The sequence below is a fragment of the Cryobacterium adonitolivorans genome, assembly GCF_004402695.1.
Taxonomy (GTDB): domain Bacteria; phylum Actinomycetota; class Actinomycetes; order Actinomycetales; family Microbacteriaceae; genus Cryobacterium; species Cryobacterium adonitolivorans.
The window spans coordinates 1-56058 of the sequence record NZ_SOFL01000023.1; the positions used below are offsets into that span (position 1 = coordinate 1).

At 66.0% G+C, this 56058-nt stretch carries 58 protein-coding genes and 1 pseudogene (1 of these 59 only partly in view); 27 read left to right on the forward strand and 32 right to left on the reverse strand.

The window, feature by feature from the left end; all coding sequences use genetic code 11:
* Window positions 1-382 precede the first annotated feature (382 nt).
* Window positions 383-825 (forward strand): annotated as a pseudogene (locus E3O42_RS06710) (VOC family protein).
* A 489-nt stretch (window positions 826-1314) separates the two neighbouring features.
* Here E3O42_RS06710 and E3O42_RS06715 read toward each other — a convergent pair.
* Window positions 1315-1941, reverse strand: a complete 627-nt coding sequence (locus tag E3O42_RS06715; RefSeq protein ID WP_134453208.1) for an HAD family hydrolase — start codon at window positions 1939-1941, stop codon at window positions 1315-1317.
* Between the two features lie 539 nt (window positions 1942-2480).
* Entirely contained in the window at window positions 2481-2765 is a 285-nt protein-coding gene (locus E3O42_RS06725) for a hypothetical protein (protein ID WP_134453209.1), read from the reverse strand.
* Between the two features lie 395 nt (window positions 2766-3160).
* Between E3O42_RS06725 and E3O42_RS06730 the strand changes: the two genes are divergently transcribed.
* Window positions 3161-3571 carry an ester cyclase gene (locus tag E3O42_RS06730; protein ID WP_134453210.1) on the forward strand — a complete coding sequence of 137 codons (411 nt, stop codon included), beginning with the start codon at window positions 3161-3163 and terminating at the stop codon, window positions 3569-3571.
* A gap of 687 nt (window positions 3572-4258) precedes the next feature.
* Here the strand turns inward: E3O42_RS06730 and E3O42_RS06735 are convergent.
* A complete protein-coding gene (locus E3O42_RS06735) occupies window positions 4259-5227 on the reverse strand; it encodes an alpha/beta fold hydrolase (protein ID WP_241984685.1) in 969 nt (322 codons plus the stop codon).
* Between the two features lie 109 nt (window positions 5228-5336).
* Here E3O42_RS06735 and E3O42_RS06740 point away from each other — a divergent pair, with 109 nt between their 5' ends.
* The gene (locus tag E3O42_RS06740; RefSeq protein WP_134453212.1) at window positions 5337-6311 is read left to right on the forward strand and encodes a helix-turn-helix transcriptional regulator; all 975 of its coding nucleotides are present in this window, start codon (window positions 5337-5339) and stop codon (window positions 6309-6311) included.
* A gap of 352 nt (window positions 6312-6663) precedes the next feature.
* The gene (locus E3O42_RS06745) at window positions 6664-7287 is read left to right on the forward strand and encodes a hypothetical protein (protein WP_134453213.1); all 624 of its coding nucleotides are present in this window, start codon (window positions 6664-6666) and stop codon (window positions 7285-7287) included.
* Between the two features lie 206 nt (window positions 7288-7493).
* Here E3O42_RS06745 and E3O42_RS06750 read toward each other — a convergent pair whose 3' ends face one another.
* Window positions 7494-8567: a DNA polymerase IV gene (locus E3O42_RS06750; RefSeq protein WP_478213362.1), complete on the reverse strand. Its 1074-nt coding sequence runs from the start codon at window positions 8565-8567 to the stop codon at window positions 7494-7496.
* Window positions 8568-8699: 132 nt separating this feature from the next.
* Window positions 8700-9137 (reverse strand): VOC family protein, encoded by a 438-nt coding sequence (locus E3O42_RS06755; protein ID WP_134453214.1) that lies wholly within the window; start codon window positions 9135-9137, stop codon window positions 8700-8702.
* 411 nt (window positions 9138-9548) lie between these two features.
* Here E3O42_RS06755 and E3O42_RS06760 point away from each other — a divergent pair, with 411 nt between their 5' ends.
* The gene (locus tag E3O42_RS06760; protein ID WP_134453215.1) at window positions 9549-10979 is read left to right on the forward strand and encodes a protein kinase domain-containing protein; all 1431 of its coding nucleotides are present in this window, start codon (window positions 9549-9551) and stop codon (window positions 10977-10979) included.
* Between the two features lie 33 nt (window positions 10980-11012).
* On the opposite strand, the gene E3O42_RS06765 is transcribed toward E3O42_RS06760, so the two are convergent.
* From E3O42_RS06765 to pgi, 8 genes are all read right to left on the reverse strand, one after another.
* Window positions 11013-11276 (reverse strand): HPr family phosphocarrier protein, encoded by a 264-nt coding sequence (locus E3O42_RS06765; protein WP_166787915.1) that lies wholly within the window; start codon window positions 11274-11276, stop codon window positions 11013-11015.
* A gap of 7 nt (window positions 11277-11283) precedes the next feature.
* Window positions 11284-11718 carry a PTS glucitol/sorbitol transporter subunit IIA gene (locus tag E3O42_RS06770; protein WP_198414081.1) on the reverse strand — a complete coding sequence of 145 codons (435 nt, stop codon included), beginning with the start codon at window positions 11716-11718 and terminating at the stop codon, window positions 11284-11286.
* A gap of 28 nt (window positions 11719-11746) precedes the next feature.
* Complete coding sequence (srlE, locus tag E3O42_RS06775; protein ID WP_134453217.1) at window positions 11747-12778, reverse strand: PTS glucitol/sorbitol transporter subunit IIB; 1032 nt, start codon at window positions 12776-12778, stop codon at window positions 11747-11749.
* 11 nt (window positions 12779-12789) lie between these two features.
* Window positions 12790-13371: a PTS glucitol/sorbitol transporter subunit IIC gene (gene srlA / locus E3O42_RS06780; RefSeq protein WP_134453218.1), complete on the reverse strand. Its 582-nt coding sequence runs from the start codon at window positions 13369-13371 to the stop codon at window positions 12790-12792.
* 3 nt (window positions 13372-13374) lie between these two features.
* Window positions 13375-13827: a transcriptional regulator GutM gene (locus E3O42_RS06785; protein ID WP_134453219.1), complete on the reverse strand. Its 453-nt coding sequence runs from the start codon at window positions 13825-13827 to the stop codon at window positions 13375-13377.
* On the reverse strand, window positions 13824-15758 hold the full coding sequence (locus E3O42_RS06790) for a BglG family transcription antiterminator (RefSeq protein WP_134453220.1): 1935 nt from the start codon (window positions 15756-15758) through the stop codon (window positions 13824-13826). Before E3O42_RS06790 ends, E3O42_RS06785 begins: the two co-directional genes overlap by 4 nt.
* A 22-nt stretch (window positions 15759-15780) precedes the next feature.
* Window positions 15781-16638: a sorbitol-6-phosphate dehydrogenase subunit gene (locus E3O42_RS06795; protein ID WP_198414083.1), complete on the reverse strand. Its 858-nt coding sequence runs from the start codon at window positions 16636-16638 to the stop codon at window positions 15781-15783.
* Between the two features lie 140 nt (window positions 16639-16778).
* Window positions 16779-18506, reverse strand: coding sequence for a glucose-6-phosphate isomerase (gene pgi / locus E3O42_RS06800; protein WP_134453221.1), 1728 nt, complete (start codon window positions 18504-18506; stop codon window positions 16779-16781).
* A 504-nt stretch (window positions 18507-19010) separates the two neighbouring features.
* On the opposite strand from pgi, the gene E3O42_RS06805 reads away from it, so the two are divergent.
* From E3O42_RS06805 to E3O42_RS18935, 8 genes are all read left to right on the forward strand, one after another.
* Complete coding sequence (locus tag E3O42_RS06805; protein WP_166787916.1) at window positions 19011-19538, forward strand: GAF and ANTAR domain-containing protein; 528 nt, start codon at window positions 19011-19013, stop codon at window positions 19536-19538.
* Entirely contained in the window at window positions 19535-20248 is a 714-nt protein-coding gene (locus E3O42_RS06810; protein ID WP_134453223.1) for a GAF and ANTAR domain-containing protein, read from the forward strand. Before E3O42_RS06805 ends, E3O42_RS06810 begins: the two co-directional genes overlap by 4 nt.
* 21 nt (window positions 20249-20269) lie before the next feature.
* The gene (locus E3O42_RS06815; protein ID WP_134453224.1) at window positions 20270-20908 is read left to right on the forward strand and encodes a dihydrofolate reductase family protein; all 639 of its coding nucleotides are present in this window, start codon (window positions 20270-20272) and stop codon (window positions 20906-20908) included.
* A 150-nt stretch (window positions 20909-21058) separates the two neighbouring features.
* On the forward strand, window positions 21059-21673 hold the full coding sequence (locus E3O42_RS06820) for a CueP family metal-binding protein (RefSeq protein ID WP_134453225.1): 615 nt from the start codon (window positions 21059-21061) through the stop codon (window positions 21671-21673).
* A 101-nt stretch (window positions 21674-21774) separates the two neighbouring features.
* Window positions 21775-22803 carry an NYN domain-containing protein gene (locus E3O42_RS06825; protein WP_134453226.1) on the forward strand — a complete coding sequence of 343 codons (1029 nt, stop codon included), beginning with the start codon at window positions 21775-21777 and terminating at the stop codon, window positions 22801-22803.
* 166 nt (window positions 22804-22969) lie between these two features.
* On the forward strand, window positions 22970-25021 hold the full coding sequence (locus tag E3O42_RS06830) for a glucose PTS transporter subunit IIA (protein ID WP_134453227.1): 2052 nt from the start codon (window positions 22970-22972) through the stop codon (window positions 25019-25021).
* A 169-nt stretch (window positions 25022-25190) separates the two neighbouring features.
* The gene (trxA, locus tag E3O42_RS06835) at window positions 25191-25565 is read left to right on the forward strand and encodes a thioredoxin (RefSeq protein WP_134453228.1); all 375 of its coding nucleotides are present in this window, start codon (window positions 25191-25193) and stop codon (window positions 25563-25565) included.
* Between the two features lie 170 nt (window positions 25566-25735).
* Window positions 25736-26152, forward strand: a complete 417-nt coding sequence (locus E3O42_RS18935) for a twin-arginine translocase TatA/TatE family subunit (RefSeq protein WP_420897868.1) — start codon at window positions 25736-25738, stop codon at window positions 26150-26152.
* A gap of 15 nt (window positions 26153-26167) precedes the next feature.
* Here the strand turns inward: E3O42_RS18935 and tatC are convergent, their stop codons facing one another.
* Window positions 26168-26920 carry a twin-arginine translocase subunit TatC gene (tatC, locus tag E3O42_RS06850; RefSeq protein ID WP_134453312.1) on the reverse strand — a complete coding sequence of 251 codons (753 nt, stop codon included), beginning with the start codon at window positions 26918-26920 and terminating at the stop codon, window positions 26168-26170.
* Between the two features lie 47 nt (window positions 26921-26967).
* Complete coding sequence (locus E3O42_RS06855; RefSeq protein ID WP_134453229.1) at window positions 26968-27207, reverse strand: twin-arginine translocase TatA/TatE family subunit; 240 nt, start codon at window positions 27205-27207, stop codon at window positions 26968-26970.
* A 270-nt stretch (window positions 27208-27477) separates the two neighbouring features.
* Here E3O42_RS06855 and E3O42_RS06860 point away from each other — a divergent pair, with 270 nt between their 5' ends.
* Window positions 27478-28443 carry a ferritin-like domain-containing protein gene (locus E3O42_RS06860; RefSeq protein WP_134453230.1) on the forward strand — a complete coding sequence of 322 codons (966 nt, stop codon included), beginning with the start codon at window positions 27478-27480 and terminating at the stop codon, window positions 28441-28443.
* 330 nt (window positions 28444-28773) lie between these two features.
* Here E3O42_RS06860 and E3O42_RS17945 read toward each other — a convergent pair whose 3' ends face one another.
* Entirely contained in the window at window positions 28774-29439 is a 666-nt protein-coding gene (locus E3O42_RS17945) for a CG0192-related protein (RefSeq protein ID WP_166787917.1), read from the reverse strand.
* A gap of 27 nt (window positions 29440-29466) precedes the next feature.
* Complete coding sequence (locus E3O42_RS06870; protein WP_134453231.1) at window positions 29467-30126, reverse strand: hypothetical protein; 660 nt, start codon at window positions 30124-30126, stop codon at window positions 29467-29469.
* A 53-nt stretch (window positions 30127-30179) separates the two neighbouring features.
* On the opposite strand from E3O42_RS06870, the gene ypfJ reads away from it, so the two are divergent.
* On the forward strand, window positions 30180-31061 hold the full coding sequence (gene ypfJ / locus E3O42_RS06875) for a KPN_02809 family neutral zinc metallopeptidase (RefSeq protein ID WP_134453232.1): 882 nt from the start codon (window positions 30180-30182) through the stop codon (window positions 31059-31061).
* A gap of 17 nt (window positions 31062-31078) precedes the next feature.
* Here the strand turns inward: ypfJ and E3O42_RS06880 are convergent, their stop codons facing one another.
* Both E3O42_RS06880 and E3O42_RS06885 read right to left on the reverse strand, forming a co-directional pair.
* Window positions 31079-31264, reverse strand: coding sequence for a YegP family protein (locus E3O42_RS06880; protein ID WP_134453233.1), 186 nt, complete (start codon window positions 31262-31264; stop codon window positions 31079-31081).
* A 35-nt stretch (window positions 31265-31299) separates the two neighbouring features.
* Entirely contained in the window at window positions 31300-31980 is a 681-nt protein-coding gene (locus E3O42_RS06885) for a TetR/AcrR family transcriptional regulator (protein ID WP_134453234.1), read from the reverse strand.
* 164 nt (window positions 31981-32144) lie between these two features.
* Between E3O42_RS06885 and E3O42_RS06890 the strand changes: the two genes are divergently transcribed.
* Window positions 32145-33614: an MFS transporter gene (locus tag E3O42_RS06890; protein WP_241984687.1), complete on the forward strand. Its 1470-nt coding sequence runs from the start codon at window positions 32145-32147 to the stop codon at window positions 33612-33614.
* Here E3O42_RS06890 and E3O42_RS06895 read toward each other — a convergent pair.
* A complete protein-coding gene (locus E3O42_RS06895) occupies window positions 33611-34567 on the reverse strand; it encodes an EamA family transporter (RefSeq protein WP_134453236.1) in 957 nt (318 codons plus the stop codon). The genes E3O42_RS06890 and E3O42_RS06895 overlap by 4 nt on opposite strands.
* Window positions 34568-34649: 82 nt before the next feature.
* On the opposite strand from E3O42_RS06895, the gene E3O42_RS06900 reads away from it, so the two are divergent.
* Complete coding sequence (locus E3O42_RS06900) at window positions 34650-35198, forward strand: CGNR zinc finger domain-containing protein (protein ID WP_134453237.1); 549 nt, start codon at window positions 34650-34652, stop codon at window positions 35196-35198.
* A 12-nt stretch (window positions 35199-35210) separates the two neighbouring features.
* Here the strand turns inward: E3O42_RS06900 and E3O42_RS06905 are convergent, their stop codons facing one another.
* From E3O42_RS06905 to E3O42_RS06915, 3 genes are all read right to left on the reverse strand, one after another.
* On the reverse strand, window positions 35211-37205 hold the full coding sequence (locus E3O42_RS06905) for an ABC1 kinase family protein (protein ID WP_206751223.1): 1995 nt from the start codon (window positions 37203-37205) through the stop codon (window positions 35211-35213).
* A gap of 223 nt (window positions 37206-37428) precedes the next feature.
* Window positions 37429-37989, reverse strand: a complete 561-nt coding sequence (locus E3O42_RS06910; RefSeq protein ID WP_134453239.1) for a GNAT family N-acetyltransferase — start codon at window positions 37987-37989, stop codon at window positions 37429-37431.
* The gene (locus E3O42_RS06915; protein WP_134453240.1) at window positions 37986-38345 is read right to left on the reverse strand and encodes a hypothetical protein; all 360 of its coding nucleotides are present in this window, start codon (window positions 38343-38345) and stop codon (window positions 37986-37988) included. Before E3O42_RS06915 ends, E3O42_RS06910 begins: the two co-directional genes overlap by 4 nt.
* 148 nt (window positions 38346-38493) lie before the next feature.
* Between E3O42_RS06915 and E3O42_RS06920 the strand changes: the two genes are divergently transcribed.
* A complete protein-coding gene (locus E3O42_RS06920; protein WP_134453241.1) occupies window positions 38494-39285 on the forward strand; it encodes a LysM peptidoglycan-binding domain-containing protein in 792 nt (263 codons plus the stop codon).
* On the opposite strand, the gene E3O42_RS06925 is transcribed toward E3O42_RS06920, so the two are convergent.
* Both E3O42_RS06925 and E3O42_RS06930 read right to left on the reverse strand, forming a co-directional pair.
* A complete protein-coding gene (locus E3O42_RS06925) occupies window positions 39282-40067 on the reverse strand; it encodes a hypothetical protein (protein ID WP_134453242.1) in 786 nt (261 codons plus the stop codon). The genes E3O42_RS06920 and E3O42_RS06925 overlap by 4 nt on opposite strands.
* A gap of 10 nt (window positions 40068-40077) precedes the next feature.
* Window positions 40078-41064, reverse strand: a complete 987-nt coding sequence (locus E3O42_RS06930; RefSeq protein WP_241984688.1) for a DMT family transporter — start codon at window positions 41062-41064, stop codon at window positions 40078-40080.
* A gap of 83 nt (window positions 41065-41147) precedes the next feature.
* Between E3O42_RS06930 and E3O42_RS06935 the strand changes: the two genes are divergently transcribed.
* Complete coding sequence (locus E3O42_RS06935) at window positions 41148-41735, forward strand: DinB family protein (RefSeq protein WP_134453243.1); 588 nt, start codon at window positions 41148-41150, stop codon at window positions 41733-41735.
* On the opposite strand, the gene E3O42_RS06940 is transcribed toward E3O42_RS06935, so the two are convergent.
* Both E3O42_RS06940 and E3O42_RS06945 read right to left on the reverse strand, forming a co-directional pair.
* The gene (locus E3O42_RS06940) at window positions 41714-42898 is read right to left on the reverse strand and encodes a low temperature requirement protein A (protein WP_134453244.1); all 1185 of its coding nucleotides are present in this window, start codon (window positions 42896-42898) and stop codon (window positions 41714-41716) included. The two genes, E3O42_RS06935 and E3O42_RS06940, sit on opposite strands and share 22 nt — an antisense overlap.
* Window positions 42899-42960: 62 nt before the next feature.
* Entirely contained in the window at window positions 42961-43272 is a 312-nt protein-coding gene (locus E3O42_RS06945; RefSeq protein WP_134453245.1) for a metal-sensitive transcriptional regulator, read from the reverse strand.
* Between the two features lie 121 nt (window positions 43273-43393).
* Between E3O42_RS06945 and E3O42_RS06950 the strand changes: the two genes are divergently transcribed.
* Entirely contained in the window at window positions 43394-43639 is a 246-nt protein-coding gene (locus tag E3O42_RS06950) for a heavy-metal-associated domain-containing protein (RefSeq protein ID WP_134453246.1), read from the forward strand.
* A 117-nt stretch (window positions 43640-43756) separates the two neighbouring features.
* On the opposite strand, the gene E3O42_RS06955 is transcribed toward E3O42_RS06950, so the two are convergent.
* Window positions 43757-45313, reverse strand: coding sequence for an MFS transporter (locus E3O42_RS06955; RefSeq protein WP_134453247.1), 1557 nt, complete (start codon window positions 45311-45313; stop codon window positions 43757-43759).
* Window positions 45314-45417: 104 nt separating this feature from the next.
* Between E3O42_RS06955 and E3O42_RS06960 the strand changes: the two genes are divergently transcribed.
* Window positions 45418-45951 carry a TetR/AcrR family transcriptional regulator gene (locus E3O42_RS06960; RefSeq protein ID WP_134453248.1) on the forward strand — a complete coding sequence of 178 codons (534 nt, stop codon included), beginning with the start codon at window positions 45418-45420 and terminating at the stop codon, window positions 45949-45951.
* A 51-nt stretch (window positions 45952-46002) separates the two neighbouring features.
* Here E3O42_RS06960 and E3O42_RS06965 read toward each other — a convergent pair whose 3' ends face one another.
* On the reverse strand, window positions 46003-46806 hold the full coding sequence (locus E3O42_RS06965) for a gamma-glutamyl-gamma-aminobutyrate hydrolase family protein (RefSeq protein ID WP_241984689.1): 804 nt from the start codon (window positions 46804-46806) through the stop codon (window positions 46003-46005).
* Window positions 46807-47004: 198 nt separating this feature from the next.
* Between E3O42_RS06965 and E3O42_RS06970 the strand changes: the two genes are divergently transcribed.
* Window positions 47005-49098: a TPM domain-containing protein gene (locus tag E3O42_RS06970; RefSeq protein ID WP_134453315.1), complete on the forward strand. Its 2094-nt coding sequence runs from the start codon at window positions 47005-47007 to the stop codon at window positions 49096-49098.
* Between the two features lie 171 nt (window positions 49099-49269).
* Here the strand turns inward: E3O42_RS06970 and E3O42_RS06975 are convergent, their stop codons facing one another.
* The 3 genes from E3O42_RS06975 to E3O42_RS06985 are packed head-to-tail and all read right to left on the reverse strand — an operon-like array spanning window position 49270 to window position 52258.
* Window positions 49270-50379: an FAD-dependent oxidoreductase gene (locus E3O42_RS06975; RefSeq protein ID WP_134453249.1), complete on the reverse strand. Its 1110-nt coding sequence runs from the start codon at window positions 50377-50379 to the stop codon at window positions 49270-49272.
* Window positions 50376-51707: a M20/M25/M40 family metallo-hydrolase gene (locus E3O42_RS06980; RefSeq protein WP_134453250.1), complete on the reverse strand. Its 1332-nt coding sequence runs from the start codon at window positions 51705-51707 to the stop codon at window positions 50376-50378. The genes E3O42_RS06975 and E3O42_RS06980 overlap by 4 nt, the downstream gene beginning before the upstream one ends.
* Window positions 51707-52258 (reverse strand): RBBP9/YdeN family alpha/beta hydrolase, encoded by a 552-nt coding sequence (locus tag E3O42_RS06985; RefSeq protein ID WP_134453251.1) that lies wholly within the window; start codon window positions 52256-52258, stop codon window positions 51707-51709. The genes E3O42_RS06980 and E3O42_RS06985 overlap by 1 nt, the downstream gene beginning before the upstream one ends.
* 114 nt (window positions 52259-52372) lie before the next feature.
* Between E3O42_RS06985 and E3O42_RS06990 the strand changes: the two genes are divergently transcribed.
* The 5 genes from E3O42_RS06990 to E3O42_RS07010 form a co-directional block, all read left to right on the forward strand.
* Complete coding sequence (locus E3O42_RS06990) at window positions 52373-53104, forward strand: PspA/IM30 family protein (protein WP_134453252.1); 732 nt, start codon at window positions 52373-52375, stop codon at window positions 53102-53104.
* 72 nt (window positions 53105-53176) lie between these two features.
* Window positions 53177-53836, forward strand: a complete 660-nt coding sequence (locus tag E3O42_RS06995) for an NADPH-dependent F420 reductase (protein WP_134453253.1) — start codon at window positions 53177-53179, stop codon at window positions 53834-53836.
* 58 nt (window positions 53837-53894) lie between these two features.
* On the forward strand, window positions 53895-54728 hold the full coding sequence (locus tag E3O42_RS07000) for an arginase family protein (protein WP_134453316.1): 834 nt from the start codon (window positions 53895-53897) through the stop codon (window positions 54726-54728).
* 44 nt (window positions 54729-54772) lie between these two features.
* Complete coding sequence (locus tag E3O42_RS07005; protein ID WP_134453254.1) at window positions 54773-55564, forward strand: crotonase/enoyl-CoA hydratase family protein; 792 nt, start codon at window positions 54773-54775, stop codon at window positions 55562-55564.
* A 127-nt stretch (window positions 55565-55691) separates the two neighbouring features.
* Window positions 55692-56058: the beginning of a dihydrolipoyl dehydrogenase family protein gene (locus E3O42_RS07010; RefSeq protein ID WP_134453255.1), read on the forward strand. The gene runs 1139 nt beyond the window's last position; 367 of the gene's 1506 nt are visible here — the first part of the coding sequence; the start codon lies at window positions 55692-55694; its stop codon lies beyond the right edge, outside the window.

Sequence of the window (56058 nt, forward strand, 5' to 3'; positions counted from 1 at the left end):
CCCAGAACAAGTTCTCGCGATCCTTCAACACCACTCTCGACGCCATCAACAACACCTCACTCATACGGTGTTGCTACGACCCCTTGAAGCCGCCCATGGGATACGAGACATCAACGTCATGAACCACTCTGACGATTCCGCTGTGCCGGTCGCGTCGAAACGCTCAAGAGACCACGGTACTTGGGGCATTTGGAATCGAACAGTGCGGCCCGGACATTGTTTAATGGGCCGACAATCTCGGTAGGGTGGCCGACCGGCTACTGAGACAGGTCAAAAGTTCCTTCGTTGCCATTCGTTCGAGCATCCTGGTTGCCCGGGGCTTGTTCGATCGGGTTCCTGCCGCTACTGGAGCTATACGACTCGGCTCGGTAACGTACAACGCATGGCCATCAAATTTGAGAATGTCGGTATAGCCGTTCGCGACCTCGAAGCTACCATTTCTTTTTTCACTGACCTCGGTCTCACGGTTGTCGGCCGTGACACGGTCAGTGGCGAGTGGACCGACACCGCCGTCGGCCTTGACGGCAATCACACCAACATAGCGATGCTCCAAACGCCAGACGGTCACGGTCGCCTTGAGCTCTTCGAGTACATTCACCCCGAGGCGATCGAGTCGGAGCCCACTCGTCCAAATGAGATTGGCATGCACCGCGTCGCGTTCTCAGTCGACGACATGGACAAAGCCTTGGAGATAGCCGCGAGGCACGGCTGCCGTCCGCTTCGGGGCGTGGCGTGGCGACCTATAGGGACGTCTACAAGCTCACCTACGTCCGCGGTCCCAGCGGCATCATCGTGATGCTCGCCGAGGAACTCAAGAAAAACTGAGGACCGATCGGCACAGTTCAGCGTGTGGTGCTAGGCCCCAGGGCTTCAAGTCTGCCCGCTGGGCTCATAGTGACGTTAATCTTGAACGCCGCTTTGGTTCTTGTGGGTCTCGATTTTCAGCTCGCTGTTTAGATCGACTGCGGCGGGCCGCAGCGGCGGCCGCTCGGGCTGCCGGACAAGCTGCGAGCGTCGCTCACATGGGCGCGCACGTTCTCGGTGCTGCCGCGACGAGGGAGCCGTAGTCCGCCAGTATCGGGACTGGTTTGGTGCCCATGCGGTGGGCGTACTACACGTAGGCCCTGCGAGCTAAGTCAGACAGGGCGCCGGCTTCGCCCGGTTCCGCAGCTCGGATTGTGACCAACATCGATAGTCCTACCACATGCTGCCCAGGGGCGTCGTTCACGGTGAGACGCTGGCGTGGCCCCATGTTGAACACTCGTCCCGCGAGCGGATCCTCGACCGGACCGCTTGCCCGAGTTGGTGCTTGTTCTAAGTGGCGTCGTGAGTGGCGAGCAGCGCCAGGGCATCGTGTGGCGCACGCAGACGAATGTCGGCGGGAGCGTCCCGTTGATACAGGTGCCCCCATGTGGCTGCCGCGCCGCGCGCGCCGGCGGACCGGGCGGCTTGGAGATCGGTGGGTGCATCGCCGATGTAGACGACGTCTTCTGGTGCGACCGACAATCGTTTCGCAGCTTCCAGGACGCCATCGGGAGCGGGCTTCGGGCGCGCGACGTGATCGCCGCCGACCAGGATGTCGAACTGGATGCCTGCTGAGGCGAGCAGCGTCCGTGCCGCACGACTGCTGGCGCCCGTGAAGATAACGACCGGCAGTCCGCGCTGCCGAAGCGTGTCAAGTGTCTCCAGCACGCCGTCGTAGGGCGCGACACTGCCTTCGAGTAGCCGGTCATAGTAGAGGTCGATCTCGCGATCCTCGAGGGGCCGACCGACCAGGTGCTGGAGCATCACCTCAGGCACACCCAGCGAGTACGCCGCGACAACTTTTTCCCGATCGACGCCATCGACCCCGAGCTCGCGGACTGTCTCCACGAACGCGTCCGGCACCACCTCCGTGGAATCGAGCAGCGTTCCATCCATGTCCCACACCAGTCGCGTCATGGGGACAGCTTAAGGGAGGAGGTGGCGCCGCTGTCCGGGCAGGGAAGGTCTACTGGACGTGTCTAGTGCGCTCTTCCTGAGCGGCTACAAGGCGACCCACCTCTACGCCGTCGAGCTGTCGGGCCGTGCTTTGATCGAGGGTGCTCACGCGCACGTACCTGAATCGCTGACCTGTCATGTGCCCACCGCCCGATCTGTCAGATTGAACTCCAAGAGCCGGACAAGAGTGGTGTCAACAAATGCAAATTCGATTCCAACTGGACGAGTTTCGCTGCGCAATCTGACGTCAAGCTGGCGTGTACCCCAAATTGGCACACTTTGCTCCCTTGTAGCGTTCTGCTTTCGGCAATGAGCTCGAGCACAATGCCAAGGCGGAAACCATTGGGAGCCACATCGCACTCCCGACCTGCTCGAAAACGATCGTTATGGAGCAGGTCGGGATGCTGATCAGATTCCCGCAGGATTCCGCCGAGTCGATGTGCTCGAAACTCGTTGCCGACATAAGACAGTGTCGGGGTAAGGGCGGGCAGGCCCGGGAGCTATTGGCCTGATGTTGATGCTGCCGCTGCGGTGGCTATCCATAGGACTGTCGTGATCACGGAGATACCGAGCGTGACGTACCCCGGAATGAGCCCTGTGAGTGAGGCGTCGCGTCCGATGCCGCCGAGGCGGGTTGCGGTTCGGGATCCAACGTGGCCGAAGATCACGGCGAGCACTGCGAGCAGGAAGGCCAAAAACATCATGAACAGCTCGAGGATCGGGATCGGTATCCAGATCCCAGTAACGATGGCGACTATGCCGAGAACAAGTGAGGTTATGGCCATGCCGTTGGTGGGCGGCCTGACGACCTGCTGATAGATGATCTGCTGCTGCGGGTAAGAGGACCTCTGTGGTCACTCATTTCTTTTGTAGGGGAGTGCGCTCGGACGCGTCCGTCGTCATTGGTCTCCGTTCACAGCCAACGTGTTGCCATTTTCTGGGCATCAAAGCCGTTCTCCCGCACCGGGTTCCACGATTGGCAATACCGCGTCCTTGAGGCATACGTGCCTGTTCCTGCTCTTGACCGCGTCGACTACGCCAGCACCATAGAGAGATCAACAAGTTCTCCAGCGGGCTCGCGTGGCAGAGTCCGCCTTGTCGTCGGCGAAACGTTGAACGTCAACGGCGGTATGGTCACCCCAATCCCATCCATGGTGTGTCCAGAGAAAAGAGTAAGCACATGAGTCAAGAAGTGAATATCGCGGCCCAGCAGAAGTTTGGTGACGCCGTAAACAGCGGAGAACTTGACCTTCTCGACGACCTCGTGGCCGAAGACGCAGTCGACAACGACCCTGCCCCTGGTCAAGGCCCTGGCCCGGCAGGTTACAAAGCGTTCTATGGCAAGATGATTGCCGCTTTCCCCGACCTGCACATCGAAGTCGAGCGCCTCGTCGCAAACGATACTGACGTCGCGTTCGCCTACACCCTCACCGGCACCCACCAAGGCCCTCTCATGAGCCACTCCGCTAGCGGGAAAACGATGTCTGTTCGTGGCGTGCAAATCAGCCGGTTCGAGAACGGGAAACTCGTCGAGCGGTGGGGCAGCAGCGACGAACAGGGCATGCTCGAACAACTCGGCTTGGCACCGTAACCTGCGAGAACTGGCGTCCCTAATCAGAAGGCGTAGGCCAGGGGATGACCTTGCCGAACGCGGCCAGCGTGAGGTCTGGGACATCGCCGAAGTGCGAGCCAAACACCGGCGGTTTCAGGAATTTTGACCCTGACGCGAAAGCCACTTGCCGCGGTTGAAGCTCTCATCCGCCTCTCGCGGACCGTCGGTGTCTCGAAACCGTTGTGACTCATATCCCATGCGATACAAGACACTGACCTCGCTCTAAACCGGCGCCGGCAATCAGTTCGATGCGCCAAATAGCGATCACAGAACGCCGCCACAAAGCGCTAGCAGTCACAGATTTTTGGACAGATGATGACTGCGGAAATTCAAGCGTGGATTTTAGTCGCGTCGACCTGTTGCTAATCGATCGTTTCCGGCAGAGACATGACCACGAAGTCAGGCTGGCCGGTATCCTCGTCGCTTCACGGATCTGATCTCGACCCCGGCGGAGCCGGGAGGGCGTTAAAACGGGCAGTCTCGTTGCGGCCCCGAACCGGGGGCCGCAACGAGGGGCTCCCCACGTGGGCTGCGGGCCAGTATTCCGTTCGGAAGAGCTGGACGCCATCCTCAACGAGCGTCGCTCCTCCTGGCCGGTCTCATCGCACGTGCACAAATTGACTGGCGTTGCCGGAGGCCAACGGTCGCGTTTTATCTCGCCCCTGTTCAGTTCGGGGCTGCACCTATTTCTGTGCGTGCGTGGTCCTGCCGCTGCAGCCAGCTCAAGATCGCGTGATTGAGCTCGGTCGGCTTCTCTTGCTGGATCCAATGCCCGCAGTCCAGATTGACGACTTCCACCTTGGGCACGAACTCTGCGAGTCTCTCGGATTTCTGGACCATGTCCCGGTCGCCATAGATCATGAGCGCGGGCTGGTGGATGATCGGGTCCATATCGGCCAGAAGGTGCCAGTTGCGGTCAAGGTTCCTGTACCAATTCACGCTACCTGTGAACCCCGACGTTTCGAACGCGGACACAAGAACGGCCAGTTCGTCGTCGCTCATGACGGGATCACCGAGTGGTGTTTCCGCTCGGGCGAGATCGATCAGCGCCATACCCGGCTCAGGCTCCCGGGATGGCTCGTTCTTGCGGTACAGATTGCGAAGGAACTGGAAGGTGTTCTCGTCGAACACGGCGTCCGCAACGCCGGGCTGTCGATTGAAGTGGACAAAGTAGAAGTCACCGCCGAGCACGGCTTCCATAAACACGATCCACGGAATCTCTCCGCGCTCCTGATAGGGCAGGCTCATGTTGATTACCTTGTCCACACGGTCCGGGTGCAGCAGGGTCAGCCCCCAGACGACGTTTGCGCCCCAGTCGTGACCGACGAAGGTGGCGTTGTCGTATCCGTAGTGGTCAAGAAGTGCGACAAGGTCGCCCGACAGGTGCTCGATGTCGTAGGCGGTCACGTCAGTCGGCCGCGAGGAGTTGCCGTAACCACGTTGGTTCGGGACGATGACGTGGTAGCCCGCGGCGACGAGGGCAGGCACCTGATGGCGCCAGACGGAAGCATGCCCGGGCCATCCGTGGCACAACACAATGGGGTTCCCGGCGTTCTCTCGTCCTGCCTCGAAGACTTCGAGTTCAATGCCGTTGACGGGAATGCGGGTGGATTCGGGAAAATCGAACGGATACACGGATGCTCCTCTGAGATCGGTGCCGATCGCGTACATGGATCGGCGGTTGCTCAGACCTTATGGAGCATTCTGGACACCGGATGTCCTAGATCGTTGGCAAGCTGAAGTCATGCGAACCGATCCCACAGGTAGAGCACTGCAGCTGTTGTCGCTTCTGCAGACCCATCGTTTCTGGCCCTGTGCCGAACTTGCGGCTCGGCTCGAGGTCACAGAAAGAACGGTGCGCCGTGACCTCGACCGTCTACGCGAGCTCGGTTATCCGGTCGATTCCACCTCGGGGAAGTACGGCGGCTACCGGCTCGCGACAGGGACGCACGTGCCGCCCCTGGTCCTCGACGACGACGAGGCAGTCGCGGTGGCGATTGGATTGCGCTACGCCGCCGAGGCCGCCATCAGCGGCATTGAAGAGACTTCACTGCGCGCGCTGACGAAAATCGAAACGCTCCTGCCCCATCGGCTGCGCCGCCGTGTCTCGGCGCTGCATTCGAGCGTCACCTCGATGCGGCGGGCAATCGACGACGACATCATCCACCCCGAATCGCTGAGCGTGTTCGCCGCGGCATGTCGCGACCATGAGCACGTGCGGTTCGACTACCAGCGAAACGATGACGAGAGCAGCAGGCGACACGTCGAGCCACACCAGCTCGTAACGGCCGGACGTCGTTGGTATCTCGTGGCGTGGGACGGACATCGCGGCGACTGGCGAACGTTCCGACTGGACCGGATGCTGGAACCGCGGCCGGTCGGCAGTCACTTCACGCCACGAGAGATTCCGGGCGGAGATGCGGCGGACTTCGTCCTGAACTCAATCGGCTTCACAGCTCGCCACCTCGATGCGAAACTCGTCATCCACGCAACATTCGGGGAGCTCGAGGGTGTTCTCCGGTGGGCCGACCACACGTTGATAGCGGTGGAAGCAGACCGCTGCGTCGTCCAGATCCGCAGCGAAGACATTGGGCGGCTCGCGATGACGGTTGCCGAGATCGCGCTAGCCGCTCCGGTGACAGTCATCGAGCCGGCTGAGCTCGCCGACACGATGGGGCGGCTCGCCGTTCACCTCACAGACCGGGAGCAAGAGGCGTGAACCCCTCGGAACCACACCATTCAGCCAGGGATATAAGACACGAGAAGCCGTGCTCGAGCTCGTGAGTATGACGCCCCGTCATCGGGCCAAATATCCGTCGAGGCAAACGGGCACGTCGCGATCCAGCAGCGTCAGAATCGCCTGGCTCCGGGCCAATGCCCGTGTAGGGTGCGGCTTGCGGGCTCTGAGCCGGAGGATGTCGGAGGCTCTCCGTTGTGCCAGGGACGCCGAACTCAAGGCTGGACGAGTCCGCTAATCTTCCATCCTGTGACTGATTTCCAGCGTGCAGAGCAGCATCATCGACCGCGACTCCTTCTACGTCGCAGTTTCAAGCAGAAAATGAGGGGCAGAGGTGAGTGAACGAATTGAGGTGCACGCCGAATCGCATATCGTGGAATTCCTGAACTGCAGACTGCCTCTGCCCCCTCACAGTCCAAACTTAGATAGCACAAGCCTCATCCGGGAGGGGTTCGAGTACCCGGAACTTCATACGGGGGTGTGGTCCGGACCTGTTGGCGTCACAGTCGAGAGTCGGTCAGGTCGACCGGAAGAAGTCGATGAGTCGTGGCAGGACATCGCGGAATTCTCGGCCATCGTCGACGACGGCCCACTCGTTCTCTGCGGGTTCTCTGAGATGCCGATGCCGGACTGGCCACGGCTTGACGGCTTCGGCCCCGGCATCTACCGGATCCGTGTTCATGCTCGCGGTCGAGACATTGCCGACTACGCTGCGGTATTGGAAGCGACCGAGGAGTACCTGATCGTCAGCTGGCTGGAAAAGGCGAGCCCTGCTTCGCTGATCGCGCTCGCGTCGCAGGCCGGCAAGTCGTGGATCGTCGCCGCAGAGGCACGCCCATTTAGCTCGTTCGCCGGCGGAATGCATGCTGGAACTGTGCCATCGTCACCCGCTCCCACCGGCTCTCAGCCTCCGACTCCATTGGTCATCAGGTCTTACCCTGAGCAAGATCCCGGCTAAACGGGCGGCAGCTGAGCCACAACCGGCAAAATCCGCACATGTTGGTTTTATGACAACAGAAGCAACATCAACCCCTAAATGGCTTCCGGACGCCGAGCCGTTCAAGGGTTTTCTGTTGGGCGGTCAGGTCTTGTTCGTTGTGGATACGCGTGCGTAAACACGCCCCACCGCTTTGAGGAATTTTGTCAGGGAAGGGAACGACACCCTCACCAACCGCCGCGCGTCGGCGTATGTGCCTTCCGGGCGTCGTCGGGCATTGCCATTTCGGCCCGCAAGCCTAGGAGTCGGATCGGACGGCCCGCTTCGATTCCTGCTGCGAGGTCCAAGGCCCGGGCGAGGATTTCGGTCGTGTCGGATGTGTCGGGGATCTTCCTCGCACGAGTGTGGGTGACAAACGGCGCGTAACGAACCTTGAGGGTCAGCCCGATGACGGGCCGCCCTTCGGCCAGAACATCCTCGAGGACACGCGCTGTCAGCTCCCTCACGGCCTCGTCCACCTGGGCGGGGTCGGTCAGGTCGCGCTGGAAGGTGGTCTCTCGGCTATGCCCGCGGGCAACCCACGGGGTGTCGTCGACAACGCTGGCGCCGTACCCGCGTCCGAGCTCCGCGTACCAAGGACCCATCTTGGGTCCGAACTCCGGGACCAGGTCCTGGGGGTCGGTCGCGGCGAGCTCGGCGACGGTGTTGATGCCGAGTTTGGTCAGCCGGCCCGACACTTTGGTTCCCACGCCCCACAGATCCCTGGTGGGCCGACTGCCCATCACGTCGAGCCAGTTCCCCACCGTTAGACGGAAGACTCCGGCCGGCTTTGCAAAACCGGTGGCGACCTTCGCTCTCACCACGGTGTCGCCGATGCCCACACTGCAGTGCAGCTGGTTACGCTCCAAAACAGCGGCCTGCACCTGACGGGCGTAGGCTTCCGGATTCTCTGTCTCAGTGCCAACAAAGGCTTCATCCCACCCCAGCACCTGCACGATGGCGCCGGGCTGCGCACGCAGGGTCGCCATCACCGTTTCTGACGCCGCGAGGTAGGCCTCCTGATCGACGGGGAGGATCACGGCGTCGGGCACCTTCCGGGCCGCAATGCGTAGGGGCATTCCGGAACCCACGCCGAACGCCCTGGCTTCGTAGGATGCGGTCGACACCACAGCTCGTTCCGTGGGGTCGCCCCGACCGCCGACAATAATCGGCCTGCCCGCAAGCTCCGGCCGCCGGAGCACTTCGACCGCCGCGATGAACTGGTCAAGATCGACGTGCAGCACCCACCAGATTCCGCTCACGCCACCAGTCTGCCCCAAACGCCCCTGGCAAGCATCGGCTCTCCACGCTTGAGATCAATCAGGCCGTTGGTGGGCATGTGGCCGATGAACTATCGCGCGCCTATCGGGCACAACGAGAGTTCCCTCGACCGGTCAGTTCTTCTTTAGCTTCTCGGCGAGCATCACGATGATGCCGCTGGGACCGCGGACGTAGGTGAGTTTGTAGACGTCTTCATATGTCGCGACACCGCGAAGCTGAAAGCACCCGTGCGTCGCGGCGATCTCAAGGGCCTTGTCGATGCTGTCGACGGAGAAGGCGACGCGGTGCATGCCGATCTCATTGGGACGAGTGGGCTCCGACTCGATCCCTTCGGGATGGATGTACTCGAAGAGCTCAAGGTGACCGTGACCGTCTGGCGTCTGGAGCATCGAGATGTTGGCGTGGTTGCCGTCAAGGCCGACAGCAGTGTCGGTCCACTCACCACGAACTGAGTCACGCCCAACGACTGTGAGACCGAGGTCCGTGAAGAAGGAGATCGTTGCTTCGAGGTCGCGAACGGCAATGCCGACATTCTCAAGCTTGATGGACATGGCGGTCGCAATCTGCGTTGCATGACGGGCATCGAACTCGAAGTGCCTCGTACCCTACTCGCCTCATAATATATACGTTTTGAGGCACCGAGATTGCGGGACATCCTGAGGTTTCTCCGTCTGGACGGGTCAAGCCGATTGCTCCATCTTGGTGAGGCGGGTCGATCGCGCCTCCTATGTCGATGTAGTTGGGTGGCTGGTGACGCTGGGGAACGTCCAGCTGCCGTCGATCACTTTGGGGTGCGGGCGGTACGCCGGACTGTGTAATTCCAGCCCTCCATAATGGGCCGCCGAAATCTTGCGCTGACGAGTGACTTCGGTGTCAGGCGTGACACATCCGCTTTGAGCAACGTCTATGAGTAGATACGCCGGACCGCCTGTGGTGGAGGCGCCACGAAACGAAGGTTCACTATGGACGTCATCACCTTGGCCGGGCGCTCTCCTCAGGCCTCAGACGCCGGGGCGCCGCGCCTGCGCGGACGCTACCGGTTGCAGGAACTGATAGGTCGAGGCGGCGCGGGGTCTGTCTACCGCGCCCACGACGAATCACTGGGTCGCGACGTCGCGGTGAAGGTCTTCGAGGCGTCCGCGACAAGCGAAAAGGACGTCCGTCGCCAGGAAGACGAGGTGAACCTCCTGGCGGGCCTGAGCCACCACAGCCTCGTAACCCTGCTGGATGCGGGCGTCGACCGCACGGATGCGGCCCGGCCGCGTGTCTACTTCGTCATGGAGCTCGTCACAGGCGCCGACCTCAAGGTCCAGCTCGAGGGAGGCCCTCTCACCGCTCGTCAGACAGCGCAAATCGGCTTCGACCTGGCCGAAGGCCTGCAGTACATTCACCATCGGGGTGTCGTGCATCGGGACGTCAAGCCGGCCAACATCCTGCTAGTCCGCTACAGCCACGGCGGCGCACGGTACCGGGCGAAGCTGACCGATTTTGGCATTGCCCTGGTCGGTGCCATCGAGCGTCGCGACACGGACAACGTGACGACGGGCACGGCCGCCTACCTCAGCCCCGAACAGGCGCGGGGACAGACGCTGGGGTCGGCCAGCGACATCTACTCTTTGGGGCTCGTTCTCCTCGAGTGCTTCACCCGAACCATCGCGTTTCCCGGTGACCCGATCCCGTCGGCCCTGGGCCGACTCCGAAGCGATCCGCACATTCCGCCGGGCATCACCCCGGAATGGAGCGCCCTGCTGGCGGCCATGACCTCTCGCGACCCGAAGGACCGTCCCTCCATCGACGATCTGGTCGTGGCGTTTCGCCAGATGATTGCTGCCGAGACCGGCCGGCACAGGGATGTTGTGGCCCATCCCGAGCCGTCGACCGAGGAATCCCGGTTGCGCGCGGTCGCGCGCTATCGGCTCCCGGAGGCGCCGGTCGACGGGGCCTTCGACCGCGTCACGGCTATTGCCGCCCGCGTGTTCTCCGTTCCGATCGCGCTCGTCACGATTGTCGATCACGATCGGATCTGGTTCACGTCCCACCATGGTCTCGAGATCGACCACATTGACAGGCACCCCGGGCTCTGCGCTTCGGCCATCCTGGATGACGTGCCCTGGGTCGTCGAGGATGCCCGGTTCGACCCACGGACGCTGGCCAACCCCCTCGTCGCCGGCGATTTCGGCCTTCAGTTCTACGCCGGGGTGCCGTTGCGCACGCGCGACGGACACAACCTCGGCACGCTGTGCGTGTTCGACTTCGAACCGCGCCTGGCGTCGGAGGCGGAACTCGCCACCCTCAGCGACCTCGCCGCGATGGTCATGAGCGAAATGGAACTGCGCCTGCAGAGCCGGCGATCCAAGACCGCGCTGGAGAGCGCTCCTCCGGCTCCGAGCTGATTGGACGAACCGCCCGGCGCAGCAACCACGGTCTCAAGCGGCGTTCGTGGATCGAAGCATCCCCACGATCGCGGCCACTGCATCGACTTCGTCCGTGCCGTCAGCGAGAACTTCAATGTCGGCACCGACATGGAGGCCCAATGCGAGTACGGCCACAATGCTGCGCAGGCTGGCGATTTCCTCACCGCGCCTCAGGAAGACGCTGCTGCTGAACCGGCTTGCTGTCTGGTGCAAACGATGTGCGATTGCCGCGTGGACACCATGCGGAAGCCGCACGGTCGCCTGTTCCCTGAACACGGCGGCTCTATACCTGGATGGTGATGACACTGCCGACGTGCAATTTTGGCGGCGTTGCTGCCTCGACGTAGACCGAGCCGTGCATGCGGGCCTCGGTGGCGCCGTTGAAGACGACGGTGATGTGGCCCAGACCGTCCAGGTTCTGCCGGGCAACTTCCCCTACCGCGGTGATCGTGAACAGTTCCTCATCCAGGCTCAGGTGCTGGCCGGGTTCGATAGCCGCGGTCGACGCATTGACGTCGACGATATAGCAATAGTCCTTCAGAGCCGCCGGGGCCCCCTGGCCGAAGAGAATGAACATTCCTTCGCCGAGAAAGGATTCGACCTCGTCGCCGATTTCACCGACGGTGGTTTGGTAAATGACTGACATGACTGCTTCTTTCCGTTCGGAAGATCGAGGGTGTTGCGCGTCGCACAATGCGACAATCGGTGAGGCGCTCACTCAGAGTGAGAGCCTCACCGGTTGGCCTTTAGACGTAGAGTCCGATGCTGGCCAGCCAGGCCAGAGCGACCCGAGGCGCACCAGTGATGAACCTGGAGTACAGGACAGACGGAACGCCGACTTCCACGGTCTCGGGCTCTGCCTCGGCAAGTCCCAGCCCGACGGGAATGAAGTCGCAGGCGTTCTGGGTGTTGATGGCGAACAGGGCCGGCAGCGCGAGACTCGGCGGGATGTTGCCCTTGCCGATCTCGACACCGATGAGCGTACCGATGACCTGTCCGATGACCCCGCCCGGGCCCAGGAGCGGTGAGAGGAACGGCAGGGAACAGATGAAGCCCAGGAGGATGAGCCCGAGGCCGCTCCCGGCAAGGGGAGCCAGGAACCCGGAGAACCAGTTCCCGAAGCCGGAGCCTTGAATGATTCCGATCAGCATGGCGACGAACGCCATGAATGGGATGATCGTGTGCAACATGGTCTGCACCGCGTCTCGGGCAGCCTGGTAGAACGTGTTCACCACCTTGCCGGCACCGAGCCCGATCTTTTGCACGAACGACTGGTTGGGCCGTGCGGCGAGCGTCTCGGAGATCTTCTTGTCGGTCGAGTACTTGTAGGTGCGCTCGGCCGGTTCCTCGCTCGCCCCCGTAGTCGGGCCGGATGCCGACGAAGCGACATTGGCGCCCACCGCGACGAGGCAGACGACCTGGTTCAGTCCTACAGCGGAGACGTAGATGTCCTCGTGGATATACTGCGCCAGCGGGCCAGAGCGTCCGGTCGGCATGATGTTGATCGTCGGGATGTGCTTCTTGGGATAGATCCCACAGCGCAGCGTTCCTCCGCAGTCGATGACCACGGCGAAGGTCTCGTCGTCGGGCACCGACGTCTTGAACCCATTGACCGGTTCAGCACCGGTGAGCTCGGCGATCTTGTCGACGATGTCCGGCTTCGCGCCGCCGCCGGTGATGTAGACGAGCTTGTTCTTCTTCTCGGTGGGGGTGATGGTGAGCGGGCCGCCGAATCCGCCGCTTCCCTTGTTGACCACAACTCCGTGATATTCGACCATGATGCTTCTCCTTAGCCCTGCACCGTAGCGGCGCTGTCCTGCGTGTGGACGACCTTGCTGAGTGTGACGCCCTGCTGCTTCGACACGATCTTGGTGGTGAGGTCGGTGACCCAGCCACTGAGGAAGTTGAGGACGAGGCCCACGAGCAGGTACCTGATGGCGAGCGGTCCGGCGTCCAGGCCGAGCTTCTGGATGCCGGCGGCGACGCCGAGCCAGATGAACAGTTCGCCCGGGTTGATGTGCGGGAAGACTCCGTTGCTGGTGTGGCAGAAGTGTGCCGCGCTGGCGAAGTAGCTCGGCTTGTAGCGCTCGGGCAGGAACCGACCGAGCGAGTGCACCATCGGGTTCGCGAGCAGGAATGAGCCGAGGAAGGGCAGCACCATGTACCGCATGAGCGGGTTGCCGCCGGCCTTGCCGGCAAAGGTGTTGATGCGCTCCTCACCGACCAACCGGATCAGCGAGTTCATTGCGATGAGCAACAGCAGAACCACCGGAACGATGGTCTGCATCCAACCGATGAAGGTCTCTGCTCCGGTCTCGAACAGGCCGATGAAAAGCTGTGCGCCTTGCACGAGAATGCCAAGAATATCCACAGCTCACTCCTTTCTCTTTGTAAAGACGGACTTGGTCTTCGTCGTCAGTTGGCCCAAAGGGCTTTCTGGCTGCGGGACGGTCCCCCCTGCCATGATCGTGATGTAGTTTTCACGTGCGTTTTCGGTTGCCGTGCGAACGCTCTTCGGCTGGCGCCGACAGTCGTCTGCGGACGTGGACCGAATGTTCTTGCCCTCGAACCCCGGTAGAACACGGAATTTCGAGAAAACGGTGACTCCGGAGATCCTTCGGCTATCGAGAATGCCGCCCGCGTCATCGACGCAGTGCATGACGATGGCCCCGGAGGAGAAAGCGCCTTTCTTGATGCCGATGGCCACCTTGCCTTTTCTTCGCAATTCGCTGTAGGCGGCGGTGAAGCTCTTCATCTGCAAAAGGGCAAGGCCCATTTGCAGCACATAGGCGACGCCGAGAGCGATCAAGATCAGCCAGAAATTCATCTCAGCTCCTCAGATTTGTGGGACAGCAGGGGCGTTCGTGCCATGTGAAAGAAGAGCTGCTCATAGGTCGAGAGCTGAGAAATCTGGTCGATTTCTGAACGGTTGCCGGCAAGCCGGATCACCTCGTCATAGATCTTGACGAGCATGGTGTCGTCGTAGTCCGACTTGTCGGGCAGACCCATCAGCAAAATGACTCGCACCCCGGTGTCCTCCGCGGCTCTGGGCACGACTCCCATGGCGAAGACGACCCGGGTGCCGAGCGCATTCGCCAGGTGGGGAAACGCCACGCGCTCGTCCAGCACCATGGTGGATTGCGCCTCCCGGGCGAGAAGGCGTTCTCGAAATCCGCTGTCGAGCGCCCCCTCCGCGACGAGCTGGTCGACCATCACCATCGTGTTGTCCAGATAGGACTTCTCCGGGAAGAGGGTGAAAAATCGGGAGCGGTCAAGAATGGAAACCAGCAGACTGTTCGCGCCGGCACCGACGGGGATGTCGACCTGATTGTCGTAGCGGAGCTGGTTGAGTTTGCGCAGGAATTCTCGATTGTCGAAGAACTCGCTTAGCTCGATAATGCTGGTCGAGGTCACGAGTTCGGACCGAGTCGTGACGACGAGATCAAAGCGGTCAAGAGCTTCGGTATCGGCGTCATTGAGTGAGAGGATCTGAAACTCGGTTCTCTCCGACATGAATTTCTGGAGCTGGGATTGGATCAGCCGGGCGGAAACCGGCCCGGACGCAACGACGATCGCGACCCGGTAGCGAGGTTCACTCTGGGCACTCTTCTCCTCCAGGAAGACCTGGAAGTAGGACGCGATGAAGCCCAGCTCGTCTTCGATGACGGTGAGTTCGGTCTCCTGCTCGATGACCCGCTTCGCGACCTCTGCCATGCGAAAGGCGACCGGATATTCGATCTCGATGTCGTGGAGTGAGCGATCCTTGAGATGCACGCGGTACCTCATTCGGTTCTGCATGAAGGTGATGTGATAGACGAACTCCTTCAACAGGGCGTCCGCGGGAACGTGCAGGTCCATCTCCGAATCGATCTGATCGAGGATCTTCTGAACCAGGGCCGCATTCTCAGACGTGGATGGGAATTGCTCTCGACCTCGTTCGTCCGCCGGGGTCCGCATGCCGGCGATTGGCAGCGCCAGAAAAATCGACTCCTCGGCGGGGATGGCGATCTGAATCCGGCGCCCTATGGCGTTGACAACCTTGTCGGCCAGCCCGAACGCCGGCGTGTTCTCCAGGCTCAGGTATTTGCTCGGCATAGCGGTCAGCGAACGTTCGGTCAGGACGCGATCGATCATCACCGTGAACCACCGTTTGAACGACTCCGTCGTTTCCGCGTCCAGGTAATACGCCGCCGCCGCATCCTCGATGACCTCGACGAAGTCATCGTCCAACGGGTAGTCGGAGTAAACCGTGTCAAACATGTTCTCGAGAACGAACAAACGAATCTGCAGTTCATCGCCCAGGAGATCGATGCCCACATTGGGGATGCCGGATATCTGCAGGGCATACGGCGAAAGATCCTTGTTGAGCCGGCTCAGATCCGCGACGACCGTGCTCCTACCGATGCTCATCTCCTCGACGAGATCATCGATGAGGGTCGGTGCGGTCTGGTTGATCAGCCGACGAACGATGTGCCCATAACGGTTGGCTGGGAGATTGAACGAATTCACGCTCTCGAAGATGCGCTCCCGAACCGAACCGAATGCGGCCGGATCCACGATGAGGAAACGATAGCGACCGCTCTCCAACTCGATCGTTCCCGACGAGTCGAGGAGCCGGTTGAGATCACGAATATCGTTCGTGATCGTTTTTGTCCCGACGCCGAAGTGACTCGCAAGAGCGTCGTTGGACGCCGACAGTCGGGTTTCCAGATATCTGATGATTTGTGCGGGTCTGCTGAGCTTGCGACGGTTGTCCACGTTGACCTTCCGTCCAGAGCGGTTAGCCTCTGGACTTTCCTCCGCTGATATTTATTGTGGTGCCGGTGATGTAAGACGCTCGCTCGGAGACCAGGTACACCACGAGATTGGCGATGTCACTCAGCTTTCCGGGCCGTCCCAGCGGGATGACTTTGGAGTAGTCGGTCGCGAGCTGCTCCGGCTGTACGCCACGGGTATACGCGAGGGCGTTGTTGTACACGGGAGAGGTCAGCCCCGTCGGCTCATTGATTCCGGGAGCGACGCCGACGACCCTGATGTTCTGCGCGCCGAGCTCCTTCGCCCACGACCTGGTGAATCCGTTGAGGGCGCTTTTCGTTGCCGAGTAGCAGCTCTGGCCGGTTGAACCCTCCATGCCAGCTTCGGAGGTGATGTTCACGATCGTACCGCCGCCGTTTTTCAGCAGGGCCTTCGTTGCGGCCTGGGTGGAGAGGAATGCGCCCTTCACGTTCACGCCGAACATGAGATCGAAATCCTGTTCATTGAGCTCGTAGTCAGGACGTTCTTCTTTGGCGTCGACGAGAAGGCGCGGCAAATTGATGCCGGCGTTGTTGATCAACGCATCAAGGTGTCCAAATTCCGTGACGACGGCCTGCACCATGTCGGAGACGCTGGTCGAGCTTGTGATGTCGCACTTCACATTGAAGATGCCCGTTTCCGGGTCGGTACCGGTTTCGACGTTGACGTCGCTCACCGCGACTTTCGCCCCCACACGGACGAGTTCACGACTGATGTTCTTGCCGATTCCCGATGCGCCGCCCGTGACGATTACTACTTTTCCTTCGAGGCCGAGCCATGTATCCGGCATTGCATCTCCTGTTGATCGCCGTGCGTGATTACCTTGTTGCTTCTTGGTTTTCACAGTACGGCTGGGGCTGCGACAAATTAATACAGCCTTTTTCCTGTCAACTGAAATGCTCTGTGGCAGCGCTCTGCGGGCGCACAAAACGTCAAGCGGGTCGTGCCGGCAGAGCCCGCACGACCCGCTTGCGCTGTCGTAACTCAGTTACGCAGGTCGAGGTACTTTGCGATCAGCGCCTTGGTCGACGAGTCCTGAGACTGCAAAGCGTCAGCGTCACCCTGAACCGCGGGAGTGATCTGGAGCGCGAGCTGCTTTCCGAGCTCGACGCCCCACTGGTCGAATGAGTCAATGCCCCAGATGGTGCCTTGAGTGAACACGATGTGCTCGTACAGTGCGATGAGCTGACCGACCACGCTCGGCGTGAGGGCCGGCGCGAGGATCGACGTTGTCGGACGGTTGCCTGGGAACGTCCGGGCCGGCACGACGGACTCATCGGTGCCTTCAGCTCGCACCTCGTCTTCAGTTTTCCCGAACGCGAGCGCCTTGGTCTGAGCGAAGAAGTTCGCCATGAACAGGGCGTGGACATCCTGACCCGGCTCGACAGCGGCGCCGTCGCCCGCCTCGTCTTTCAGGGCGTGGGCAGGATTTGCGACGGCAATGAAGTCTGCCGGAACCATCCGCGTGCCCTGGTGAAGGAGCTGGTAGAAGGCGTGCTGACCGTTGGTGCCCGGCTCACCCCAGAAGACCTCACCGGTGTCGGTCGTCGCCGGTGAGCCGTCCCAGCGCACGCTCTTCCCGTTCGATTCCATCGTCAGCTGCTGCAGGTAGGCCGGAAAGCGGTGCAGGTACTGGGCGTACGGCAGCACAGCGTGGCTCTGCGCCTTGAGGAAGTTGGAGTACCAGACGTTCAAGAGGCCCATCAGAACAGGCACGTTTTGCTCGAGGGGTGCTGTTCGCATGTGCTCGTCGATCGCGTGGAAGCCGGAGAGGACCTCGCGCCAATTGTCGGGGCCGATCGCGATGACCACGGAGGTGCCAATGGCGGAATCAATCGAGAAACGACCGCCAACCCAGTCCCAGAATCCGAAGGCGTTCTCGGGGTCGATACCGAAGGCCGCGACCTTGTCGAGAGCTGTCGAAACAGCGACGAAGTGCTTGGCCACGGCATCGGAGCGGGCGGTGTCCGTGTCGTTGATCGCGCCGGTGCCCAGGAGCTGGTTCCACAGCCACTCGCGTGCCAGGCGGGCGTTCGTGAGCGTCTCGAGGGTGCCGAAGGTCTTCGAGGCAACTATGAAAAGGGTGGTTTCAGGGTCCAGGCCCGCCGTCTTCTCGTAGACGTCGGTGGGGTCGATGTTTGATACGAAGCGGACCTCGAGACCGGCCTGCACGTACGGTTTCAGCGCTTCGTAGACCATGACGGGGCCGAGGTCGGACCCGCCGATCCCGATGTTGACGACAGTCTGAATGCGCTTGCCGGTCACGCCGGTCCACTGGCCGGACCGGACCTTGTCGGCGAACGCGTAAACCTTGTCGAGAGTGGCGTGAACATCGGCGTCAATGTCCTGACCGTCAACCACGAAGCCCTTCGGCGGCACGAGGCCCGCGCCGTCCTTCGGTCGGCGCAAAGCGGTGTGGAGGACCGCGCGGTCTTCGGTGACGTTGATGTGTTCGCCGGCGATCATGGCTTGGAACCGGCCCGGGACGTCGATGTCCCGCGCGACCTGCAGGAGCAGGGCCAGGATCTCGTCGGTCAGGAGGTTCTTCGACAGGTCGATCGTGAGGTCGGCTGCTTGAAAGGTGTATCGATCGGCTCGTCCAGCGTCGCTGGCGAACCAACCGCGAAGGTCAGGCGCAAAGCCGCCGGCGATGCTGGCGAGCTGCTTCCAAGCGTCGGTCGACGTGGGATCAACAGGGGCAGATGCGGTCATGGGTTCTCCTGGATGCCGATATATAAAGCTGAAGATTGCCCGCGTCTCCCGCAGCGCAGCGAGGCGGACCGCTCACAAGCCTATTGCGGTGCCGGCACCATCGGAACGCACCCGTGGCGGCCTGCACGGGCCGCGAGCGCATCTGCATCGTGGAACCGCTGGACCCCCTCGAAGACGATCCCGACGTGAGGAGCCCGTGAAAATCACCTTGCTGAGCTGGAGCGTCAGGGCATTGCGGTCATCTACGACTAATCGCGCCCGTATGCAATGGGTTGGCTAGCGGATCTGTGCCGCGTACGCTGGCAAAAAACAGGAGGCAGAGCAGTGATGGCGAATGATCCTTTCCTGATGGCATCGGATGCCCTGACAGATAGTGGAGCCCGGATCTCCGAGCTTGCTCGCCCATTCCTGCGGTTTCTGCCCGTCTCGGGTGCCTCGATCTCGACTTTCGGATCGTTTCTTGGCGCCGAAACGATTTCGGCCACGGACGCCCGCGCCGGTCGCGTGGATGAACTTCAATTCGACCTCGGTGAAGGTCCGTGCTGGGACGCATTGGTCAACCGGCGGCCTGTCCTCGAACCCGACCTTGCCTCGACGAGCCGCGTCTCCTGGCCGGCCTTCCTGGAGGCCATCCGTGAGGAGGAGATCGGGGCGATCTTCGCTTTTCCACTTCTCTTCGGCCCGCTCGAGATCGGGGCCGTGGACCTCTACTCCATAGCCCCGGTCTCCCTCACCCCCGAGCAGCAGGGTCAGGCCCTCGCTCTCTCAGCCATTGTCAGCCGGATTATCCTGCGCCACGCCATAAGCAGCACTGACAACCTCCCCGACGAGACGACGACGTTCTCACGGCGGCTCATCCACCAGGCGACGGGCATGGTCCTCGCCCAACTCGGAACGACCGCCGAGGACGCACACCTGGTCATCCAGGCGCGGGCGTTCGCCGAGAATCGCCCGATGCGAGAGATCGCTCAGGACGTCATCGAACGGCGGATCCGTTTCGCCGCGCTGACTGAGCCGGGGCCGATCCTATGAATGAGACGACCCGCCTCAAACTACTTTTTGATGCGTTTGCCACTTTCGCGGACACCCTCGTGGTCGGCTATGACATCCTCGACCTCTTGCAAACACTGGTGGAGACCTGCCACGATCTCCTCGATGTCGACTCCGCTGGGATTCTCCTGGCCAACGCCGCCGACAAGTTGGAGGTCGTCGCCTCCACCAGCGAGGCGAACACCCTCGTGGAGGTGATGCAAATCGACGCTGACGCGGGGCCCTGCCTGGAGTGCTTCCGTACCCGTGCCGTCGTGTCGCTGCCGGATATTGACGTCGGTTCCTCCCGCTGGGCGGCCTTCTGCGACACCGCCCGCGCTCAGGGCATCCACTCGGTTTATGCCATCCCCCTGCGACTCAGGGACACGACGATCGGCACGCTGAATCTCATGCGGAATGAGCGTGGGGAGCTCAACCAGCACGACATTAGGGCCGCACAGGCCCTCGCCGACGTTGCGACCATCGGCATCCTGCAGGAACGCACCATCCGCGATGCCTCGACACTTCGCGACCAGCTGCAAAAGGCCTTGTCGAGCCGGATCATCATCGAGCAGGCCAAGGGCGTCGTCGCTGAAACCGCCAATGTGTCGATCGAGGCGGCATTCGACCTCATTCGCCGGCACGCCCGTTCGCACCAGACCTCCCTAAGCCTGGTCGCCCAACGACTCGTCACCCGGGATCTCAGCCTCTGACCCTCTCGATAGGAGCTCTCCATGTCCGGTCGTATTCACATCGACCACTTCACCACGCTCGACGGCGTCGCCCAGGCTCCCGGCGGGCCCGATGAAGACACCGACGGTGGATTCGCGTTCGGCGGCTGGCAAGCTCCCCTGCTCGACAACACCGTCGGCGCCCAGGTCGACGCGGGGATCCAGGCCATGGACGCCCTGCTGCTGGGCCGGCGCACGTATGACATCTTCGCCGCGTACTGGCCGCACCAGCTCGACGGGCCCGTCGCCGATATCGCCCGCAAGTTCAACGCGATTCCCAAGTACGTCGCGTCGCGAGGCATGCCGGAACTCGGCTGGCGCGACTCGCACCTGCTCGGCGGCGATCTCGTCGAGGAACTGACCGCGCTGCGCGAACGGCACCGGGAGATCCACGTGATCGGCAGCATCGACTTCGCCCGCACCCTCGTCGCCTATGGTCTGTTCGACCAGCTGAACCTGTGGGTCTACCCGATCGTGGTCGGGGCAGGCAAGCGCCTGTTCCCCGACGACGGACCACCGGTCGCCCTGGAGCTGATTGCGGCCGGGGCTGTCTCGGAGAAGGGCGCGGTTCTGCTCCGATACGGATCGACGGGTTCGGTGCCGACGACGGGCGACATGACCCGTGAGGACAGCGCCACCTGATGCCGGCGGCAAACATGCGGCGAGCGCACGGTGACGTGCGCGGGCTACCCGCAGCAATCCAGGTCTACCGCGCGGGAGAACACTGAGGATTCGCCCTCCCAGGACCTTGGTCACTGTGCCCGGCGACCGGGCGGCATCACGCTTGGGAGAATGTTCCGTTCACGATCTGCGGCGAGCTTCGGCGCGCTAGTCCTCCTTGTCTCCCTCACAGCCTGCACCGGCGGAGGTGAGACGAACCCCGCACCGACTGCGGCGGAGAGCCCGCTCGGCCTGGGGTTGGACGCCGAGGCGATGCTCGCCGAGTACGACATCGTGGCGCCCACCGACGTGAAGGACCTCATCGAAGAACTCCAGTCGCAGCCGCTGGCAGAGCGCCCGGCCGGCTTGATGGCCTCCGTGCGGGTCGACGAGCTCCTCCTCTCCAGCGGGGACGACGAGGTGGGCGTCCCTATCCCGACCGACGACTTCCATCTGTCCGTCGCACCGTACCTGGACGACACTCACGACTGCTTTTACCACTCGCTGACGACGTGTGTCGGGGAACTCGCCGACGAGGAGCTGCAGGTGACGATCACCGACGACGCAAACAATGAGGTGCTCCTCGACGAGACCGTCACCACGTTCGAGAACGGTTTCTTCGACGTCTGGCTTCCGGCTGGCCGCGACCTGACCATGCGCATCGATGACGGCGAGAACACCGCCGAGGTGCCGGTCGGCACCGGCGCCGACGATCCCACCTGTGTCACCACGGTGCAACTGAGTTGACCTGCCGAGGGCGATCCGAGTTGCCCTCGCCGCTCTACGCGCACCAGACTGGAACCACCGGATCGCTATTGAGTTTTCCGCCTGTGGCTAAGGAGCTCACCATGACCGAACCGAACGACGCACGCGTCGGCCTGTACATCGACTTCGACAACATCGTCATCTCGCGCTATCAGCAGCTGCACGGCCGCAACGCCTTCCAGCGCGACGGCATCCGTAACTTCGACAAGACCAGCCGGGATGCCGACCCCGAGGTCGCCGCCCGGCTGGCCGCCGCGACGGTCGACTTCAATGCCATCATCGACTTCGCCGCATCCTTCGGCACCCTGGTCGTCAACCGCGCATACGCCGACTGGTCAGTTCCCGTGAACGCGAGCTACCAGCGCCAGCTGATGTCGCGCGCGGTTGACCTCACCCAGCTGTTCACCACCACCACCCGGGGAACGAAGAACGGCGCCGACATCCGCCTGGCCGTCGATGTGGTCGAAGACCTCTTCCGGCTGCCCGACCTCACCCACGTCATCATCATCGCCGGCGACTCCGACTACATCGCTCTCGCCCAGAAGTCGAAGCGGCTGGGCCGCTTCGTCGTCGGCATCGGCGTCGCCGGGTCCACCAGCACCTCGCTGGCGGCCGCGTGCGACGAGTTCGAGGACTACGACTCGCTGCCCGGAATCGTGAAGGTCACCGCGAGCGCGGATGCCGACACCGGCCGTTCCGACAAACCCAAGGGAGGCCGCCGTGCGGCCGAGCCCGTGGAAGTGGAAGCCGAACCAGCCCCGCCCGCCAGCACGACCCGCAAGCTCACGACGATCCCGATGTTCTCCCACACCGACGACTCCCCCTATGACGAGCCGGAAGCGGCCGAGGACATCGACCCACAGTCGCTCGCGACGGAGCTTCTCGTTCGTGCGCTGCAGATCGGTCACGCCAAGGGCGATGACGACGAATGGCTGAACACGGGCACGGTCAAGAACCAGATGCGCCGGATGGACCCGTCCTTCAACGAGAAGCCGCTGGGCTTTCGTTCCTTCACGGACTTCCTGTCCTCGCGCAGCGAACTGGCCGAACTGGCCGAGGATGGCTCCCAGCGTCTTATCCGGTTGCGCCCGGAGGCACAGGCCCGCGACTGAGTCGGTTCTCGGCAGGACCTTGTGCCCTGCAAGCGCTACCAGAACCGTGTAAATTCAACTGGTGTGTGAAATCTAACAGGAGAATCTCAGTCGGCTAACCCGGTTCGAACTGAGCTGTACCAAGCGGGAACCACGCGTTTGGCATCCACACCTTAAGGAGATTCAGGTGGCGTCCTCACCCGCTAAAGACATTATTGAGAGCATCGGAGGAGCCGGAAACGTCGTCGCGCTCACTCACTGTGCCACCCGGCTGCGCTTCACGCTGAAGGATGCATCGGGAATCGACCTGTCGACTGTGGAGGGAATCCCCGCGGTCCTGGGCGCTGTTCCTCAGTCCGGCGATCGCTTCCAGGTCGTCATCGGCGGCGCGGTCGAGACCGTGTACAACGAGATCCTGGCGTTGCCCGAGATGAAGACGATCGGCACCGGCGAAAGCGCCGACGACATCAAGGCCGCCGAGCGCGCCAAGGGCCCCCGCGGCAAGTTCGCCGGGCTCGACACCTTCTTCGAGGTCCTCTCCGACTCCTTCCGCCCGATCCTGGGCGCACTGCTGGGCGCGTCGCTGTTCATCACCTTCATGGCACTGATGGCCACGCTCGGCGTCATCCCCGCCTGGAACGCTCCGGGCGTAACTCTCGAACCTGGCTGGGCCTTCATCAACCTGATGTGGCAGGGCGTGTTCGTCTTCCTGCCGCTCATGGTCGCCTACAACGCCTCCAAGCGCCTCGGCGCCGACCCGTGGGTCGGCTTCGGCATCATGGCCGTCGTCATGCTGCCGGGCTTCTCGGCCCTGGCCGCCTCCGACGGTGCCCAGACCGTCTTCGACGGCAAGGCAGCCATCGTGTCGATCTTCGGCCTGCCGCTGACCGTCACCGACTACAGCTCGCAGGTCTTCCCGCCGCTGCTGATGGCGGTCGTGCTCGGCCTGCTCACCAAGGGCCTGAAGAAGATCATCCCGGCCAGCGTCCAGCTGATCTTCGTACCGTTCCTGAGCATGCTCGTCATGATCCCCGTCACGGCCTTCCTCATCGGCCCGATCGGCGTCTTCGGCGGAGCAGCCATCGGCGAGTTCCTCAAGTCCATCAACGACTTCTCACCGCTCATCTTCGCGATCGTCATCCCGCTGGCCTACCCGTTCATGGTTCCGCTGGGCCTGCACTGGCCGCTGAACGCCGTCATGCTGCTGAACATCCAGTCCCTCGGCTATGACTTCATCCAGGGCCCGATGGGCGCCTGGAACTTCGCCTGCTTCGGTGCCACCGCCGGTGTGCTCTTCCTCGCCATCCGCGCCAAGAACAGCCAGATGAAGCAGACCGCGACGGGTGCTCTTGCCGCCGGCCTGCTCGGTGGTATCTCCGAACCGTCGCTGTACGGCATCCACCTGCGGTTCAAGCGCATCTACCCGCGCATGCTCGTCGGTTGCCTCGTCGGTGGTGTCATCATCGGCCTCGGCGGTGGCGTCACGACCAACGCGTTCGTGTTCACCTCGCTGCTGACCATCCCCGCGTTCAACAACATCCCGCTGTACGCAACCGCCGTTGCCGCGTCGTTCTTCACCGCGATGATCCTCGTGATCCTCTCCGGCTACCTCTCGCCGGAGCAGAAGGCCGAAGCGGCCGCTCAGCTCGCCGCCGACACCGCCATGGAAGACGCCAAGCACGCTCATGTCGCTCCCGTAGCGGCTCCCGTTGCCGTCGCGTCCAGCACGGCTACCGCCACGGCACCCGCCGGCGGCGGCACGGCGACCTTGGTCGCCACCGTCCTCGCCACGATCGGTTCGCCGGTCGCGGGCATCGTTGTGCCGCTCGTCGATGTTCCCGACCCGGTGTTCAGCAAGGGCATCGTCGGCCTCGGCGTCGGCGTCGACCCGACCGAGGACACCGTCTACGCACCTGCCGCTGGCAAGGTCCTGGTCGCTCAGCCGACCGGGCACGCCTTCGGACTGATGCTGGACGGCGGCATTGAAATGCTCATTCACGTGGGCATCGACACCGTCAACCTCGCCGGCAAGGGCTTCGACGTCAAAGTTAAGGCCGGCGACAGGGTTGAGGCGGGTACACCGCTGGTGACCTTCGACCGCGCCGTGATCGAGGAAGCCGGCTACTCGCTGGTCACCCCGGTGCTCGTGACCAACCCGAAGAAGTTCGGCTCGATCGACCAGGCCGCCACCGGCCAGGTGGGCGTCGGTAGCCCGCTTCTCACGGTGACCGCCAAGTAACACCCCGCACACAACAAAGGTGGGCAGAGAATTCTCTGCCCACCTTTGTCGTACCCGCCGGGCGCCTGGTCACGGTCGCCCGTGGAATACCCGGGACCTGACGACAGTTGTTACCGGAAGCGCCGGTGCAGGCGCCGACATCCTCGACAGCTTCGGCAAGGAGACCCAGATGAGCACCATTGACGTGACCGACACCACTTTCGCCGAGACCCTGGCGGCCAACGACATCGTTCTGGTGGACTTCTGGGCCGACTGGTGCGGCCCGTGCAAGCAGTTCGCGCCGACCTATGCGGCGTCCTCCGAGAAGCACCAGGATGTGGTGTTCGCAAAGGTCGACACCGAAGCCCAGCAGCAGCTCTCCGCGGCCGCCGGCATCCAGTCGATCCCCACGCTGATGGCCTTCCGCGAGGGCGTGCTGGTGTTCTCCCAGCCCGGGGCGCTGCCGCCGGCGGCCCTCGAACAGGTCGTCACCGCGGTCAAGGCCCTGGACATGGCCGACGTGCACAGCCAGGTTGCCGCCCAGAAGGCCGCCCAGCACGGCTGATTCGCCCCGCCATCACCGCCCGGTCGCGGCGGTGTATTCCTCGTCGGAGCTCTAGTGATGGTCGAACCAGCCGCCGCCGCGTAACACCCGATAGGTGCCGTAGCGCTCGGGGTCGGCGAAGTTCCAGCACCACTTCGGCCGGATTGCCACGGTCGGGCTATTCTGTGCGCATGTTTGGTTTGACGTTCGAGAAGCTTCTGCTGATCGGGCTTGTCGCGGTGTTCTTGGTGGGCCCGGACAAACTCCCGCGCTATGCACTCATGCTGGGTCGCTTAGTGCGACGGTTGCGGGCATTGGCCTCAGGGGCGACCGACCGGATGCGGGACGAGATGGGTCCAGAATTTGATGACGTGGATTGGAAAAAATACGACCCGCGCAGGTACGACCCACGTCGGATTATCCGCGACGCTCTCGTGAACATTGACGAGCCCGCTCCGCGCGATACGAGCCCGACGCAGGGTTCGAGCCTCGATTTGCCTTCCCCACCAGCGGTCGGGGAGCAAAACGATCCACCGATATCCCGGACCCTGCCGCCCAGGTCACGGTCGTTTGGATCAGACTCCTCTGAAGGGGATTCCGAAAGTTGAACGATGCGCTCAGACCTATTGGGTGAGTTTTGTCTCTAGGTCTCGGGCACGTTTGGCGACCCTTCGGTCGTGGAGGTAGGCGATGCCGTAGGCGGTGAAGTAGAGCATGACCATGGGGATGGCCAGGAGGAACATGGAAATGACGTCGGCGGCCGGGGTTGCGATCGCGGTGAACAGCACAATTGTCAGGGTTGCGATTCTCCAGGATTTGATGATGGAACGGGCGCTGATCACGCCGGCGAAGTTGAGGAGAACGATGAATACCGGGAGAACGAAAGCTACGCCGATGGCGAGTACGAGTTTGAGAACGAAGTCGAAGTAGTTTTGAGCGTTGATGAAGGCAGCGTCCTGGGAGGGCGCGAACCCTGTCATAAGTTCCACGACGTGGGGAAGGACGTACCAGCCGGCCGTGCAGCCAGCCGCGAACAAGGGAATGGCCGAGAAGACGAAACCGACGGTGTAACGCTTCTCTTTGCGAGTGAGACCGGGCATCAAGAAGGCGAAGATCTGGTACAGCCAAACCGGGCTGGACACGATCAAACCCACGTAGAGAGAGATTCTGAGCTTCAGGTCAAATGCTGAGGTAATGTCGGGATAGTTGATACGGGCATTTCGCTGTTGAGCGTGCACGATTGCGTAAATTGGTTCCCTCAGCGCGTCCCACACCAATCCAGACAGGAACCAGCCGGCGATCGCACCCAGCAGGATCCCCGCTGCAGCTAGGAACAGGCGTTTACGCAGTTCCAGAAGATGTTGGCTCAGCGTCAACTGCCCAGTCGGATTGCGCCGGGAGCGGGCGCCCAGGAACATGATGGTTACGGCGTCGTGGACGGCCTAGCCGGGCCCGGCTGCTCGGTTGTCTCCACCCGGGGCTCCTGCCTGACGGCGGTTAGGGTGGGCTTGTCGTCCTCTGGCTCAACTCTGGTTTCGCTCTTGAGGATCTTCATGGATTGGCCCACGCTCCGTGCGAGGGCGGGCAATTTGGGTGCACCAAAAAGCAGCAAAAGTATCGCGAGGATGATCAGAAAATGCCATCCAGTCAGATTGCCAAGCATGCCAAGGCCTCCTCAGTCGAGAATTTCTCATTACCATACACCTTGAGTCGGTGGCTCATCGGAGGCGGTGCACCCGTCCCCACGGATACACGCACAACCAAGAATTTTCATAAATGAGCGGTCCTCATCTATATTTTGCAATGGAAACCGGCTAATCTCTTGTCCGTTAGGGCATCGAGGCTCTAATGCGAGGACGGTTGCACCGAGGCGACACTGGGTGCGGAAGGGGCCCCGCCCACGCCATTGATACGCAATGGCAGGAGAATGTTTATGTTTGATCCACGATTTATCACCAATGCGATCGGCAGAAGCGCCGAATCCCCCTTGGATCGGCGGCGGTTCTTCCAGGCCGCCGGCGTCGCGGGCTTCGGTGTCGGTTCGGCGGTGCTCCTCGCCGGTCAACCCGCCCTCGCGTCCGAGGACCACCATGACGAAGGCCACGACCACGGCGTGCCCAGCGACTCGGCCGTTCTCAACTTCGCCCTGAATCTCGAATACCTCGAGGCCGAGTTCTATCTGCACGCGGTGACGGGCGACGGACTACCGGATGACATGACGACGGGCAAGGGAACTCGCGGCGACGTCTCCGGCGGGCGCGCCGTGTCCTTCGACTCTCCGCTGATCCGCAAGTATGCCGAAGAGATCGCCGCCGATGAAAAGGCGCACGTGGCATTCTTGCGCAGCGCCCTGGGAGGCGCGGCCGTCTCCCGGCCGCAGTTGAGCCTGGACGCCAGTTTCACCGCGGCGGCCCGCGCCGCAGGCCTCATCGGCCCGACGGAAGAGTTCGACGCGTACGCGAACGAGGTGAATTTCCTGTTCGGCGCCTTCATCTTCGAGGATGTCGGCGTGACCGCCTACAAGGGTGCCGCCCCGCTGATCAGCAACAAGACCTACCTCGAAGCGGCGGCCGGTCTCCTTGCGGTGGAGGCGTACCACGCCGGGGTGATCCGTACGACCCTCTATGCCCTCGGGGTCGACACGCCGTCGATCTACCCCAGTGTGCAGATGATCTCGGACGCCCGCGACAGCCTCGACGGGTCCACCGATCTCGACCAGGGTATCGGCACCGCCGACATGGCCAACCTCGTGCCGACGGATGAGAACGGGCTGGCCTTCAGCCGCACCACGGGCCAGGTCCTCAATATTGCGTACCTCAACTCCGACGAAGTTACCTCCGGCGGGTTCTTCCCGGCGGGCGTGAATGGCGAGATCCGCACGAGCGCACACAGCCACTAAGGCGCGCATCAGGTCCGGTGTGACGCCTGACCAAAGCCGTGAGAACGCGCCCCCTCCATCGCTGGAGGAGGCGCGTTTCGCGGCATGACTGGCGACGCGTTCCCGTGACCGGCGCCACCGGGTACGTAACGTCGCAGACGCTCTCCTGGAACTGATCACCGCTCTGGGAGTCAGCCACGTCGGCGGCATTACGTGGCCCTGATCGCACGGCATCCCGTCACGACACGCCCTCGACGGGCAGCCGTTCGCCAGCGACATCGGCGCTCCGGCTGCGGCGGGTGCGCGGTCATACCTGCACGGTACCGCCGCGCAGTGCTGGGCCCCGCGGTGTTACGGGGCGACCGCGACCAGGACCAGGGCGCGCAGGGTGGGCTGCTCCGACCAGGTTCCGGCGAGCACCTCGTGAGCCGAGTCCGGAGCTTGGTTTGCCAGCACGTCGTCGCCGCCGAGCACCCGTGCCACGACGATCCGCAGCGAGCCCGCCGTCACGACGGTTGCGCCCGGCTCCTGGCGGATGCTGATCTCGGCGACCGCGGGCGGTGTCACGACGGCGCCGCCCGGCGTGCCGCTGCCGGCGACAACGGCGGTGGGCTCGCGCACCACCATCTGCCCGTCGATCTCGATGTTCAGCTCGGCCTGGTGGCCGCCGTTGAGCGCGGCGTTCGCGACGGCGGCGAGGTAGGCCGGATCGCCGGTGGCGTCGTAGACCCACCGCTCTCCCAGCACCGAGTGCTGGGTGGTGCCGATCAGCGCGGCCTCAGCGCCGGCCAGCGGGGCGTCGCGGTAGGTGACGGGCACCTGAAGCACCGGGCCGGTACCGGCCGTGACGAGGATCGTCTCGATACCCACCTGTCCCTCCGGGTCGTCGAACCTGTAGGCGGCGAGGTTCGTCACGCTCACGCCGGCCTCGCCGACGAACCAGGGCTGGGCGGGCGCCCAGCTGCTGAGCAAGTCGATTTTCGTCGGGGTGATGTCAGCTTGGTGAAGGAGAGCCATGACACCGATCCTACGGCGGCCGGATGATCAATCGGCGCCTTTCAGGGCGGACTGCACGGCGACCACGCCCGCACCCCATTGGTCGTCAAAGAACCGCTGGACCGAACCGTCGTCGTAGATGACCGAGACCCAGAGGTAGCCGTTTTGGGTCCAGTTGGAGAGGATCGGTGCCTCGGACCAGTCCGAGAATGTCGCCGGGCTGTATTCGGCGGTGTTCAGCTCATCCTGCAGGCGCAGCAGGGTGCTATCATCGCCCGGGCCGGGGTTGACCTCGTCGAGCCGGGGGTCGATTGTGACGAGTGGGTCGAAGAGCGACAGCGGGATCGGCGGCTGGGTCACTGTGAACGCGGCGGCGTCCCAGATCCCGGTGATGGCGTAGCTCCCCCAGGTGACCCCGGATGCGCTCTCGGCCTGGTCAACCGTCGCCCAGTCCCAGCCGAGGATCGGTGGACCGTAGCACTGCGGCGGGAGCGACTGAGCGATTGCGCCCAGGCAGAGTTGAGGTTTCTCGCCGTCTTTCTGCAGCACCGTGGCCTGGGCGAGGACCTCGCCGGCGGCGGCGGGGCGGGGAAACTGCCCCGGGGAGGCCGCAGAGCCGGCTTCCCGCACGTCGCTGCCGGCGCATCCGCCCAGGGCGAGCAGGCCGACGCTGACGCAGGTGAGCAGGAGGAGCCCCGAGATTCTCATGACCGAAGTGTGACAGGCGGGCGCGGCCGGCAGCAATCATTTATTGTCGAGGAATGACTTTCAACGACGACGCCAAGTACTCCGGCAAGGGAGTGCGCAAGTCGGGCCGCCGCACCGGCCTCGCAGTCGGTGGCGGAGGCCTGGGCCTCGTCGCCATCGTGCTGCTCTCCCAGCTGCTCGGGGTGGACCTCTCCGGCCTGATGGGCGGCGGCACCGACCCGAGTGGCCAGGACGAAACCACCGCACTGACGAACTGCCTCACCGGAGAAGACGCCAACACCGACGTGGAATGCCGGGTGGGCCTCACCCGCGACTCGCTCGAGGACTACTGGGCCGAGCAGGCGCCCGCCATGGGCATCAGTTACTCCTCGCCCATCATCCAGCTGTTCTCCGGCGGAGTCGACACCGGCTGCGGCGCGGCCACAAGCGCCGTCGGGCCGTTCTACTGCCCGGCCGACCAGCAGATCTACCTCGACACCGCGTTTTACGACACGCTGCGCACCGAGTTCGGCGCGACGGCGGGTCCGCTGTCCCAGCTCTACGTCGTGGGGCACGAGTGGGGCCACCACGTCCAGAACCGCGCCGGCACGTTCGCCAGCACCGACACGTCCCAGGCCGGACCCACCTCCGACGCCGTGCGCGTCGAGGTGCAGGCCGACTGCTTCGCCGGCGCCTGGCTGGGCTCGGCGGCCCAGACCACGGATGCCGAGGGCACCCGTCTGCTTGAACCGATCACCGAGGCCCAGATCGCGGATGCGCTCAACGCGGCGTCCGCCATCGGCGACGACCGCATCCAGGAGAAGACCCAGGGCCAAGTGAACCCGGAGACCTGGACCCACGGCTCCAGCGAGATGCGGCAGAGGTGGTTCCAGGCGGGGTACACGAACGGGGCAGAGGCTTGCGATACCTTCGCCGTGGCCGACGCCGAGCTGTAAGTCGAGCTGTAGAGCCGCTACTGGGGTTCGGTGAGATCGACGACGCGGCCCTTGGCGTCTGCCTTGACGACTTCGATGCCCTTGAGCGCGGCTGCCTTGGTCTGGTAGCTCTCTGAGGTCATCAGCACTTCACCGCTGTGGGTCTTGAGCTTGAAGACATAGCCACCGGATCGGTCTGCAGTCAATTCATACTTGCCGGACATGACACGCTCTCTTCGTCGAGATGGAACTCCGCCGGCTACGAGGCCGGTGGCGCAACCTTACCGCGCCCGGCCGGGTCGGCATCGCCGCGCAGGCCGAGCGCCGGCAACAGCACCCCGTCGATGAGCGTGATGAGGAAGTCCCGGTCGACGGGCTTTCGTTCGATGAGGGTGCGGTAGGCGGCCATCGACGGGGTCACCAGGCAAAGGGTGTCGATGTCGCACGCGGGCGAGATCTCGCCGCGGTCGACGGCCCGCTGCATGAGGAACCGGTTGGCCTCGGCCCGGGGCTTGACGATGGCGTTGTTGGCCGCGTGGGCCATCTCGGGCGTGGCAGAGAGCATCGACATCAGCCCGGCCATGATCTGCATCTTCTTCTCGGCGTCTTCGATGGAGCGTGGCTTGATCATCGCCACGAGGTCGCCGCGCAGGGTTCCGGTGTCGGGCAGGCGGGCCTGGTCCAGGTCGCCCAGCTTCATACAGGCAACCGCGTCGATGACGAGTTCGTTCTTCGACGGCCAGCGCCGGTACAGCGTGGCCTTGCCGGCCTTGGCACGGGTGGCGACCATGTCGATGGTCATGCCGTCGAAGCCGGTCTCGGCGAGCACTTCGAGCGCCGCGGCCAGGATCTCCGGGTCACGGGTGTGGTCGCGCTTGCGACCCAGCTTGGTTTCGACCGCGGTGCTATCGGCGACCGCGCCGGGTTCGAGCTGCGTCATTGCGGCGGCCTCCATTTCTGCGTTGTGGACCAATCCTGTACGCCTCCACATGTTACCGGGGCGTAAATTCAGGAACTGTTAAGATCCGGAACTCCACAGTATCGTATAGAGTCGCATTTATGCCTGAAACGATGCCAGCTTCCTCTCCCACGACGAGTACCCCCGTGTCACATTCCCGCCGGTGGTGGACCCTCAGTGTGGTCGCCCTCGCCCAGCTCATGGTCGTGCTCGACTCCACGGTCGTGAACATCGCGCTCCCCTCCGCCCAGGCCGACCTCGGCTTCTCCGACGGCGATCGCCAGTGGATCGTCACCGCCTACTCCCTCGCCTTCGCCAGCCTGCTGCTGCTCGGCGGCCGGCTCTCCGACCTGATGGGGCGCAAGCGCACCTTCATCATCGGCCTGATCGGGTTCGCCGTCGCCTCCGCGCTCGGCGGCGCGGCCGACACCTTCGGCTGGCTGGTCGCGGCCCGGGCCTTGCAGGGCGCGTTCGGCGCGCTGTTGGCCCCGACGGCCCTTGCCGTGCTCACCACCACCTTCACCATCCCCAAGGAGCGGGCCAGGGCCTTCGGCGTCTTCGGCGCGATCGCCGGTGCGGGCGGTGCGGTTGGCCTGCTCCTCGGCGGCTTCCTCACCGAGTACTTCGACTGGCGCTGGAACCTCTACATCAACGTGGTCATCGCCGTTGTTGGGGTAGTCGGCGCCGCGATCTTCGTCGACCACCTGCAGCGCACCGGCCCGCGGCCCAAGCTCGACATCCCCGGCACGATCCTGGTTTCGGCCGCGCTGTTCGGCCTGGTCTTCGGCTTTTCCAATGCCGAAACGGATGGCTGGGACTCGCCATTGACCTGGGGCATGCTCGCGGGCGCCGTGGTGTTACTCGTCGCGTTCGTGCTCTGGCAGCGGAGGGCGGCGCATCCGTTGCTGCCGCTGCCGATCGTGCTCGACCGCAACCGCGGTGCCGCCTACCTCTCGGTGATGATCGCCGGTGCGGGCATGTTCGGCATTTTCCTGTTCGTCACCTACTACCTGCAGACATCGCTCGGCTTCACGCCGATGCAGACCGGCTTCTCGTTCCTGCCGATGATCGCGATGCTCGTGCTCGCCGCGCAGCTGTCGACGAACATCTTCGTGCCGCGGTTCGGCCCCAAGGTCATGGTGCCGTTCGGCATGGCGCTGGGCGCGATCGGCATGGTCCTGCTCACCAATCTCAACCTCGACAGCACCTACGCCGCCAACGTGTTACCGCCGCTGATGGTCCTCGGCTTCGCGATGGGGTCGATCATGCCCGCCTCGATGCAGACCGCCACCCTCGGCGTCGACCGCCAGTTCGCCGGCGTCGCGTCGGCGATGGTGAACACCAGCCAGCAGGTCGGCGGCTCGATCGGCACGGCCCTGCTGAACACCCTGGCGGCCACCGCCGCGGCCGACTACATGGCGTCACACCTGCCCGCAACGGCCGAGGTGGCCGCCCAGGCCGCGGTGACCAGCTACGCCACCGCGTACTGGTGGGGCGCCGGCTTCTTCGCCGTCGGCGGCATCATTGCAGCGCTGCTCTTCCGCCGGATGGGCCACGGCCTGTCCCTGTCGAACGCGCACCTCGCCGCCGACGCCGAGCCGGTGGTCGCGCACTAGAGCCGGTCGGCGTCCAGGTCTGCCAGGGACGCCGGCTCGATCGCGACATCCGTCTTCTCGGAGCGCACGAAGGCGATACCGATCAGGATCAGGAGCCCGCCGGCCAACTGCGGAATGGTGAGTTGTTCACCCAGCAACAGCCAGGCGTAGAAGGTGGCGGCCACCACCTCGAGCAGGCCCACGAACGAGGCGAGCCTCGAGCCGAGCATCTCGCTGGCGGCGATGCTGGTGGAATAGGCGATGGCCGTGGCGACGATGCCGATGATGAGCACCGGCAGCCACCAGGGCACCGTGCCGCCGAACATCGCCACATCGGCGGTGGAGGTGGTGAAGGGCACCAGGCCGAACAGCCCCACCGCCCCCAGCAGCACGCCACCGAGCAGCAGGCCGAAGGCGGCCAGCGCCACGGCCGGCAGCCCCTCGCTGGGCTGCGCCGCCACGAGATAGTAGATGGCGCAGCCCACCATGGCGGTCAGCGCCAGCGTGAGTCCGAGCACGTCAAGCCGCGCCGCCCCACCCGGGTTCACCACGAGGATCAGTCCGGCAAGCGCCACGACCGAGCCGACAAGCACGACGCGCTTGGGCATCCGGCGGCTGCGCGCCCAGGCCCAGGCGACGAGCAACAGCGGGGCCATGTATTCGATGAGCACCGCGGTGCCCACCGGAATGCGCTCGATCGCGCCGAAGTAGGCCAGTTGGGTGCCGGCGACGCCGATGACCGCCATCGCGAGCACCCGCCAGCGGGCGCGCCACAGCGTCGCCCATCGGCCGTGCAGTGAGATGACGGCCACCGGGGCGAGCACGATGCCGCCGACCAGGACCCGCACTGTCACGGCCGCGGCGGGACTCCAGCCGCTCTCGAGCAGCGGCTTGGCGAGGGCTCCGGACAGGCCGAAGGTGGCAGCGGCGATGAGGGCGATGACCAGGCCGAGCGAGGTGGACGAGCGAGTCATGGGTCTCCAGGCGAAATGGGCAGGTCGACGGTGTCGGAGGTGTTGACCATGAAGATAGTATGGTCATGAGTAAGGAGTCAACTTGCATTTTGCCCCTGACACGGAGGCCAGTCTGGCGTTCACGGTCGACCTCGCCAATACGGTCGACGGCGCAACGAAAAGCGGGGTCGACGAGCTCGCTACGACCGCCCAGCTGACGGCGCTTCTCGTGATCCACCGGTTCTCCGGCCGCCTCGACCAGACCGAGACCGAACTGGCCGAGGTACGCGCCACCCGCGAGCGGTTGCGGCACGTCTGGCTCCTCGGCCGCGACGACGCCGCCCTGGAACTGAACACCATGCTGCAGAGCGCACGGGCCCTGCCCCGGCTGATGCGCCACGACGGCCTCGACTGGCACCTGCACGCCACCGATCCTGCAGCCCCGCTGGCCGAGCGCATCCGGGTGGAGGTGGCCCTGGCCCTGGTCGATGTGATCCGCACCGGCGAGACCGGCCGGCTGCGCGCCTGCGCCGCCGAGGACTGTACCGGAATTCTGGTGGATCTCTCCCGCAACTCCTCGAAGCGATTCTGCAGCATCCGTTGCGGCAATCGGATGAATACGATCGCGTTCCGGCAGCGTTCAGCGGGCTAAGTGGTCACGACGTCAGGGGTGTGGTCGGCGCAGGAACAACTGGCGCAGGGCGCGGATCAGCAGGATGAAGCCGACGAGCCCGATCGAGGCGCCGAGGAACGCGAACAGCCGCACGCCCGACACGAGGTCGGGGCCGGTGTCGGAGACCACCAGCAGGATGCCCAGGCTGACGGCGGTGATGCCGATCAGGACTCCCACGGCTTCGGTGACGACCGAGCCGATCCACCACCTGTCGTCCGGCTCGGCGAAGGCGCGGATCCGCACACTGAAGGTGCCCTTGGCCAGGGAGGAACTGATGGTTTCCAGCCGACGCGGTAGTCGACGCGCCGTGGCCTGCAACACGGCGGCCTGCGCCTGAAGCGAACCGAGAAGGCTCCTGGGCGTGACGAGCCGCCGCAGGAAATGCGGCACCCGGGCGAGCGCGGTTTCGACCATGTCGAAGTCGGGATCGAGGATGTCCAGGCAGCGTTCCAGGGTGATCAGCGAACGCAGCGCCTGTCCCAACGAGGTCGGGACGGCCAGGTGGTGGTCGCGGATGGTGTCGAGCACCGCGGCGAAGATCGAGCCGTTCGCGCTGTGCCGGGTCAGCGTGAGCACACGGCCCAGGTCGCGTTGCAGCGAAAGGATGTCGGCATCCGGCGGCGCCTCGACCACCAGGAGCAGGGCATCCGTCGTGGCGATATCGTCGTCGTTCGCCGCCGCGAGCAGCAGCGTCACCAGCCCCTCCCGCATGCTGCGCTCCAGCACACCCACGTTGCCGAAGTCGATCATGCCCAACCGGCCGTCCGCGCGCAGCATCAGGTTGCCGGGGTGCAGGTCGGCGTGGAAGATGCCCGTCACGACCACCTGTTCGAGGACCGCATCCAGCAGGGCCGCGGCGAGCGCCGCCCGGTCCTCCGGATCCATCCGGCCGAGCCGCTCCCCCGCGGCGTTCAGCGGAACGCCGTCGATGAGGTCCATGGTCAGCAGCCGACGGGAGCTTGCCACCGCGTACACCCGGGGCACCACGAGCACCTCGTTCTCCGCCGACGACGCCACCACGCTGCCGATCTGCTGGGTGCTGCTGAACTCGATGCGGTAGTCCAGCTCGTCCCGCAGGGACCGGCCGAAGCCCTCGGCCAACGCCACCACCCCGAAGTCGCGCCCCCAGCTCGTCTGGTTCTCGATGCGCTGGGCCAGCCTGACAATGATGTCGATGTCCGCGGCGACCTGGGCCGCCGCGGCCGGGCGCTGCACCTTGAGCACCACCCGGGTGCCGTCGAGCAGGGTCCCGGCGTGCACCTGGGCGACGGATGCCGCCGCGAGCGGTTGTGCGTCGACCTGGCTGAACACGGTCTCGAGCGGGCCGCCGATCTCGGTCTCGATCACCTGGCGGATGGCGGGCCACGGCAATGTCGCCGCACCGGACTGCAGCGACGCGAGCGCCTGGGTGTAGCTGACCGGCAACAGGTCCCGTCGGGTGGAGAGCAGCTGGCCGAGCTTCACGAAGGTGACACCGGCCTCGTTGATCGCCGAGACGAGGGCATCCGGGGCACGCCCGACCTTCTTGACTTCGCGGGGAGCGCCACCCGGCCTCTCGTTGAGGATCCAACCGATGCCGTGCTTGGAGAGCAGGGTGAGGATCTGCAGGTAGCGCTTGGTGCGCCGGCGCCGGTGCAGGGCCGCCCGGAACGCGTCGACCGGGTTGGCGGCCGTGGTGGGCCAGAGCGCTTCGGTGCCCACCAGAATGGCCATGCCGAACGCGAAGACCCAACCGAATGCGAGCGCCACGAAGAGCACCACGACCACGATCGGCGCTTTGGGCGTGCCGTCGGCGTCGATGACCTTGGCCTGGGTCGAGACGAAGTAGGCGAACGGCCAGCACCCCACGAAGACCAGCAGTCCCACCAGGAAGGTGCGCAGCCAGCCCACCGTGGTGCCGAGCAGTGAGCGGGTGGCGAATCCGATGGCGACGGAAAAAACGAGGGCGACCAGGACGATGACGACCCACGTCCAGAACGATTCCAACAATCCGTGCCCCGCAATCTCTCGCTGTTGGCGCTCAGGCTACCGCGCTCGTGCCACACTGGAACTGTCCCATCCCCCAGATTCAGGGTTCAACCAGTGAAGATCATCGTCGGTTGACGACTGGGAGATCCATGGCCACGGCCCACACTTCAACCATCGCCCTGACCGGCATCACCGCAGCCGTCGGCCGCGGCCGCACCGGACTGGTCGGCGCGCTCGGCTCCTATCGGGGAGGCCTGCTGGTCGTCAGCCACGACAAGACGAGTGAGTACCGCACCATGTCCCGGGGAGTTCCGCCCACGAGCTGCCGGGCCGGCATCAGCTCGTGGCGCTCGAAACCGGCGCGCTCGGCGGTGCGGGCGGAGCCGATGTTCCAGGGCTCCACGTAGAGTTCGAGCCGGGAAAGCCCCGGCAAGGTGGCGGCCCATCCGACCAGCGCCCCCAGCGCCGCGGCCGCGTGTCCCCGTCGGCGGGCGGTGGGGCGGATCCAGTAGCCCACGGTGGCGGAGCCGGCCGGGTTGGCGCGTGGCCACAGCCCGATCTGACCGACGGCCCGGTCGCCCTGTTCGGCGATAGCGAACGAGTAGCCCTCCCCGGTGCGGGAACGTTCGTGTTGCCGGGCGATGAACGCCAGCGCGGCAGCGTGATCGTCGGTGGCGGGCACGCTCGTGATGACTGGAATCAGCTCGTCCCCCGACGCTTCCTGGATCAGCGGCGCATCCGTGGCCCTGAACGCGCGGAGGGTGACGCCGACGCCCGGCAGAACCGGTAGCCGCAGGGTCACGCGGCGCTCCGGGCCAGGAGGGTGAATGCCGCCGTGGCTCGCGGGTTGTCGGCCGGACACTCGCTGCGGAATCGTCGGGTGGCCACGCCGGCCTCGTATGACGCGAATTCGATGTCGAAGCCCGACCCCAGTTGCATGGCCAGCCGCAAGGCCAGGCGGATGCCGGTGGCGGTGAACTCGCCGGCCAGCTCGGGGTCTCTCCAGCCGAAGTCCTCGGTCAACGCGTCGTAGTAGCCGATCTCCCAGCGGATCAGATCGGCGACCAGGGCGGGATCAAGCTGGGCGGCGGCGTACCCGACGGGATGGGGACACCAGAGCACCGTGCCGGCGTAGTCGGGCAGGAGGCGCACGAGCACCGCCGACGACCTCTCATAAAGATGCAAAATCGCGCTCCCCCCAGCGTGCTGACGTCATTCCCACATTCCCCGGTACCTACGATTTCAGGTGTGGACCGTCGGCGCAATTTTGGGCAGCAGCGCTGCTAGATTGCAGCGGGGGTTGATGATGACGAAAAAGACAGGGCCGCTCGCAGCCGTGCTCATGACGGCAGTGCTGCTGGGCGGCTGCACAGTGGCCGGCGTGAGCGAGCCGAGCGCCTCCCCCACCGCCACTGCAACCGCAACCGACCTGCACGACATGGCCGCCGGCACCGTCCTGGCGACCGGCACCTTCACCGTGTTCGCCGACGACACCGACACGATCCTGCCGCGCCCCGGGGTGGAGGGCGCGATCGAGGTGTACACGGATGACGGCCGGTTGACGGTGAGCCTGCTCAACCTCGAGGTCGGCCAGGTGCAGAACACCACCATCGTCGAGCTGAACGCCCTCGACAGCGACGCTACCGCAGAGGAATTCAGGGTGGCGACGAGCTATCTGGGCGACAGCGAGGTTGATGCGGTCACGAGGCAGACCTTTGACATCGAATACGGCAATGATCTGGTGACGACAGACCCCAGCTGGATGCGTACGGCGGTGATCTGGGAGCGGGTCGACGGGATCGGCACCCTCGGGCGCGCTTTGGCCACGGCCACGCTCACCTGGACGGTGCCCGACCAGCGCCCCGACCTGGCCGTGGCGGACGCCGGCTCGGGGAACCTGGCCCAGGGGGTGGTGCACTTCGACAGTGCCGGCACTCCCGCCGCCTATGTCGTCGCGCCCCTCGACGCCCTGGAGACCATCGCCGCCCGGTTCGCCATCACCGTCGAGGATCTCATCTGGTTGAACCCGATGCGCGGCGGGTCGGAGGCGCAGTCGGGCGAGACCCTCAACCTGAGCCGGTACGAACGCGGGCGTTAGCGTCCGCTGGTGCTGACCACCGGGGCGTCGCCACACGAGGAGGTCTGCGCCTCGGCGACCCGAGGGTCGTCCTGTGGGAGGGCGTCCGAGACGGCGGTGTAGCCGTTGATGGCGGCGAGCCCGTCTGGCGACACCGTGATTCCGGTGGCCATCAGGGAGTAGCTGTCGTCGCGGTTCTGGGTGACCTGGAGGCCGTTCAGCTCCAGGCCGCCATCGACCTCGAGGCACCCCACTCCGGTGCCGTTGTGGTGGGTGTTCTGCATGTCGAAGGTGTACGGCCGGGCATCCACGCCGATGGGGGTCACGAACTCGCAGTCCACGATCGCGTGCAGGGTGGCGCTGCGGCTGTCGTCGAGCACGGTCACCACCACACCGTTGTGCAGGGCCGCCGTCCAGCCGCTGTGCCGGCCGGGGCCGGCCAGGTCGTCGGCGAGGGCGAGCGTGGCGCCGGACGCCATGGTGATGCCGAAGGTGAACGGCGAGGTCGTCTCGTCGTACCACTCGGTGTCGTTCTCGCCGTCACCGTCAACGTCTGCGATCTCGGCGCTGACCGCTCCGGCCGGCATCGACTCGGCCGTGGCCGGGCAGCCCGCCGGCTCGGCGAGGGCGGGATCGGCCGACGAGTCCGGCGCCGCATCCGCGGAGTCGCCAGCCTCGGACGGCGTCACGGTGCCGGTCTGCGCCACGCCGGAGGCCCCGCACCCGGTCAGAGTGAGCGCCAGGAATCCGGCGGCGACGAGGAACCGACCGGCGATCTTGGTTTTCGAGTGAACGGTTGACATCAGCACGATGCTACCGACGTTGTCTGGGGGGCCTCCGTGTTTCGGGCCCGCTTTCGGAGGCGATTGCCAGCGTCGACTGTGGCCGGTGCCTGGAGAGACCCACAACGCCGTAGGCCGCAATTGCGCCGGCGATGACGAACGCGATCAGGGCATACAGCGGGGCCTCTGACGCCTCACCGAGCACGACGATGCCGATCCCGACGGCCACGAGGGGATCCACCACCGTGAGGCCGGCGATCACCAGGTTGGGCGGACCCGTGGAGTACGCGACCTGTACGAACACGCCGCCCACGATCGCCGCGGTGAGAACGCCTCCGACGCACAGCAGGGTGAGCAGTGACAGGTCTCCTGCCACCAACTGGGTGATGGTGAGTTTGGCCAGGGTGGCGACGAAGGCGTAGAGCACCCCGGCACCGAGCACGTAGGCCACGGCGGTGAGGCGGGCGCGAAGCAGCGTGAAGATGAGCCCACAGGCGATCAGGAGGATGCCCAGCAGGATCAGGATGATAACGACCTGGGGCGGCTGGATGGGCCGGTCGGTGGCGTACACGGCGGCGATGGAGACGAAGATCACGATGCCGCCCACCGAGAGGGCCACTGAGCGCAGCACGGTGCCGTCGAGCCTGGTGTGTGCGAGGCGGGAGTCCACCACAGTGGACAGCACCAGGGCGGCGACGCCGAGCGGCTGCACGACAAGCAGCGGAGCCAAACCGAGGCTGGTCAGCTGCAGCAGAATGGCGACGCCCAGGAGCAGAGTGCCGAGCAGCCAGGACGGTCGTCGCAGCAGGGCCAGCAGCTGGCCGATGCTCATTTTCTGCTGGTCGCCGGGGCGCAACAGAGAGGCCTTGCCCACGCCTCGGTGCTGCAACTGCGCGCCAAGGGCCAGGAACACCGTACCGGCCAGCGCGACGGCGATGCCGAGGTTCTTGCGGGCGACCGGGTCGAGAAACGACACCATTGCATCGGTGACTTCGGTGGGCATAAAGGACACGGGCACATCCAGACCTTATTTCAGTGCGGCCACCGGCGACAATTCGGGTGAGTCGCCGGATGGTCGGCGGCGGGTGTTAGCGTGCCCCCATGAAGCAGAAAGAGCTCTTCCTCCAGGCGGATGCCGCGTTGCGCTCCGTCATCGACCGGATCACCCCCGACCAGCTGAACTTGCCCGCCCCGGCCGACTGGGCGGCGACGCCCGACCCCACGGTGCGCGACCTGCTGGCCGCGCACTCCCGCGACGAGGCCTGGGTTCCCGACGTGCTGCTCGGCCGCACCATCGAGGACGCCGGCGGCACCTACGACGGCGACCTGCTCGGCGACGACCCGGTCGCCGCGTACGACCGGCTCAACGTCATGACCACCGCTGCCGTGCAGGAAGACCTGAACCCGGACAAGGTCGTGCACCTGAGCTACGGCGACTATCCGATCCGCGAGTACCTCGAGCACATCAGCATCTACCGGGCGTTCCAGGCCTGGTCCATTGCCCGCCACCTCGGTTGGGACTATTCGTTGCCGGCACCGTTGGTAGAGAGCCTCGAGGAGCTCATCGGCCCGCAGATCGACGGTTTCCGCGCGATGGGAGTGTTCCCGCCCGCGGTTGAGGTGCCGGACGACGCTGACCGGGAGACCCGGCTGCTGGGCGCGGTGGGCTACTGGGTACCCAAGGGCTGACCGGCCTCGACGGCCGACCGGGACCGACGCGCCTGGTCGGCCAGGGTGATGGCCACGACGAGCACGCAGACCGTCGCGACCAGGACCACCACAACGGTGACCCCCGTGGCCCCGGCGAGCAGCGGCACCAGCAGCACGAGAGCCGCCGCCGGCAGGATCACCACGGGCCGGATCTGCGACCTGGACATCAGAACCGCGTGCACGGCCCAGAGCAGCACGAGGAAGACCCCCACCGGCAGGGCCACCGCATAGCCCAGCGCCACTGGCGACACCTCCAGGCGGTGACCGGCCTCGGCCACCGCCACCTCGAGTCCGGCACCGAGGGCGGCGAGCGCGGCGAAGACGCCATAGTGGCCGTACCCCCACAGGAAGGAGCGACTGCGTTTGACGGAGAGCCCCTCCCCCGCCGGCTCGAGGAAGTAGAGCCACCAGATCGCGAACAGAGTCACCAGTGCCGCGGCGGACACGAGAACCAGGTCGCCACTCACGCCGCCCTCGCTCAGGGCATCCTGAACGCCGTAGGTGGCCGCCAGTACGCTCTCGCCGAGCACGATGATGGTGAACAGGCCGTATCGTTCACTGATGTGGTGCGGGTGCCAAAAGGTCATGCCGGTGCGCTCCGCCCAGAGCGGCACGGCCAGGTCGAGCGCCGCGAACAGGATGAATGAGAGCAGGCCGATCTGTTCGGGCAGGGCCAGTCGGGCCAGCCAGCCCAGCTGCACGAGGCTCACCCCCGCCGCATATCGCCAGGCCGTCACCCGGCTCTGCGGATGCTCGAAGCCGGCTCGCAGCCACTGGGCCACCAGGCCGATGCGCATGATGAGGTAGCCCAGCGTGATGGCGCGAAAGTCCTGCTCGGCGAACGCTGCCGGCACCCCGGCGGCGAGCACGAGCACACCACCCATCTGCAGCATAGTGAGCAGCCGATAGGGCACATCGTCGGTGTCGTAGGCCGACGCGAACCAGGTGAAGTTCATCCAGGCCCACCAAATGGCGAAGAACACCATCAGGAACGGGCCGATTTCCTCTGAGCCGTGGCCGCCCTCGATGCCGTGCGCCAGCTGCACCACCAGCTGCGCCACCGCCACCACGAAGGTGAGGTCGAACAGGAGCTCAAGTGGGCTGGCCACCCGGTGCGCCTCATCGGTGTCGCGCGCGCTCATGCGCCGGTGAGGTCTGAACCCGCCCGCATCCGTCATGCGGATAGCCTAGGGAAAAGTTACGGCTAGGAACGCACCAGCCGGGCGATTGCGTCGCCGGCTTCCTTGAGCTTGGCCTGGGCCTCGTCGCCGCCGACGGCCACGGCGTCGACGACGCAATGGCTGAGGTGATCGTTGAGCAGACCCAGGGCCACCGACTGCAGGGCGCTGGTCATGGCCGAGACCTGGGTCAGGATGTCGATGCAGTACTTGTCGTCGGAGACCATTCCCTGCAGACCGCGAGCCTGGCCCTCGATGCGGCGCAGGCGCTTGAGGTAATCGTCCTTATTGGAAATGTAGCCGTGCGGGCCGTCGTGGGTGTGGTCTGCGGTCGTCATTGTGCGCTCCTGGCTCTCGGCTGACCTTATACCCCCTCACCGTATCACGAACGTGCACTAGAGTACCGGGAGGGGGTATCCCCGCATTGCAACATCCGTATCGCAGGAGAAGGTTCGCATCATGGCTCAGACAGAAACCGTCACCGACTACCTCGTCACCGGCATGACCTGCGGCCACTGCGTGGCCAGCGTCATCGAGGAGGTGTCCCTGGTGCCGGGAGTCAGTGCGGTGACCGTCGACCTCGTCGTCGGGGCGACCAGCACCGTGCACGTGGCCAGCGCCGCGGAGCCCGCGCTATCCGACATTCGCGCCGCCATCGACGAAGCCGGCTACCAGCTGCAGGCCTCCGACGGCGCCGCTGCGTGAGCGAGCCCGTCGACCTCGTGGTCGGCGGCATGACCTGCGCCGCCCGCATCGAGAAAAAGCTCAAATGGTCGCTTCACAGGGCCGCAACTGACCACTCGCGGCGCACCCCCGGTGTCCTTAGCTGCGGGGCCGGCGGGTGCGCATGCTCAGCTGCACGGCCACCGCGGCGACCAACATCAGCACCACGGCAATGATCGAGGTGACGCCCACCCCGCTGTCGAACGCAGCCTTGGCGGACTCGGTGAGCGCGCGAGCCTCGGCGGCGGGCAGCTCGCCGGCCACGCCGAGCGCACCACCGAGGGTTTCGCCCGCCTGGGCGGCCGCGCCTCGGCCGAGTCCGTCCGGCAACACCACGCTGGCCCGGTAGGACGCCGCGAGGATCGCGCCGAGCACGGCCGTGCCGAGCACGGCACCGAGCTCGTAGGCGGTCTCGGAGACCCCCGCCGCGGCGCCGGCCTTGTCCGGCGGCACCGAGCTGAGGATGGTGTCGTTAGAGATCGTCTCCGCCGCACCGACGCCCACCGAGAGGATGCCGAAGGCCAGAACGACCACCCCGGCGGTGAGGTTCTCCCGCAGAATCACAATCAGGCCGAAGCCCACCGCGGAGAGCAGGATGCCTCCCACGATCACCAGGCGCGGCGGCACCCGCCGCACCACGTAGGCCGCGGCCAGGCCGGCCACAACCGACAGCACGGCCCCGGGCAACAGCAGGAGACCGGCGGCGAGCGGGTCGAGGCCGAGCACGAGCTGCAGGTGCTGTGACACGAAGAACAGGAAGCCGACCAGACTGAACACGGCCAGGAAGTTGGCCAGCACCGACCCGGCGAACGGGGCGTTTTGGAACAGGGTGAGGTCAAGCAGCGGGTTGTCGATCCGCAGCTGGCGGCGCAGGAACAGCGCCCCGGCGACCAGGCCCAGCACCAGCGCGCCGACGCCGAGCACGCCGACGCCGTCGTGGGTGAGGGTCTTGATCGCGAAGACGAGCGGGGCGAGGGTGAGCAGCGACAGGGCGACGCTGATCCCGTCGATGCGCAGCGGCGCCGGATCCTTCGATTCGGAGATGAGCAGCCCAGCGAGGGCGACGAGCGGCAGCAGGAACGGTACCGCGATGAGGAACACCGCGCCCCAGTGGAAGTGCTGGAGCACGACACCGCCGACGATGGGACCCAGGCTCGAGCCGGCCGCGAAGGCGCCGGCCCACACCGCGATGGCCAGGGTGCGCTGACGGGCATCCTGGAACAGGCTGCGCAGCAACGACAGCGTGGAGGGCATGATCATGGCGCCGAAGAAGCCCATCACCGCACGGGCGGCGATGAGCAGCTCGGCGGTAGGCGCGAACGCGGCCAGGACCGAGACCACGCCGAAGCCGGTGGCGCCGATCAGCAGCAGCCGGCGGCGGCCGACACGGTCGCCGAGGGTACCCATGGCCACGAGCAGCCCGGCGAGCACGAGGGGGTAGATGTCGACGATCCAGAGCAGCGTGGTGCTGCTCGGGCGCAGGTCGAGGCTGATCGCCGGCAGGGCGAAGCTGAGCACGGTGTTGTCCACCGAGATGAGCAGCACCGGCAGCATCAGCAGCACCAGGCCCAGCCATTCGCGGCGGCCGGCGCGGGGCACGGCTTCGGCCGTGAGGGTGCTGCTGTCGGTGGTGCGGATGTCGTCTGTGGTGCTCATGTCTACCTGGCTGGGGAATCGGGGTTCCGGAGAACGGCGAGTTTACTGCACCATTGGGTACAGCAGATTTAGACTATACCACCAAGTACAGTAAAGTGGCGATCATGGCCCAACACCGCGACAGCGCCCGCGAGAGCATCCTCACCGCGTTCCAGGAACTGCTCATCGACACGAGCGGCTCCGGCGCGTCGCTGGACGCCGTCGCCCGGGCGGCCGGCGTCACCAAGGGCGGGCTGCTCTACCATTTCGGCTCCCGCGACGGCCTGGAGACCGCACTCATCGATCGGCTCGAAACGCTGGCCGACGCCGAATACGAGCGGATGCGCGCGGCCCCGAAGGGCGCCGCCGCGTACTACGTGGCGATGGCGGAGTACGTCAACAGCCCGCTGGACCGGGCGACCCTGGCCGGCGGGACACTGGCCCGCCGCAACCCGCGCGCCCGTACCGTGATCGTGGACATGCGGCGGCGCTACTTCGGCATCCTCAACGACGACCTGCGCGACCCTGATCTCGCCCGCGCCACGATGCTCCTGGCCGACGGGCTCTACTACGACGCCACGACAATTGGCGAACCCTTCGAACACGAGCTGGACATCCCCGCGTTCCTGGCCCGGCTCACACCGCGAACCGTGAGTTAAGCACCACAAACTCAAGTTTTTCGGGGCTTAAGTCACAGCTCGCGGGAGGGGTCAGGCGGCCTGGGCGACCTCGGCGGCGGCGACCGCCCGGTAGAGGGACGCCAGGAGCAGGGGCAGCTGGTTGGCCGGCGCATCCGGGGCCTCTGGGTGCCACTGCACGCCGGTGATCGGGAGGGTGTGGTGCTCGACGGCCTCGACCAGGCCGTCGGGGGCGGTCGCCACGGGCGTCAGGCCCGCGCCGAGCCGGCCGACGCTCTGGTGGTGGGCGCTCTGCACCGAGATGCGGGTGTCGCCGAGTGCCGCGGCGAGGGTGCTGGTGGAGCGGAGGGCGACACCGTGGGTGGAGAGGATCTCGTCGATGGGGACGCCGACGTTGCGGTGGATGCCGTCGTCGATGTGCTGCACGAGGTCGCCGCCGAGGGCGACGTTGATGATCTGCAGTCCGCGGCAGATGCCGAGCACCGGGGTACCCCGGTCGGCGGCGCGCTGCACGAGCGCGATCTGGCCCGCGTCGGCGTCGACGAAGTGCGGCGTCTCGCCCACGTATCCGGCCTGTGCGCCATAGAAGCGCGGGTCGATGTCTTCGCCTCCGACGATCACGACGGCGTCGGCCGAGTCGGTGAGGTCGAGCAGCGCGGCGGGGTCGAGGTCGGCGGCGGCCAGGCGGACGACGGTCCAGCCGCCGTCGGTTCCGGCGTCGACGACCGTGGCGTTGAGGGTCTGCACCTTGGCGTGGTAATCCGGGCGATCGGGCCGGCTGCGGGTGACCTCGATGACGGCGAGGGTGGGCCGCTCGGGCAGCGACGGCGCGGTCTGCGGCAGGGCGGTCATGGTGGCGAGCTTCGTGGTGGTCATGACTCGCCTCCGTGACGGGATCGTGTGGTGGGGTTCGGGTGGTGCGGGTTCCAGTGTGCCCGAGCTGCACCATCGGCATCCGGCTCGCGGTAACAGGGCGCAACAGAGCCGGGGGTTCTATGCTCTACACGTCACCGCATCCGAGGAAGTGGACCAATGCAGCCCAGCCGCACGCGCAGACGACCGACACTGACCCTGATGGGCGCGGGTGTGCTGCTCGCGGCGGTCATCGCCGCGCTCGGGGCGGGGTTGGGCGCGCCGTCGCCCGCCCGGGCGGATGATCCGGTGACGTTCGAGGAGAGCCACATCGTCGACACCGTCGGCGCACTCGGCGACCGGGAGCCCGAGGTGGTCTCCGCCCTCGACGAGCTCTTCGCCGGTACCCAGATCGACCTGTACGTGGCCTACGTGTCAGGCTTCGACGGGGTCGACGACACGTCGACCTGGGCCGACCAGACCGCGGTGGCGAACGGGTTCGGCAACAACGACGTGCTGCTGGCCGTGGCCACGGATGACCGGCAGTATCAGCTGTCGGTCGCCACCGACTTCGTGCTCGACGAGGCCCAGCTCGCCGAGGTGCAGAACACCGCCATCGAACCGTCGCTGCGGGAGAACGACTGGGCCGGCGCCGCCATCAACGGGGCCACGGCCATGGAGCAGAGCGTGGCTGGCGAGCCCCTCAGCGCCCCCGCCATCACCCCCGGTGAGGCCGGCCCGAGCTCCGGTGGCGGTTTTCCGCTCTGGATCGCCGTGCTGCTGGTGCTGGCCGTGGTCGGGGGCATCATCGCGATCGTGATCGTGGTACTGCGGCGACGCGGCACTGCTCCCGTCACTGGCCAGGGCACGCCCGCTGCCGAGGCGCCGACGGCCGAGCTGAAACGGGAGGCGTCGAGCGCGCTGATCGAGACGGACGACGCCATCAAGACCAGCGGCCAGGAGGTGGGCTTCGCGCTCGCTTCGTACGGGGCAGCCGCCGCCGAACCCTTCCAGGCCGCCGTGAGTAGCGCGGCTGGCAAGCTCAGCCAGGCATTCACCCTGCAGCAACGCCTCGACGACGCCGAACCCGACACCGAGGAGCAGGTGCGGGCCTGGTACCGCCAGATCATCACCCTGTGCGCCGAGGCCAACCATGCCCTCGACGAGCAGGCCGCCGCCTTCGACGAGCTGCGCCAGCTGGAGGCCAACGCCCCGGCCGCCGCCGCCGAACTCGACACCGAGCTGGCCGCGACCGATGCCCGCCTCGATCAGGCCGAGACCCGGGTGGCGGAACTCGCCCGTCGGTATGCCGCCGCAGCGATCGACACCGTCGCCGACAACCCCGACCAGGCCGCAGAACGGCTCACCTTCGCCACCAACGCTCTAGCCGAAGCCCGCACCGGTCTCACCGCCGGCGAACCGAGCACCGCGGCCGTGGACATCCGAGCGGCGGAGGAGGCCATCGACCAGGCGCAGCTGCTGGTCGATGCCGTGGACCGGCTGGCCGCCGACCTGCAACGGGCGGAGTCCGGCATCCCGGCGATGCTCGCGGACCTGGAGGCCGACCTGGTCACCGCCCGCGCGTTGCCCGCGGCGGGCGAGGCGTCGGCCGCGGTTTCCGGGGTGATCGCCCGCACCGAGCAGACGCTGGCCGAGGTGCGCGGCAGCCTGGCTGCGCCGCCGATCAACCCGATCGAACTGCTGCACACCCTCGAGGCGGCGAACGTGGCCATGGATGCTGCGCTGCAGGGAGTGCGGAACGCCCAGCTGCAGGCGCAGCGCCTTCAGGCGGCGCTGGCCCAGAGCCTGCAGTCCGCGCGCAGTCAGGTGTCGGCGGCGGAGGACTTCATCACCGCCCGGCGCGGTGCGGTCGGCGCCGAGGCGCGCACCCGGCTGGCCGAGGCCGGCCGGTTGACCGCGCAGGCCGACTCCCTGGTGGCCAGTGACCCGGCCGCCGCGTTGGCCGTGTCCCAGCGGGCCGGCTCGCTGGCCGCTGAGGCGACGGCCATGGCCCGGCGCGATGTGGACAGCTTCTCACCCAACGACGATGACTTGGGCGACTTCTTCGGAGGAGGCGGCGCCAGCCGGCGCGGCGGCAGCAACGGCTCGATGGGCGCAGTGCTCGGCGGCATCCTGATCGGCCAGATCCTGGGCGGCGGCGGTGGCGGCGGCGGAATGTTCGGTGGCGGCGGCGGCTTTGGCGGGATGGGCGGCGGCGGCCGGCGCAGCAGTGGCGGCGGCTTCGGCAGCGGCCGCCCCGGCAGCTTCGGCGGCAGCGGCACCCGTGGCCGGCGCGGCGGTGGTGGCCGCTTCTGAGCCGTCGCCGCCCTTCGGCCCAGACCGCGAGATGACAGTTGGGGCCCGTCACCGGCGCCCCAGGGGGCCTGAAGCGTCATCTCGACGGCGACTGCGTCCGCGAGATGACAGTTGGCGCCCGTTGCGAGCGCCTCAAGGGGCCCGACGTGTCACCTCGGGACGCGCCGTGCCCTACCGCCCGAGGGCGAATAGCGGCGGGGCGGGCACGTCGACCGTGAGGTCGGCGAGGATGCGACCGACGGTGGGGGTGAACTTGAAGCCGTGGCCGGAAAAGCCGGCGCCCACGATCACGGGACCTCGGCGGTCGAGCACGAAGTTCGAATCCGGCGTGGTCGTGTAGGTGCAGCTGATCTCGGCGAAGTTGTCGGGGTCGGCGCCGGGCAGCCATTCGCGGGCGTAGCGGCGCAGGGCCAGCAGTTGCTCCGGCTCCGAAGCGAAGTCGCGGTGGTCGGGATCGACGACCGGGCCGACACCGTGCCAGCCGGCCTTGATGCCCTCGCCGGGGGTGTGCATGCCGTAGACGGGTGACCGCCAGTACTCGTAGCCGGGGGTGCCGGGCCGGTAGCCGTGGTTGAAGCCCGGCCAGGTGAAGCTGGTGTCGAGCACGGCGAAGTGCGCCGGCTGCTCCTGGGTGACCACCAGGCGTGGCAGCGGCAGCAGCCCGGCGAGCAGGGAGCCGGTCCAGGCGCCGAGCGTGACGATCACCCGCTTGGCCTCGAACTGTTCTGTGTCGGTGGCCACGAGCACCCGGTCATCGCCGAGCACGGTGAGGCGGGTGGCTGGCAGGCCGTGCTCGATCCGCGCACCGTGGCCGGCCGCGGCGTGCTGCAGTGCGTCGACCGAGACGTTCGCGTTCAGCCGGCCGGCCTCCGGCGTGTAGAGCACCTCGGTGTCGAAGCGGATGCCCGGCCACCGTTCCCGTGCGGCGTCGACCGCCAGCATTTCCGGGTCGAAACCCACCCCGGTGAGTGCCGCGTGCACCTGCGCGAACGGCTGGCCCTGGCCGTGGTTGACCAGGCCCACCTGCTCGAGCAGCGTGGTGTCGGTTTCGTCCTCGAGTTCGCGCCACAGCCGCAACGCCTCGACGAGCATGGCCACGTAGGTGGGGTCGGAGTAGCTGAGGTTGAAGTTCCGGGAAGCGCCGTGCGAGGCGCCGGTAGTGTGTCCCCGTTCGAAGCGTTCCAGCAGGGTCACCTCGCGGCCGCGGCGGGCCAGCTCCCAGGCGGCCGCCGAGCCCATCGCTCCGCCGCCGAGCACCAGGGTATCGACGCGGGTGGTCATCCCAGGACCTCGCGTACGGTGAAGTCGAGGGCGGCGACGGTGAGGGCGATCGAGTCCACGTCGATGCGTTCGTCGTTGCCGTGGAACAGCATCCGGAAGGTGCCGTAGTCCCAGCGCGGGCTGAGCAGGCCGAAGCCGTAGGCGGGGACGCCCCGGCGGCGGTAGAAGCGGGCGTCGGAACCGCCGACGCTGAGCACCGGCAGTAGGTCGGCGTTCGGGTAGGCGCGGGCGACGGCGGAGCTGAGTGCAGCGAACAACGGGGTGTCGACGGATGAGCGGGTGGACGCCTCGAACCTGTCGCCGACGATCTCGATGTCGACCATCAGCTCGCCGAGGGCGTGGCGCAGGTAGGCGTCGACGTGGCCGGCTTCGATGCCGGGCAGCACCCGGATGTCGAGGTCGACGGTGGCCAGCGACGGGATGACGTTCTCCTTGTTGCCGGCGCGCATGATGTTGGGCGAGATGGTGGTGTGGCTGGAGGCGTGGGCGAAGCCGGCCAGGGTGCCGAGCTCGTGCACGGCGTCGTCGATGCGGGCCGGGTCGGTGAGCCGCTCGGCCAGCTCGGCGGGCAGCCCCAACACCCCGACGTAGTGCCGCCAGTCCGCGGTGATCTGTACGGGCGCCTCGAACCGGGCCAACCGGCTCACGGCCTCGGCCGCGATCACAGCGGCGTTGCGGGCACCCCAGGGCGCCGAGCCGTGGCCGGGGGTGCCGTGCACGACCAGACGACGACCGGCGATGCCCTTCTCCCCCACCGTGGTGGTGATCGACGGCCGCACCCCCACGGGTGCGCCGCCGGATTCGGTGAGCACGAAATCGGCGTCGATGAGGTCGAGCCGGTGCTCGGTGAGCCAGCCCACCCCGTACCGGCTGCCGCTCTCCTCGTCGGCGACGGCCGCGAAGACCAGGTCGCCGCGGGGCCGGAACGGGCCCATGGCGAGGTCGCGGATCACAACGGCGTAGCTGGCCGTGAGGTAGAGCATGTCGAGGGCGCCGCGGCCCCAGATCTCGCCGTCGATGAGTTCGGCGGCGAACGGGTCGCGGCTCCAGCCGTCCCGGTCCACCGGCACGACGTCGGTGTGGCCGACCAGCGCCAGCGACGGAGCGGCCTTGTCGGTGCCCCGGAGGCGGGCGATCAGCGACGCCCGGCCGGGGTGCGGTTCCACCACTTCGAGCTCGAGCCCGGAGCCGGCGAAGAATCCCTCGAGGGTGCGCACGCTGCGAATCTCCCCGCCGGAGTCCGCGGTGCCGTCGTTCACGCAGGCGTTGCGGATGAGGTCGCGCAGCAGGTCGACTGTCTGGCGGGTCAGCACATCCGGGTCGGTCATCAGCGCACCGCCCCCGCCAGGCTCTCGGCGAACTCGTCGAGCAGCGCGCGGCCGGCCGGCCAGGCGCCGAGGTTGCTGGCGCTGTTGATGTGCCCGGCGCTGCCCACCTCCACGAACCCGGCGCCCCACGCGGCCGCCAGGGTACGCGCGGTGCCGAGGGCGCAAAACGGGTCATTGGCGCTGGCGACCACCAGGGCCGGAACGCCGAGCAGGACAGGGTCGGCAGAACGGAAGCTCGGGGCGGCCTGCGGGAACTCCGGCCCGAACCGGTCCGGCGGCGCGACCAGCAGGGCGCCGCGCACCCGGCCGGGGTTCTGCGCCAGCCACGCCGCGGCGGCCAGGCAGCCCAGGCTGTGCGCCACGAGGATCGTGTCCGGAGTGCCGACGGCCGTGTCAACGGCGTCGATCCAGTTCTCGAGGTCCGGTTCGTCCCACGAGGCCGGGCGGATGCGCACGGCATCCGTCTGTGTCGCCTGCCAGCGGGTCTGCCAATGCTTCTCGTTGGAGTCGTTGATGCCCGGCACGATCGTCAGGCTCAGGGGTGTCGGCATGGAACACACACTATCCATTGATGATTGTTCTTCGCCGGATGGGCTCTCACACGGGCACATCTGGAGGGGACGCGGTAGCTTCTAAGCGTTGACACCCTTCGAAAGGACACTCACATGACCAAGCAGTCGATCTTCGGCCGCATCGCCCAGCTCACCCGGGCGAACATCAACGCGTTGCTGGACTCCGCGGAAGACCCGGAGAAGATGCTCGACCAGATGGTGCGGGACTTCACCAACAGCATCGCCGACGCCGAAAGCGCGATCGCCGAGACCATCGGCAACCTGCGGCTGCTCGAGGACGACCACCGCGAAGACGTGCAGGCCGCCGGCGAGTGGGGCCGCAAGGCCCTCGCCGCCAGCCGCAAGGCCGACGAACTGCGCACCGCGGGCAACGCCGTCGACGCCGACAAGTTCGACAACCTCGCCAAGGTGGCCCTGGGCCGCCAGCTGCAGTCCGAAAAGGAGGCTACGGACGCCGAACCGCAGATAGCGAGCCAGACCGCCGTCGTGGAGCAGCTCAAGACCGGCCTGAACACCATGAAGACCAAGCTGGGCCAGCTCACCTCCAAGCGCAGCGAACTCATCGCCCGCTCCAAGACCGCGGCCGCACAGTCGCAGGTGATGGACGCCGTGAAGAGCATCGACATCATGGACCCCACCAGCGAGGTCAGCCGGTTCGAAGACAAGATCCGCCGAGAAGAAGCCAAGGTGCGCGGCGCCAGCGAGCTCGCCGCATCCAGCCTCGACGCGCAGTTCGAGAGCCTCGACGACCTCGGTGAGCTCACCGAGGTGGATGCCCGCCTCGCCGCGCTCAAGGCCGGCTCGCCCTCCTCGATCGAGCAGTAACGCACCACGTCACACCGCGTCATCCGGAACGGCCACGGGAATACCCCGGGGCCGTTCTGCATTGTCACCCCCATGACTACTCTCGGAATCATCGGTGCCGGTCATATCGGCAGCCAGCTCGCCCGCCTCGGCGTGGCCAATGGATACGACGTCGTGGTGAGCAACTCCCGCGGCCCGGCGACCCTCGAAGGACTGGTGGCCGAACTGGGGCCGCGGGCCCGCGCCGCCCGGCCCGCGGAAGCCGCCGCGGCCGGGGACCTGGTGATCGTGACCATCCCGCTGCACGCCATCGACACCTTGCCGCAGCCCGAGCTGGCCGGCAAGCTCGTGATCGACACGAACAACTACTACCCCCAGCGGGACGGCAACATCGCGGCCCTCGACGAGGAGACCTCGACGACCGCCGAACTGTTGCAGGACCTTCTGCCGGACGCCCGGGTGGTCAAGGCGTTCAACCACATCTACGCGGCCGATCTCACCACCGACGGCCAGCCCGCCGGGTCGGCGGATCGCCGCGCCCTCGTCATCGCCGGCAATGACCCCGAGGCCCGCGAGGCCGTCACGGCGCTGCTGGACGACTTCGGCTTCGACACCGTGGACCTCGGCCCGCTCAACGAGGGCTGGCGGATCCAGCGCGACACCCCGGGCTATGGCCCGCGGATGGACGAATTCGCGTTGCGGGAAGCGGTGAGCGCGGCCATCCGGTACCGGGACATGCCGCAGCCGGTCTAGGTTCACGCCCCCGAAGTGGCAGATGCGCCGGGCCACGGCCGAGGAGCATACTGGGGTGGTGTCCCCCAACTACGTGGTCGTGCCGCAGTGGCAAGGTTCGGTTTCTCCGCGCGCGATGCGCCTGGTCGACGGGGCTGAGGCGATCCAGGGCGACCTCCCCTCCTCGGTCACCTTTCCCGTCGACGTGCCTGCCGAGGCGGGCGATGCCCTAGACACCGGCATCCACCGGTTCTCCTCGCTGCTGACGGTGCGCGACCGGCAGCTGGCCGTCCTGCGCGCCAGCTCGGAGCCGGTGCTCACGATCGGCGGCGACTGCGGGGTCTCCTTCGGCGCCGTCGAGCACGCCTCCCTCCAGCACCCCGGCGACATCGCGCTGGTCTGGTTCGACGCCCACCCCGACCTGCACACCAGCGAGTCCTCGCAGTCCGGCGGCTTCGGCGGCATGGTGCTGAGGGCCATCCTCGGCGACGGTGTCGACGGCCTCGCGCTCGACGCCGACGCCCGGCTCACGCCCGACCGGGTGGTGCTGGCGGGCGTACGAGACATCGACCCGGCCGAGGATGTCTACATCACCGAGCAGGCCATCCCGCTGGTGCCCGTGGAGAGTTTCGGCACCCCGGAGGCCGTCGTGGCCGCGGTGAAGCGCACGGGCGCCGCGCACGTCTACCTGCACATCGACCTTGACGTGCTCGATCCGGCCACCATCGTCGGCCTGTCGAACATCTACCCGTTCGGCCTGGCCGTGGAGGGCCTCACCGCCGCGATCACGGCACTCCGCGCCGAATTCGCCCTGGCCGGCGCCACCATCGCCGGCTTCGCGCCCTCCTCCCCCGAGGCCGCCAACGACGACCTGCCCAGCATCCTGCGCATCATCAGCGCTCTCACCCGCTAGCTACCCTCTCGCGAGCGAGCTTGAATGATCGAAGGAGATCAACCATGACCACGGATGACCTGAGAGTCGTGACCGAGCGGCGGGGGCACCTGCTGCTGATCGGGTTGAACCGGCCGGAGAAGCGCAATGCGGCGGACTTCGCGATGCTGCAACAGCTCGCGTTGGCGTACGGGGAGCTCGAGCGCGACCCCGAGCTGCGCGTGGGCGTGGTGCACGCTCTCGGTGAGCACTTCACGGCCGGTCTCGACCTGGCCGACGTGGGCCCGCGAATGGGGCCGGACGGGATCGACATCGTCCCCGATGGCGGCATCAACCCGTGGCAGGTCGACGGCACGGCGCTGAGCAAGCCCGTCGTCATCGCCGTGCAGGGCACTTGCCTCACCCTGGGCATCGAGCTGATGCTGGTCAGCGACATCGTCGTCGCCGCAGAGTCCACCCGGTTCGGCCAGATCGAGGTGAGCCGGGGCATCCTGCCGTTCGGCGGCGCCACGATCCGGTTCCCGCGCGTGGCCGGCTGGGGCAACGCCATGCGCTGGCTGCTCACCGGCGACATGTTCGACGCCAGGGAGGCGCACCAGATGGGACTCGTGCAGGAGATCGTGCCGAACGGTCGCGAGCTGCACCGGGCCATCGAACTCGCTGAGCGCATCGCCGCGCAGGCGCCGCTGGCCGTGCAGGCCACCCTCGCCAGCGCCCGCACGGCGCTCCGCGACGGGCCCGCGGCGGCCGAGGCCGAACTCCAGCCCGCCCTGGCCCGGCTGGCCGCCTCCACGGATGCCCGTATCGGCATGGAGGCGTTCCTCTCGCGCCAGCCCGCCGCGTTCCAGGGTCGCTAAAAGACACATCCGCGCGTCGTCGACGTGCGGAAAAATACCCCTTCGGGCGCCGTGAAGGGCGGTTTGCGGCAACTGGGCGAACCGTTAACTCTGGATTCCTCCCGGGAACGGTCGGTAGGCTGCGACGATGACCGACTCTGAAGCGACGTCCGCCACCCAGACCTCGACATCCGCCGCCACCCGCACATACGACGTCATCGTGATCGGCGCCGGCGCCGTGGGCGAGAACGTGGCCGACCGCACCGTGCAGGGGGGCCTGAGCACACTCATCGTCGAGGCCGAACTCGTCGGCGGCGAGTGCTCCTACTGGGCGTGCATGCCCTCCAAGGTGCTGCTGCGCAGCGGCGCCGCCCTCGCCGCTGCCCGCCGGGTGGCCGGCGCGGCCGAAGCGATCACCGGTCGGCTCGACGTGGCGGCCGTGCTCAAGCGCCGTACCGCCTTCACCCACGACTGGAACGACGACAGCCAGGCCGACTGGCTGGCTTCTGCGGGCA

Bases quoted from the DNA above. Each gene is read 5' to 3' on its own strand.
- E3O42_RS06880 (WP_134453233.1), bottom strand. From the start codon at position 31,264: ATGTCCGGCAAGTATGAATTGACTGCAGACCGATCCGGTGGCTATGTC.
- E3O42_RS07005 (WP_134453254.1), top strand. From the start codon at position 54,773: ATGACCACGGATGACCTGAGAGTCGTGACCGAGCGGCGGGGGCACCTG.
- E3O42_RS06755 (WP_134453214.1), bottom strand. From the start codon at position 9,137: ATGTCCATCAAGCTTGAGAATGTCGGCATTGCCGTTCGCGACCTCGAA.
- E3O42_RS06870 (WP_134453231.1), bottom strand. From the start codon at position 30,126: ATGAGAATCTCGGGGCTCCTCCTGCTCACCTGCGTCAGCGTCGGCCTG.
- E3O42_RS18935 (WP_420897868.1), top strand. From the start codon at position 25,736: ATGTTTGGTTTGACGTTCGAGAAGCTTCTGCTGATCGGGCTTGTCGCG.
- srlE (WP_134453217.1), bottom strand. From the start codon at position 12,778: ATGGTCGAATATCACGGAGTTGTGGTCAACAAGGGAAGCGGCGGATTC.
- E3O42_RS06975 (WP_134453249.1), bottom strand. From the start codon at position 50,379: ATGACCACCCGCGTCGATACCCTGGTGCTCGGCGGCGGAGCGATGGGC.
- E3O42_RS06950 (WP_134453246.1), top strand. From the start codon at position 43,394: ATGGCTCAGACAGAAACCGTCACCGACTACCTCGTCACCGGCATGACC.
- E3O42_RS06825 (WP_134453226.1), top strand. From the start codon at position 21,775: ATGACCGAACCGAACGACGCACGCGTCGGCCTGTACATCGACTTCGAC.
- E3O42_RS06810 (WP_134453223.1), top strand. From the start codon at position 19,535: ATGAATGAGACGACCCGCCTCAAACTACTTTTTGATGCGTTTGCCACT.
- E3O42_RS06760 (WP_134453215.1), top strand. From the start codon at position 9,549: ATGGACGTCATCACCTTGGCCGGGCGCTCTCCTCAGGCCTCAGACGCC.
- E3O42_RS06885 (WP_134453234.1), bottom strand. From the start codon at position 31,980: ATGACGCAGCTCGAACCCGGCGCGGTCGCCGATAGCACCGCGGTCGAA.
- E3O42_RS06725 (WP_134453209.1), bottom strand. From the start codon at position 2,765: ATGGCCATAACCTCACTTGTTCTCGGCATAGTCGCCATCGTTACTGGG.
- E3O42_RS06920 (WP_134453241.1), top strand. From the start codon at position 38,494: ATGACGAAAAAGACAGGGCCGCTCGCAGCCGTGCTCATGACGGCAGTG.
- E3O42_RS06815 (WP_134453224.1), top strand. From the start codon at position 20,270: ATGTCCGGTCGTATTCACATCGACCACTTCACCACGCTCGACGGCGTC.
- E3O42_RS06985 (WP_134453251.1), bottom strand. From the start codon at position 52,258: ATGCCGACACCCCTGAGCCTGACGATCGTGCCGGGCATCAACGACTCC.
- E3O42_RS06860 (WP_134453230.1), top strand. From the start codon at position 27,478: ATGTTTGATCCACGATTTATCACCAATGCGATCGGCAGAAGCGCCGAA.
- E3O42_RS06970 (WP_134453315.1), top strand. From the start codon at position 47,005: ATGGGCGCGGGTGTGCTGCTCGCGGCGGTCATCGCCGCGCTCGGGGCG.
- pgi (WP_134453221.1), bottom strand. From the start codon at position 18,506: ATGACCGCATCTGCCCCTGTTGATCCCACGTCGACCGACGCTTGGAAG.
- E3O42_RS06990 (WP_134453252.1), top strand. From the start codon at position 52,373: ATGACCAAGCAGTCGATCTTCGGCCGCATCGCCCAGCTCACCCGGGCG.
- E3O42_RS06940 (WP_134453244.1), bottom strand. From the start codon at position 42,898: ATGAGCGCGCGCGACACCGATGAGGCGCACCGGGTGGCCAGCCCACTT.
- E3O42_RS06925 (WP_134453242.1), bottom strand. From the start codon at position 40,067: ATGTCAACCGTTCACTCGAAAACCAAGATCGCCGGTCGGTTCCTCGTC.
- E3O42_RS06740 (WP_134453212.1), top strand. From the start codon at position 5,337: ATGCGAACCGATCCCACAGGTAGAGCACTGCAGCTGTTGTCGCTTCTG.
- E3O42_RS06935 (WP_134453243.1), top strand. From the start codon at position 41,148: ATGAAGCAGAAAGAGCTCTTCCTCCAGGCGGATGCCGCGTTGCGCTCC.
- E3O42_RS06730 (WP_134453210.1), top strand. From the start codon at position 3,161: ATGAGTCAAGAAGTGAATATCGCGGCCCAGCAGAAGTTTGGTGACGCC.
- E3O42_RS06955 (WP_134453247.1), bottom strand. From the start codon at position 45,313: ATGAGCACCACAGACGACATCCGCACCACCGACAGCAGCACCCTCACG.
- E3O42_RS17945 (WP_166787917.1), bottom strand. From the start codon at position 29,439: ATGGCTCTCCTTCACCAAGCTGACATCACCCCGACGAAAATCGACTTG.
- trxA (WP_134453228.1), top strand. From the start codon at position 25,191: ATGAGCACCATTGACGTGACCGACACCACTTTCGCCGAGACCCTGGCG.
- ypfJ (WP_134453232.1), top strand. From the start codon at position 30,180: ATGACTTTCAACGACGACGCCAAGTACTCCGGCAAGGGAGTGCGCAAG.
- E3O42_RS06715 (WP_134453208.1), bottom strand. From the start codon at position 1,941: ATGACGCGACTGGTGTGGGACATGGATGGAACGCTGCTCGATTCCACG.
- E3O42_RS06820 (WP_134453225.1), top strand. From the start codon at position 21,059: ATGTTCCGTTCACGATCTGCGGCGAGCTTCGGCGCGCTAGTCCTCCTT.
- E3O42_RS06995 (WP_134453253.1), top strand. From the start codon at position 53,177: ATGACTACTCTCGGAATCATCGGTGCCGGTCATATCGGCAGCCAGCTC.
- E3O42_RS06960 (WP_134453248.1), top strand. From the start codon at position 45,418: ATGGCCCAACACCGCGACAGCGCCCGCGAGAGCATCCTCACCGCGTTC.
- E3O42_RS06785 (WP_134453219.1), bottom strand. From the start codon at position 13,827: ATGAATTTCTGGCTGATCTTGATCGCTCTCGGCGTCGCCTATGTGCTG.
- E3O42_RS06980 (WP_134453250.1), bottom strand. From the start codon at position 51,707: ATGACCGACCCGGATGTGCTGACCCGCCAGACAGTCGACCTGCTGCGC.
- E3O42_RS06855 (WP_134453229.1), bottom strand. From the start codon at position 27,207: ATGCTTGGCAATCTGACTGGATGGCATTTTCTGATCATCCTCGCGATA.
- E3O42_RS06965 (WP_241984689.1), bottom strand. From the start codon at position 46,806: ATGACCACCACGAAGCTCGCCACCATGACCGCCCTGCCGCAGACCGCG.
- E3O42_RS06895 (WP_134453236.1), bottom strand. From the start codon at position 34,567: ATGACTCGCTCGTCCACCTCGCTCGGCCTGGTCATCGCCCTCATCGCC.
- E3O42_RS06945 (WP_134453245.1), bottom strand. From the start codon at position 43,272: ATGACGACCGCAGACCACACCCACGACGGCCCGCACGGCTACATTTCC.